The organism is Pseudescherichia sp. L3, from assembly GCF_024656065.1.
In the GTDB taxonomy this organism is placed as follows: Bacteria; Pseudomonadota; Gammaproteobacteria; order Enterobacterales; family Enterobacteriaceae; genus Pseudescherichia.
Window position 1 is genome coordinate 167,113 of the sequence record NZ_JANKYC010000003.1, and the last position, 57,671, is coordinate 224,783.

43 protein-coding genes (2 of these 43 only partly in view) are annotated in these 57,671 nt (G+C 58.4%); 17 read left to right on the top strand and 26 right to left on the bottom strand.

The window, feature by feature from the left end:
- Positions 1-276, top strand: partial view of a hypothetical protein gene (locus NR795_RS16130; RefSeq protein WP_257758730.1) — the 3' portion only. It extends 540 nt beyond the left edge of the window; the window shows 276 of its 816 coding nt (coding positions 541-816); its start codon lies beyond the left edge, outside the window; its stop codon occupies positions 274-276.
- Positions 277-329: 53 nt separating this feature from the next.
- On the opposite strand, the gene NR795_RS16135 is transcribed toward NR795_RS16130, so the two are convergent.
- Both NR795_RS16135 and NR795_RS16140 read right to left on the bottom strand, forming a co-directional pair.
- The gene (locus tag NR795_RS16135) at positions 330-1,793 is read right to left on the bottom strand and encodes an aspartate aminotransferase family protein (protein ID WP_144817974.1); all 1,464 of its coding nucleotides are present in this window, start codon (positions 1,791-1,793) and stop codon (positions 330-332) included.
- A 17-nt stretch (positions 1,794-1,810) separates the two neighbouring features.
- Positions 1,811-3,196 carry a diaminobutyrate--2-oxoglutarate transaminase gene (locus NR795_RS16140; protein ID WP_257758732.1) on the bottom strand — a complete coding sequence of 462 codons (1,386 nt, stop codon included), beginning with the start codon at positions 3,194-3,196 and terminating at the stop codon, positions 1,811-1,813.
- Positions 3,197-3,636: 440 nt separating this feature from the next.
- Here NR795_RS16140 and lysC point away from each other — a divergent pair, with 440 nt between their 5' ends.
- Positions 3,637-5,001: a lysine-sensitive aspartokinase 3 gene (lysC, locus tag NR795_RS16145; protein WP_257758733.1), complete on the top strand. Its 1,365-nt coding sequence runs from the start codon at positions 3,637-3,639 to the stop codon at positions 4,999-5,001.
- 11 nt (positions 5,002-5,012) lie between these two features.
- On the opposite strand, the gene NR795_RS16150 is transcribed toward lysC, so the two are convergent.
- Positions 5,013-6,209, bottom strand: coding sequence for an NAD(P)/FAD-dependent oxidoreductase (locus tag NR795_RS16150; protein ID WP_257758734.1), 1,197 nt, complete (start codon positions 6,207-6,209; stop codon positions 5,013-5,015).
- A 231-nt stretch (positions 6,210-6,440) separates the two neighbouring features.
- On the opposite strand from NR795_RS16150, the gene pitA reads away from it, so the two are divergent.
- On the top strand, positions 6,441-7,937 hold the full coding sequence (pitA, locus tag NR795_RS16155; protein ID WP_144817970.1) for an inorganic phosphate transporter PitA: 1,497 nt from the start codon (positions 6,441-6,443) through the stop codon (positions 7,935-7,937).
- Between the two features lie 57 nt (positions 7,938-7,994).
- Here pitA and uspB read toward each other — a convergent pair whose 3' ends face one another.
- Positions 7,995-8,330: a universal stress protein UspB gene (gene uspB, locus NR795_RS16160; protein ID WP_042394150.1), complete on the bottom strand. Its 336-nt coding sequence runs from the start codon at positions 8,328-8,330 to the stop codon at positions 7,995-7,997.
- 396 nt (positions 8,331-8,726) lie between these two features.
- Between uspB and uspA the strand changes: the two genes are divergently transcribed.
- On the top strand, positions 8,727-9,164 hold the full coding sequence (gene uspA, locus NR795_RS16165) for a universal stress protein UspA (RefSeq protein WP_103820396.1): 438 nt from the start codon (positions 8,727-8,729) through the stop codon (positions 9,162-9,164).
- A 50-nt stretch (positions 9,165-9,214) separates the two neighbouring features.
- On the opposite strand, the gene rsmJ is transcribed toward uspA, so the two are convergent.
- Both rsmJ and prlC read right to left on the bottom strand, forming a co-directional pair.
- Positions 9,215-9,967, bottom strand: coding sequence for a 16S rRNA (guanine(1516)-N(2))-methyltransferase RsmJ (gene rsmJ, locus NR795_RS16170; RefSeq protein WP_257758735.1), 753 nt, complete (start codon positions 9,965-9,967; stop codon positions 9,215-9,217).
- Between the two features lie 7 nt (positions 9,968-9,974).
- Positions 9,975-12,017 (bottom strand): oligopeptidase A, encoded by a 2,043-nt coding sequence (prlC, locus tag NR795_RS16175; protein ID WP_222889311.1) that lies wholly within the window; start codon positions 12,015-12,017, stop codon positions 9,975-9,977.
- Between the two features lie 199 nt (positions 12,018-12,216).
- Between prlC and NR795_RS16180 the strand changes: the two genes are divergently transcribed.
- The 4 genes from NR795_RS16180 (at position 12,217) to NR795_RS16195 (ending at position 17,018) form a co-directional block, all read left to right on the top strand.
- The gene (locus NR795_RS16180) at positions 12,217-13,059 is read left to right on the top strand and encodes a 23S rRNA (adenine(2030)-N(6))-methyltransferase RlmJ (RefSeq protein WP_144817967.1); all 843 of its coding nucleotides are present in this window, start codon (positions 12,217-12,219) and stop codon (positions 13,057-13,059) included.
- A gap of 69 nt (positions 13,060-13,128) precedes the next feature.
- Positions 13,129-14,481, top strand: coding sequence for a glutathione-disulfide reductase (gene gorA / locus NR795_RS16185; protein ID WP_257758736.1), 1,353 nt, complete (start codon positions 13,129-13,131; stop codon positions 14,479-14,481).
- 153 nt (positions 14,482-14,634) lie between these two features.
- Positions 14,635-15,132 carry a CopD family protein gene (locus NR795_RS16190; protein ID WP_257758737.1) on the top strand — a complete coding sequence of 166 codons (498 nt, stop codon included), beginning with the start codon at positions 14,635-14,637 and terminating at the stop codon, positions 15,130-15,132.
- Positions 15,133-15,368: 236 nt separating this feature from the next.
- On the top strand, positions 15,369-17,018 hold the full coding sequence (locus tag NR795_RS16195; protein WP_257758739.1) for an alpha,alpha-trehalase: 1,650 nt from the start codon (positions 15,369-15,371) through the stop codon (positions 17,016-17,018).
- Between the two features lie 44 nt (positions 17,019-17,062).
- Here NR795_RS16195 and NR795_RS16200 read toward each other — a convergent pair whose 3' ends face one another.
- On the bottom strand, positions 17,063-18,661 hold the full coding sequence (locus NR795_RS16200) for an STY4199 family HEPN domain-containing protein (RefSeq protein ID WP_257758740.1): 1,599 nt from the start codon (positions 18,659-18,661) through the stop codon (positions 17,063-17,065).
- 226 nt (positions 18,662-18,887) lie between these two features.
- Between NR795_RS16200 and NR795_RS16205 the strand changes: the two genes are divergently transcribed.
- A complete protein-coding gene (locus NR795_RS16205; protein WP_222889305.1) occupies positions 18,888-19,286 on the top strand; it encodes a YdeI family stress tolerance OB fold protein in 399 nt (132 codons plus the stop codon).
- 49 nt (positions 19,287-19,335) lie between these two features.
- On the opposite strand, the gene NR795_RS16210 is transcribed toward NR795_RS16205, so the two are convergent.
- Complete coding sequence (locus tag NR795_RS16210; protein ID WP_257758741.1) at positions 19,336-20,094, bottom strand: SDR family NAD(P)-dependent oxidoreductase; 759 nt, start codon at positions 20,092-20,094, stop codon at positions 19,336-19,338.
- 118 nt (positions 20,095-20,212) lie between these two features.
- Here NR795_RS16210 and NR795_RS16215 point away from each other — a divergent pair, with 118 nt between their 5' ends.
- The 3 genes from NR795_RS16215 (at position 20,213) to NR795_RS16225 (ending at position 23,815) form a co-directional block, all read left to right on the top strand.
- Positions 20,213-21,121, top strand: coding sequence for a LysR family transcriptional regulator (locus NR795_RS16215; protein ID WP_257758743.1), 909 nt, complete (start codon positions 20,213-20,215; stop codon positions 21,119-21,121).
- Between the two features lie 58 nt (positions 21,122-21,179).
- Complete coding sequence (gene yhjD, locus NR795_RS16220) at positions 21,180-22,220, top strand: inner membrane protein YhjD (protein ID WP_257758744.1); 1,041 nt, start codon at positions 21,180-21,182, stop codon at positions 22,218-22,220.
- A 272-nt stretch (positions 22,221-22,492) separates the two neighbouring features.
- Positions 22,493-23,815, top strand: a complete 1,323-nt coding sequence (locus NR795_RS16225; protein WP_144817958.1) for an MFS transporter — start codon at positions 22,493-22,495, stop codon at positions 23,813-23,815.
- Positions 23,816-23,874: 59 nt separating this feature from the next.
- On the opposite strand, the gene NR795_RS16230 is transcribed toward NR795_RS16225, so the two are convergent.
- The 3 genes from NR795_RS16230 to pdeH form a co-directional block, all read right to left on the bottom strand.
- Entirely contained in the window at positions 23,875-24,387 is a 513-nt protein-coding gene (locus tag NR795_RS16230; RefSeq protein ID WP_144817957.1) for a hypothetical protein, read from the bottom strand.
- A 200-nt stretch (positions 24,388-24,587) separates the two neighbouring features.
- Positions 24,588-26,648 (bottom strand): AsmA family protein, encoded by a 2,061-nt coding sequence (locus NR795_RS16235; RefSeq protein ID WP_257758745.1) that lies wholly within the window; start codon positions 26,646-26,648, stop codon positions 24,588-24,590.
- 74 nt (positions 26,649-26,722) lie between these two features.
- Entirely contained in the window at positions 26,723-27,493 is a 771-nt protein-coding gene (gene pdeH / locus NR795_RS16240; protein WP_144817955.1) for a cyclic-guanylate-specific phosphodiesterase, read from the bottom strand.
- Between the two features lie 235 nt (positions 27,494-27,728).
- Between pdeH and NR795_RS16245 the strand changes: the two genes are divergently transcribed.
- Complete coding sequence (locus tag NR795_RS16245; RefSeq protein WP_257758746.1) at positions 27,729-28,658, top strand: sugar kinase; 930 nt, start codon at positions 27,729-27,731, stop codon at positions 28,656-28,658.
- Between the two features lie 56 nt (positions 28,659-28,714).
- Here NR795_RS16245 and NR795_RS16250 read toward each other — a convergent pair whose 3' ends face one another.
- From NR795_RS16250 to bcsR, 9 genes are all read right to left on the bottom strand, one after another.
- A complete protein-coding gene (locus NR795_RS16250) occupies positions 28,715-30,205 on the bottom strand; it encodes a pitrilysin family protein (protein ID WP_144817953.1) in 1,491 nt (496 codons plus the stop codon).
- A 186-nt stretch (positions 30,206-30,391) separates the two neighbouring features.
- Positions 30,392-31,678, bottom strand: coding sequence for a dicarboxylate/amino acid:cation symporter (locus tag NR795_RS16255; RefSeq protein WP_257758747.1), 1,287 nt, complete (start codon positions 31,676-31,678; stop codon positions 30,392-30,394).
- A gap of 156 nt (positions 31,679-31,834) precedes the next feature.
- Positions 31,835-33,841 (bottom strand): biofilm formation regulator HmsP, encoded by a 2,007-nt coding sequence (gene hmsP / locus NR795_RS16260; RefSeq protein ID WP_257758748.1) that lies wholly within the window; start codon positions 33,839-33,841, stop codon positions 31,835-31,837.
- A gap of 113 nt (positions 33,842-33,954) precedes the next feature.
- Positions 33,955-37,512, bottom strand: coding sequence for a cellulose synthase complex outer membrane protein BcsC (bcsC, locus tag NR795_RS16265; RefSeq protein ID WP_257758749.1), 3,558 nt, complete (start codon positions 37,510-37,512; stop codon positions 33,955-33,957).
- Entirely contained in the window at positions 37,500-38,603 is a 1,104-nt protein-coding gene (gene bcsZ, locus NR795_RS16270; RefSeq protein WP_257758750.1) for a cellulose synthase complex periplasmic endoglucanase BcsZ, read from the bottom strand. Before bcsZ ends, bcsC begins: the two co-directional genes overlap by 13 nt.
- A 3-nt stretch (positions 38,604-38,606) precedes the next feature.
- Positions 38,607-40,973, bottom strand: coding sequence for a cellulose biosynthesis cyclic di-GMP-binding regulatory protein BcsB (bcsB, locus tag NR795_RS16275; RefSeq protein WP_257758752.1), 2,367 nt, complete (start codon positions 40,971-40,973; stop codon positions 38,607-38,609).
- Positions 40,974-40,983: 10 nt separating this feature from the next.
- On the bottom strand, positions 40,984-43,602 hold the full coding sequence (gene bcsA / locus NR795_RS16280) for a UDP-forming cellulose synthase catalytic subunit (RefSeq protein WP_257758753.1): 2,619 nt from the start codon (positions 43,600-43,602) through the stop codon (positions 40,984-40,986).
- Positions 43,599-44,366 (bottom strand): cellulose biosynthesis protein BcsQ, encoded by a 768-nt coding sequence (bcsQ, locus tag NR795_RS16285; protein ID WP_257758754.1) that lies wholly within the window; start codon positions 44,364-44,366, stop codon positions 43,599-43,601. The genes bcsA (NR795_RS16280) and bcsQ overlap by 4 nt, the downstream gene beginning before the upstream one ends.
- Positions 44,367-44,380: 14 nt before the next feature.
- A complete protein-coding gene (gene bcsR / locus NR795_RS16290; protein WP_144817945.1) occupies positions 44,381-44,572 on the bottom strand; it encodes a cellulose biosynthesis protein BcsR in 192 nt (63 codons plus the stop codon).
- 168 nt (positions 44,573-44,740) lie between these two features.
- Between bcsR and bcsE the strand changes: the two genes are divergently transcribed.
- The 3 genes from bcsE to bcsG are packed head-to-tail and all read left to right on the top strand — an operon-like array spanning position 44,741 to position 48,166.
- Positions 44,741-46,300 carry a cellulose biosynthesis c-di-GMP-binding protein BcsE gene (bcsE, locus tag NR795_RS16295; protein WP_222889290.1) on the top strand — a complete coding sequence of 520 codons (1,560 nt, stop codon included), beginning with the start codon at positions 44,741-44,743 and terminating at the stop codon, positions 46,298-46,300.
- Positions 46,300-46,494 carry a cellulose biosynthesis protein BcsF gene (bcsF, locus tag NR795_RS16300; protein ID WP_186370577.1) on the top strand — a complete coding sequence of 65 codons (195 nt, stop codon included), beginning with the start codon at positions 46,300-46,302 and terminating at the stop codon, positions 46,492-46,494. The genes bcsE and bcsF overlap by 1 nt, the downstream gene beginning before the upstream one ends.
- A complete protein-coding gene (gene bcsG, locus NR795_RS16305) occupies positions 46,487-48,166 on the top strand; it encodes a cellulose biosynthesis protein BcsG (protein ID WP_257758755.1) in 1,680 nt (559 codons plus the stop codon). The genes bcsF and bcsG overlap by 8 nt, the downstream gene beginning before the upstream one ends.
- Positions 48,167-48,284: 118 nt before the next feature.
- Here the strand turns inward: bcsG and NR795_RS16310 are convergent, their stop codons facing one another.
- Positions 48,285-48,659: a hypothetical protein gene (locus NR795_RS16310; protein WP_257758756.1), complete on the bottom strand. Its 375-nt coding sequence runs from the start codon at positions 48,657-48,659 to the stop codon at positions 48,285-48,287.
- Positions 48,660-49,098: 439 nt separating this feature from the next.
- Here NR795_RS16310 and NR795_RS16315 point away from each other — a divergent pair, with 439 nt between their 5' ends.
- Positions 49,099-49,521, top strand: a complete 423-nt coding sequence (locus NR795_RS16315) for a hypothetical protein (protein ID WP_257758757.1) — start codon at positions 49,099-49,101, stop codon at positions 49,519-49,521.
- Positions 49,522-49,818: 297 nt separating this feature from the next.
- On the opposite strand, the gene NR795_RS16325 is transcribed toward NR795_RS16315, so the two are convergent.
- The 5 genes in view from NR795_RS16325 to bcsA (NR795_RS16345) are tightly spaced (at most 14 nt apart) and all read right to left on the bottom strand, a layout consistent with a single transcriptional unit that may run on beyond the window.
- Positions 49,819-50,826 (bottom strand): glycosyl hydrolase family 8, encoded by a 1,008-nt coding sequence (locus NR795_RS16325; protein ID WP_257758758.1) that lies wholly within the window; start codon positions 50,824-50,826, stop codon positions 49,819-49,821.
- A 5-nt stretch (positions 50,827-50,831) separates the two neighbouring features.
- Complete coding sequence (gene bcsD / locus NR795_RS16330) at positions 50,832-51,317, bottom strand: cellulose biosynthesis protein BcsD (RefSeq protein WP_257758869.1); 486 nt, start codon at positions 51,315-51,317, stop codon at positions 50,832-50,834.
- The gene (locus tag NR795_RS16335) at positions 51,314-55,294 is read right to left on the bottom strand and encodes a cellulose biosynthesis protein BcsC (protein WP_257758759.1); all 3,981 of its coding nucleotides are present in this window, start codon (positions 55,292-55,294) and stop codon (positions 51,314-51,316) included. The genes bcsD and NR795_RS16335 overlap by 4 nt, the downstream gene beginning before the upstream one ends.
- Before the next feature lie 14 nt (positions 55,295-55,308).
- A complete protein-coding gene (gene bcsB, locus NR795_RS16340; RefSeq protein WP_257758760.1) occupies positions 55,309-57,600 on the bottom strand; it encodes a cellulose biosynthesis cyclic di-GMP-binding regulatory protein BcsB in 2,292 nt (763 codons plus the stop codon).
- A protein-coding gene (gene bcsA, locus NR795_RS16345; protein ID WP_257758762.1) for a UDP-forming cellulose synthase catalytic subunit crosses the window boundary here: on the bottom strand, positions 57,597-57,671 show its 3' portion. Its footprint extends 2,034 nt past the window's final position; the window shows 75 of its 2,109 coding nt (coding positions 2,035-2,109); its start codon lies beyond the right edge, outside the window; the stop codon is at positions 57,597-57,599. The genes bcsB (NR795_RS16340) and bcsA (NR795_RS16345) overlap by 4 nt, the downstream gene beginning before the upstream one ends.

A 57,671-nucleotide genomic window follows, 5' to 3' on the forward strand; every position in this document is an offset into this window, starting at 1 on the left:
GCGGAGGGGTGGCGAGCGCTCGCTAAAGACAGTATACCCTATAAATACTACCGGTTCGCCGCTGTCACCATCGTCTCCCCTAAAGACCTGCCGAAAAACCTTGATGCCGCACTGACCCCACAGCAAACGCTGGAGGAGATTAGGGGCAGTGAAGCGTCATGGCAGCCCTCAGCGCAGCTAAGCGAGGGTGGCTGGGAGGCGATGAATAATAAACTCAAGCTCTATGAGATGCGGGAGTACTACCGCTTCATTAAAAGGATTAAGGACAATTTATAATAAAAAAAAGCCGACGACATCGCTGCCGTCGGCTTTTTTCATGTCTGATGCAATCAGGCGTTATGCAGCTGCTGCCCGCAGGCGATCACGCTTGCCAGCAGAACTTTTACGTCCTCCAGGCAAACGACAGGGTTGAGCAGGGTCAGCTTCAGACAGGTGACGCCGTCAGCCTCCGTTACGCCCACGTTCGCCGCCCCGGAGGCCAGCAACGCATCGCCGATACGCTGGTTCAGCAGCGCAACGCCTGCGGTGTCGCCGTTTTGCGGACGGAAACGGAACAGCACGCTAGCCAGCTGCGGCTGCATGACCAGCTCCAGCTGCGGCTGCTCCACCACAAACTGCGCCACCTGCTGCGCCAGGGTCACACCGTTATCAATGATTTCGGCATACTGCTTTTTACCCAGCGCTTCCAGACCCATCCACAGCTTCAGGGCATCGAAACGGCGGGTGGTTTGCAGAGACTTGGATACCAGGTTTGGCACGCCCTGCTCTTCGTCGAAGTCAGAGTTCAGGTACGCCGCCTGGTAACGCATCAGCTGATAGTGACGCGCATCCTTCAGCAGGAACGCGCCACAGCTGATGGTCTGGAAGAACTGCTTGTGGAAGTCCAGCGTGACGGAGTCCGCGAGTTCCAGGCCGTTCAGGAAGTGACGATACTTCTCGGACAGCAGCAGTGCGCCACCCCAGGCTGCATCCACGTGCACCCAGATCTGCTCTTCAGCCGCCAGCGCGGCGATGTCAGCCAACGGATCGATCGCGCCTGCATCGGTAGTGCCGGCGGTGGCCACAATGGCCATCACCTGCTCACCGTTGGCTTTCGCCTGGGCCAGCTTCTCTTTGAGATCGTTGAGATCCATACGCGAGAATTGATCGGTTTTTACCAGCGTCACGGACTGGTAGCCCAGCCCCATCAGCGCCATGTTCTTCTGCACAGAGAAGTGTGCGTTTTCGGAACATAACACTTTAATTTTGCTGAGATTACCGGTCAGCCCGTGCTGCTGAACGGAGTGCCCCTGGCGAGCGAAAAAGGCATCGCGCGCCAGCATCAGGCCCATCAGGTTGCTCTGCGTACCGCCGCTGGTGAAGACCCCGGCGTCGCCCGCTGTGTAACCGACCTGCTCACGCAGCCACTCAATCAGCTTGATCTCAATGATGGTCGCCGACGGGCTCTGGTCCCAGGAGTCCATGCTCTGGTTGGTGGCGTTGATCAGCACTTCCGCCGCCTGGCTAATCACCAGGCTCGGACAGTGCAGATGCGCCACACACTGCGGATGGTGCACAGAGAGGCTGTCTTTGAGGAAATACTCCACGGCGCGCTCAATGGCGGCCTGGTTACCCAGGCCCTGAGCAGTAAACTCTAAATTGATGCGCTCACGAAGTTCCGCAACGGTTTTGCCCTGGTACATCTCAGGCTGCTTGAGCCACTGCACCACCGCTTGCGTACTCTGCTCAATCGCTTCCTGATAGGCGGCGATACTCTGCGCGGAACCAGAGAGAATCGGATTTAGATCAGACATGTGCTCATTTGCTCCGATTAAACAGGCTTCACGCCCGCGCTCAGCAGCGCGTTTTCAAATTTATCGAGGAAGATCCCCAGCTCTTCTTTGCTGATCAGCAGCGAAGGCAGCAGACGCAGTACGCAACCGCCACGGCCGCCGCGCTCAAGGATCAGGCCTGCTTCGAAACATTTTTTCTGCAGCAGCGCAGAGAGTTCGCCGTCCGCCGGGTAGCAGCCCATATGATCCTGCGCTTCCTGCGGTTTAACGATCTCAATACCGATCATCAGGCCCAGACCGCGTACGTGCCCGATCACCGGGAAGCGTTTCTGCATCTCAGCCAGCTGGCCCTTCAGCCATTCGCCCTGCTCAGCAACTTTATCGGCAATACGCTCCTCTTTCAGGATCTTAAGCGTGGTGAGGCCGGTGGCCATTGCCAGCTGGTTGCCACGGAACGTACCGGTATGGTGACCCGGTGCCCAGGCATCGAACTGCTTTTTAATGCCCAGCACGGCCAGCGGTAAACCGCCGCCTACCGCTTTGGACATCACGATAATGTCTGGCTCGATACCGGCGTGCTCAAAGGCGAAGAATTTACCGGTACGGGCAAAGCCCGCCTGAACTTCGTCAAGGATCAGCAGAATGCCGTGTTCCTGGGTGACTTTACGGATGCGTTGCAGCCACTCGGCCGGAGCCGGGTTCACGCCGCCTTCACCCTGCACCGCTTCGAGGATCACAGCAGCAGGTTTGCGCACGCCGCTCTCAACGTCGTTGATCAGGTTTTCGAAGTAGTAGGTCAGCGCTTTCACGCCAGCGTCGCCGCCGATACCCAGCGGGCAGCGGTACTGGTGCGGGTAAGGCATAAACTGCACTTCCGGCATCATGCCGTTAACCGCTTCTTTCGGCGACAGGTTACCGGTTACGGAGAGCGCGCCATGCGTCATGCCGTGGTAGCCGCCGGAGAAGCTGATCACGCCAGAACGGCCGGTCACTTTTTTTGCCAGCTTCAGCGCCGCTTCAACGGCATCCGCGCCGGAAGGGCCGGTGAACTGCAGGCAGTACTCTTTGCCCTGACCCGGCAGCAGCGAGAGCAGATAAGCAGAAAACTCATCTTTTAACGGCGTGGTCAGATCAAGCGTATGTAACGGTAAGCCACTGGTAAGGACACTTTGGATGCTTTGGATCACATCAGGGTGATTATGGCCCAGCGCCAGCGTTCCGGCGCCTGCAAGACAGTCAAGGTATTGTTTATTATCTGCATCGGTGATCCAGACGCCCTGCGCTTTGGTAATTGCTAATGGCAATTTACGCGGATAGCTTCTGACGTTGGATTCGAACTCAGCCTGTCTGGCGAGAAGGGTCTCATTGCTTTGCGGGAATGAATCAGCACTCAAAGAATCAATACGGACTTTATCCGTCATCATATCTCTCCTACAACCTGGAGTTGTTTCAACACCGGTTGAATAAGGGTTTAAGGGGGGGTAAAAATCGCGGCTAATATATGTGTTTTCAGCAGCGGACTCAATCTTTTATTTTTTGTGGGCTTTTATGTAAATTTCTATGAAAATCAATGACAAAAAATGTTTTCACACCGGTTTAACGTAAACGTTGAAGAAAATATCGATTCAGCGGGTTAAATCACTTACTATGCCCGCGTTTAAAATCCCAAACCTATAAGGAAGACCTTATTTAACTATTCATGCGATCCCACCCCGGTAACCTGTGAGAGGCAATAAGAGCAGGTTCCTGAGTTTTAAGTAGAAATGTTCGCGGGCGGACATTTCGTAAGGTGAAGACCTCTTCCCTTATGCCGAAATGAAAATTTTCATGCCATACCGATATGGCGCCCTGATATGAGATTGTTATGACTCACACTTATCCACACATCATCGTCGCTAAATTTGGCGGAACCAGCGTTGCTGACTTTGACGCGATGAGCCGCAGTGCCACCCTCGTTCTTGCTAATCAAAACGTTCGTCTGGTTGTGTTGTCTGCTTCCGCAGGCGTGACCAACCTGTTAGTCGAACTCGCTTCCGGTCTGGAAAGCCCCATTCGGCTGGACAAAATTGCGACCCTGCGCGCCCTGCAATACAACATTATTTCACGCCTGAAACAGCCAGACGCCATTGGTCAAGAGATTGACCGTTTGCTCGACAACATCAGCCGCCTGGCTGAAGACGCTGTCAATTCCCCTTCAGCCGCGCTGTGCGATGAGCTGGTCAGCCATGGAGAGATGATGTCCTCCCTGCTGTTTGTGGAAGTCTTGCGTGAACGTGAAGAAGTCGAGACGCAGTGGTTTGATGCGCGCAAAGTTATTCGCACCGATGATACGTTTGGCTGCGCCGTGCCGGCCATCGACGTCATTGCCGAGCAGGCGGAAAAACGCCTACGCCCGCGTATTGCTCAGGCGCTGATAGTGACCCAAGGCTTTATTGGCAGCGACGCGGCAGGGCATACCACCACGCTCGGTCGTGGCGGCAGTGACTACACCGCCTCCCTGCTGGCCGAAGCGCTTAATGCCTCACGTGTGGATATCTGGACCGATGTTGCCGGGATCTATACCACCGATCCCCGAATTGTGGCCCAGGCAAAACGTATTGATAACCTTTCGTTCTCCGAAGCCAGAGAGATGGCAACCCTGGGTGCGAAAGTGCTGCACCCGGCGACGCTGCTCCCCGCCATACGCAAAAATATTCCGGTATTCGTCGGGGCCAGCAATAATCCGTCAGCGGGCGGCACGCTGGTTCTTCGCGACGCGTTGGAACCCTCGCGCTATCGCGCTCTGGCTGTGCGCCGTCAGCAAACGCTGCTGACGCTATCCAGCCTGAACGCGCAGCCAACACACCGCTTTTTAGCTGAGACGTTTGCGATTTTATCGCGCCATGAAACGGCAATGGACCTGGTGACCACCTCGGAGACGAGCATCGCGCTGATCCTCAACTCTACCGGCTCGACCTCAGGCGAGGTCGATGCGCTGACTACTGCCCTGCTTACCGAGCTGTCGTCGCACTACCACGTTGAGATCGAGACCGGGCTGGCGCTCGTCTCGTTGATTGGCAACGCGCTGGCGAAGGAAGCCGCGGTGTGCAAAGAGGTCTTTGCCGCGCTGGAGACGCACGCCGTGCGCATGATTTGCCACGGGGCGTCCAACCAAAGCCTCGGTTTCCTGCTGCCAGCGGCATCTGCGGACAGCGCGGTGAAAGCGTTACACAGCAGGTTGTTGGAATAACGGCTAACGCGTTAGTTTTGTTCTACCAGCGCCTGTGCACAGGCCCAGGCGCTTGACCATGCCCACTGGAAGTTATACCCCCCCAGCCAGCCGGTAACGTCCATTACCTCACCGATAAAGTAGAGTCCCGGTACGTTGCGCGCCTCCATGGTACGCGACGACAGCGCGTGGGTATCGACACCGCCGAGCGTCACCTCTGCCGTGCGGTAGCCCTCGGTGCCGTTGGGCTGCACGCGCCAGCGGGTAAGGTTATCCACCAGAGTCTGCTGTTCACGGCTGTTAAGCTGCTTCAGGGTCACATCCGGGATCTGCCCAAGCTGCTGCAGACACTCAATAAGCCGTTTCGGCAGCTGCATCGCCAGGGTGTTCTTCAGACTCTGGTTCGGGTGAGCGGTGCGCTGGTCATTGAGGAACGCATCCAGATCGCACTCCGGCAGCATGTTGATAGTGACGAACTCGCCGGGCTGCCAGTAGCTGGAGATTTGCAGCACCGCCGGGCCGGAGAGGCCGCGATGGGTAAAGAGCAGGCTCTCACGGAACACGGTTCCGTCTTCTGCGGTGATGACCGAGGGCACCGACACGCCGGAGAGGAGCGACAGCTGCTCCAGCAGCGGCTTGTGCAGGGTGAACGGCACCAGACCCGCCCGCGTGGGCAGCACTTTCAGGCCAAACTGTTCGGCAATTTTATAGCCAAACGGCGATGCACCCAGGCCAGGCATCGACAGGCCGCCGCTGGCGATCACCAGCTTGTTGGTTATGACGCTTTCACCGTTGAGCTGTAGCGTATAGCCTGCGTCGTCGCGAGTGACGTCGAGCACTTCGCTGCGCAGACGGGTGGTGACATTGCCCTTTGTGCATTCTGCCACCAGCAGATCAACAATCTGCTGCGCGGAGTCATCGCAGAAAAGTTGGCCCAGCGTCTTCTCATGCCAGGCTATACCGTGCTTGCCGACCAGATCGATGAAATCCCACTGGGTATAGCGCGCCAGTGCAGATTTGCAAAAATGCGGGTTCTGGCTCAGATAGGCCGCCGGTTCGACATAAAGGTTAGTAAAGTTGCAGCGACCGCCGCCAGACATAAGAATTTTACGTCCGGGTTTCTTACCATTGTCCAGCAACAGTACCCGGCAGCCCGCCTGTCCGGCTATCGCCGCACAGAACATCCCCGCCGCGCCAGCCCCAATGATAACGGCATCAAACCTTTCCACACTGCATTCCTCTTCGCTAATCCGGCGCGGATTGTAAATTTTATGCGGTGGTCGCACCAGCGCAAATGGTGGCGAAAATGGTCATTTCGTTGAAATTTATGACATAATTATTTACGTACCGTTACATGCACAGGATAAATATCAAAAAAAAGCTATATTTCACTTTGCCCCGGCCGCGAATGTCCATGATAATGCGCGGCGTTCATGACCTCAAAAATGGCGTAACGTCCTATGTTACATTTGTTTGCTGGCCTGGATCTTCATACCGGGTTGTTATTACTTCTTGCTCTGGGTTTTGTGCTGTTCTACGAAGCGATTAATGGCTTCCACGATACAGCGAACGCAGTGGCAACCGTGATCTATACTCGCGCATTACGTTCGCAGATAGCGGTCGTCATGGCGGCACTCTTCAACTTCTTTGGCGTTCTGCTTGGCGGCCTGAGCGTAGCCTATGCCATCGTGCATATGTTACCGACGGATCTGCTATTAAACGTTGGCTCTGCCCACGGCCTTGCCATGGTCTTCTCCATGCTGCTGGCTGCCATCATCTGGAACCTGGGTACCTGGTACTTTGGGCTTCCGGCCTCCAGTTCACATACGCTCATCGGGGCAATCATCGGGATTGGTTTAACCAACGCGCTGATGACAGGGACCTCACTGGTGGATGCGCTGAACATCCCGAAAGTCCTGAATATCTTCGCTTCGCTGATCCTCTCGCCGATTGTCGGCCTGGTCTTTGCAGGCGGCCTGGTGTTTATCCTCCGTCGCTACTGGAGCAACACCAAGAAACGCGCCCGTATTCACCTCACTCCAGCCGAGCGTGAAAAGCAGGACGGCAAGAAAAAGCCGCCGTTCTGGACGCGTATCGCCCTGATCCTCTCTGCTATCGGCGTGGCCTTCTCTCACGGCGCGAACGACGGTCAGAAAGGCATTGGTTTGATTATGCTGGTCTTGATTGGCGTTGCCCCGGCAGGTTTCGTGGTGAACATGAATGCCTCCGGCTACGACATCACCCGTACCCGCGACGCGGTAAACAACGTTGAGACCTGGTTCCAACAGCATCCCGATCTGCTGCTAAAGGCCACCGGAGCCGATCCGGTGATCCCTACGCCCGAGCAGACCGTAGGCCCTAACGGCGAGTTCCACTGTCATGCAGGCCGTGCCGTCGTGGCGCTGGATCGCGCGAAAGCGATGCTGACCAATATCGAAAGCTATGACAAGCTACCGATTGAGCAGCGTAGCCAGCTGCGCCGGATCATGCTTTGCATCTCTGATATCACCGATAAGGTTGCCAAACAGCCGGAAGTCAGCGCTGACGACCAGCGTCTGCTGAAAAAGCTGAAAGGCGATATGCTGAGCACCATCGAGTATGCCCCGGTGTGGATCATCATGGCGGTAGCGCTGGCGCTGGGTCTGGGTACGATGATTGGCTGGCGTCGTGTTGCTACCACCATCGGCGAGAAGATCGGCAAGAAAGGCATGACCTATGCACAGGGGATGTCGGCCCAGCTCACCTCGGCCGTCTCTATCGGCCTGGCGAGCTATACCGGGATGCCGGTGTCGACCACCCACGTTCTCTCTTCGTCAGTGGCGGGAACGATGATCGTGGACGGCGGCGGTCTACAGCGTAAAACCGTGACCAACATCCTGATGGCCTGGGTGCTGACTCTGCCGGCAGCGATTTTCCTCTCCGGTGCGCTGTACTGGGTGGCGCTGCACCTGATTTAATCGGTAACAGGCATAAAAAAGCGGGCCACTCAGGCCCGCTTTTTTTATGTCTCTATTTCAGTGCCAAATCATCAGCGCAATCAGGCTGACCACCACCAGCCCACAGAGGGCGCTGGTTAAAACAAAGTGGCGACGGACCCGCTCACAGCGACGAATAAACTCATCGTCATGATGATCGCGATAGCGTTGAGCGTAGATATACCACACCAGACGCATCTGCTTACTGGGCTGGCCGTGCGAGGTAAAAAAGCCACCGCCATCCACATATTGATAGAGCAACGGATCGCAACCACGCAGGACAACCAACAGTGCGCGTAACGATGAGAAATAACGCGCCATGTTAACCACACAAACGATGCACAAAGCCCAAAACAGCGCGACAGTGCTGACCATACCCCCTCCCCGGCGACCGCCCACGAAGATAAACTCCAGGGCTGGCGCTCCCCGATTCCCGGCCAATGAGTTCTTTGAAGTGTGTACCAGAAGCCGACGTGGATCACAATTCTACATCCGAGCGGCTTATTTAATAGTGTAGGAGATCTGTTAATTATTTCGCCACATCATCGATCTATATCAATGCTATAGACGACATTTTTTGATGAGCTAAACCGTGACCCAGGACAATTGACGACGGGTTTAGGGCGTTATAAGGTAGAAATATCTTCTACAATTAGATCCTTAAGGCCGGGCATCCCCCGCGCAATGGCACGCAGGACGCGGGATAAGCCGCAGCGCGAAAGTGGCGGCTGAATCCAACGGTCATCGACAACTTATGGAAGGAGTAACATCATGGCTTACAAACATATCCTTATTGCGGTCGATCTCTCCCCAGAGAGCAAGGTACTGGTCGACAAAGCCGTCTCTATGGCGCGCCCGTACAATGCAAAAATCTCCCTGATTCATGTCGATGTAAACTACTCCGATCTCTACACCGGGCTTATCGACGTTAACCTGGGCGATATGCAGAAACGCATCTCTGAAGAGACCCACAACGCGCTGGCAGAACTCTCCACTAACGCAGGCTATCCGATTACCGAAACCCTGAGCGGCAGCGGCGATCTGGGCCAGGTGCTGGTCGACGCGATTAAGAAGTACGATATGGATCTGGTGGTCTGTGGCCACCATCAGGACTTCTGGAGCAAGCTGATGTCCTCTGCGCGCCAGCTGATCAACACCGTTCACGTTGATATGCTGATTGTTCCGCTGCGCGACGAAGATGACGAGTAAGCGTTCATCTGTAACGCCGGGCGGCGCTGCGCTTGCCCGGCCTACATATTTTACTCTGGTGTGCCGGGGTAAATATCAAACCGGTGGCCTTTGGTCACCACTGCGTTTTGCGTGGCAACGTCTGCCAGCGGTGGAGCGTAATCGGGGCGCTTCACGACCACGCGCCTGGTTGCCAGCGCGCGAGCAGGCACTAACAAACCATCAGCGTCCAGGTCCGGTCCTACCAGCGACTGAAAGACCCGCATCTCCTTTTTCACCAGCGCGCTCTTCTGCTTGTGCGGAAACATCGGATCGAGATAGACCACCTGCGGCCGCGGAGTGATGTCCGTCAGCGAGGTCAGGCTTGAAGCATGGATCAGCTGCAGGCGCTCCCGCAGCCACTCTCCAATCTCCGCATCGGCATAGCCGCGCGTCAGGCCATCTTCCAGCAGTGCCGCCACCACCGGGTTACGTTCCAGCATCCGTACCCGACAGCCAATGGACGCCAGTACGAAAGCATCGCGGCCTAATCCTGCGGTGGCATCGACGACGTCCGGCAGATAGCTGCCTTTAACGCCTACCGCCTTCGCGACCGCCTCGCCGCGACCGCCGCCAAATTTGCGCCGGTGCGCCATCGCCCCGGCAACAAAATCAACGAAAATGCCGCCAAGCTTTGGCTCATCGCGCTTGCGTAGCTCAAGATGCTCCGCCGTTAGCACCAGCGCCATCGGGTTGTCATCGTCATGTTGTAAGCCAAAACGGGACGCAAGACGCAATAAGGCACCGTCTCCGGTGCCTGTCTCATCTATTAAGCAGATTTTCACGCCGTGCTTAGCCCTTGATGCCGTAGTGCGCCAGCATCGCGTCCAGCTGCGGCTCACGGCCACGGAAACGCTTGAACAGCTCCATCGGCTCTTCTGAACCACCGCGGGTCAGAATGTGATCGAGGAAGTCCTGGCCCGTTTTGCGGTTGAAGATCCCCTCCTCCTCGAAACGGGAGTAGGCGTCCGCCGCCAGCACGTCGGCCCACAGGTAGCTGTAGTAGCCAGCCGCGTAGCCACCAGCAAAGATATGGCTGAAAGCGTGCGGGAAGCGTCCCCAGTTTGGACCCGGAATGACTGCCACCTGCGATTTGATCTCGGCCAGGGTTTCGAGAATTTTCGCCCCCTGCTCCGGGCTGAACTCGGCGTGCAGACGGAAATCAAACAGCCCGAACTCCAGCTGGCGCAGGATAAACAGCGCGGCCTGGTAGTTCTTCGCCGCCAGCATCTTATCCAGCAGGGCTTTCGGCAGCGGCTCGCCGGTTTCGTAGTGGCCGGAGATAAACGCCAGCGCGTCCGGCTCCCAGCACCAGTTTTCCATAAACTGGCTCGGCAGCTCCACGGCGTCCCATGGTACCCCGCTGATGCCCGCCACGCCTGGGACGGCGATCTGGGTCAGCATATGGTGCAGGCCGTGACCGAACTCGTGGAACAGGGTGATCACTTCATCGTGCGTGAACAGCGCCGGTTTGCCGCTCACCGGACGGTTGAAGTTACAGGTCAGGTAGGCAACCGGCTTTTGCAGCGAGCCGTCGGCTCTCAGCATCTGCCCGACGCAGTCGTCCATCCACGCCCCGCCGCGCTTGTTCTCACGGGCGTAGAGATCGAGATAGAAGCTACCGCGCAGTTCGTTGCTTTCGTCATACAGCTCGAAGAAACGTACGTCCTGATGCCAGACGTCGATATCCTTACGCTCTTTAGCCGTGATGCCGTAGATGCGCTTAACCACTTCGAACAGGCCGTTAACGGCTTTGTTCTCCGGGAAATAGGGGCGCAGCTGCTCATCGCTGATGCTGTAGAGGTGCTGCTTCTGTTTTTCGCTGTAGTAGGCGATATCCCACGGCTGCAGCTCATCTACGCCGAATTCCGCACGGGCGAAGGCTCGCAGCTGCTCCAGCTCTTTCTCACCCTGCGGACGGGCGCGTTTCGCCAGATCCATCAGGAAGTCCAGTACCTGCTGCGGATGCTCGGCCATCTTGGTGGCAAGAGATTTATGGGCATAGTTGTCGAAGCCCAGCAGCTGGGCCAGCTCGTGACGCAGAGCAAGGATCTCCGCCATCACCGGGCTGTTATCCCATTTGCCCGCATTCGGCCCCTGGTCGGAGGCGCGGGTGCTGTAGGCGCGGTAGAGCTCTTCGCGCAGGGCCTGGTTATCGCAGTAGGTCATCACCGGCAGATAGCTCGGGATGTCGAGCGTCAACAACCAGCCCTCTTGCTCTTTGGCCTGCGCCTGAGCCTGGGCCTGCGCCAGGGCGCTCTCCGGCATACCGGACAGCTCAGACTCATCGGTAATTAGCTTGCTCCAGCCCATGGTGGCGTCGAGCACGTTGTTGCTGTAGGTAGAGCCCAGCTCAGAGAGGCGAGCGGCAATTTCACCGTAGCGTTTCTGCTTCTCTTTCGGCAGGCCAATGCCGGACAGTTCAAAATCGCGCAGGGCGTTATCCACCGCTTTCATCTGCGCCAGATCCAGGACGGTATAGGCCTCGCCTTCGCGCAGGTTACGATAGGCCTGGTAAAGACCCTCGTGCTGTCCCACCCAGGTGCTGTACTCAGAGAGCAGCGGCAGCGTCTGCTCATAGGCTTCACGCAGCTCCGGGCTGTTCTGCACCGAGTTCAGGTGGCTGATGGGTGAGAAGATACGACCCAGGCGATCGTCCACCTCGGCCAGCGGCTGGCAGAGATTGTCCCAGGTATAGGGTGCGCCCTGGGCTACCACGCGCTCTACCGCCTCGCGGCAATCCTCCAGCGCTTTCGTCACGGCGGGAACCACATGCTCAGGTTTAATCTGGGAAAACGGCGGCAAGTCGAAGGGCGTCAGTAATGGATTGGTCATAAGCGCTGTCCTGTAGAAATAATCGCAAGCGCTCGGGCGGCGCTCGTTCCTGTAAGGTCTAGGATGGGGTTTAGTGTAGTTAATTTCAATGCCGTCCGTTGCGCTTTTGCGCCCTGGCAACGGCACCGCTGCGGTAATTTGCCGCAATCTGCGGTAAACTATCGACTATCTGTTTTTACTTCCCAGGATTGTTCCTTCCATGCTCAGTTATCGCCACAGCTTCCACGCCGGCAACCATGCCGACGTATTAAAACACACCGTTCAGAGCCTGATTATTGAATCGCTGAAAGAGAAGGAGAAACCTTTTCTCTATCTGGATACCCACGCAGGCGCGGGGCGTTATCAGCTGAGCAGCGAGCATGCCGAGCGCACCGGTGAGTACCTGGAAGGTATCGCCCGCATCTGGCAGCAGGACGATCTGCCTGCCGAGCTGGAGCCGTACATTAGCGTGGTAAAGCACTTCAACCGTAGCGGCCAGCTGCGCTACTACCCTGGCTCGCCGCTGATCGCCCGCCAGATGCTGCGCGAGCAGGACAGCCTGCAGCTGACCGAGCTGCACCCAAGCGATTTTCCGCTGCTGCGCTCAGAGTTCCAGAAAGATAGCCGCACCCGCGTCGAACGTGCCGACGGCTACCAGCAGTTGAAGTCCAAGCTGCCGCCGGTATCACGCCGGGGTCTGATCCTGATCGACCCGCCTTACGAAATTAAAAGCGACTACCAGGCGGTGGTACAGGGCATCAATGAAGGCTATAAGCGCTTTGCAACCGGCACCTATGCGCTGTGGTATCCGGTGGTGATGCGCGCGCAGATCAAGCGCATGTTAAAAGAGCTGGAAGCCACCGGCATCCGCCGTATTTTGCAGATTGAGCTGGCGGTACGCCCGGACAGCGACCAGCGGGGCATGACCGCCTCCGGCATGATTGTGATCAACCCACCGTGGAAGCTGGAGCAGCAGATGAACAGCGTGCTGCCGTGGCTGCACAGCAAGCTGGTTCCGGCTGGCATTGGCCACACGCTGGTGAACTGGGTTGTACCCGAGTAATCACAGCCATCGGTGGAACCTTAAGGGCATCGCGTTACACTCTAAGCAAAAATTCATTAAGGAAACGTTATGACTAAGCACTACGACTACATCGCCATTGGTGGCGGCAGCGGCGGTATTGCGTCTATTAACCGTGCGGCCATGTATGGCCAAAAATGCGCCCTGATTGAAGCGAAGGAGCTGGGCGGAACCTGCGTGAACGTAGGCTGCGTGCCGAAAAAAGTGATGTGGCATGCCTCGCAGATTGCCGAAGCGGTCAACCTCTACGGCGCGGACTACGGCTTTGACGCCACCATCAACAACTTTGACTGGCAGCGCCTGGTGGCCAGCCGCACAGCCTATATCGATCGCATCCACAGCTCCTATGAGAACGTGCTGGGTAAAAACAACGTGGATGTGATCCGCGGCTTTGCTCGCTTTGTCGATGCTAAAACCGTTGAGGTTAACGGCGAGACCCTCACCGCCGACCATATTCTGATCGCCACCGGTGGGCGTCCGAGCTACCCGGATATTCCCGGCGCAGAGCACGGTATCGACTCCGACGGCTTCTTTGAGCTTACCGCCCTGCCGAAGCGCGTTGCGGTTGTTGGCGCAGGCTATATCGCCGTTGAGCTGGCAGGCGTGCTGCACGGACTGGGCGCAGAGACGCACCTGTTTGTGCGTAAACATGCCCCGCTGCGCAGCTTCGATCCGCTGATCGTCGAGACGCTGGTTGAGACCATCATGGCTGACGGTCCGTCGCTGCATACCCATGCCACGCCGAAAGCAGTGGTGAAAAACGGCGATGGCAGCCTGACGCTGGAGCTGGAAGATGGCCGTAGCGAGACCGTTGACTGCCTGATCTGGGCGATTGGTCGCGAACCCGCCAATGACACCTTCAACCTGGAAGCAACCGGGGTGAAAACCAACGACAAAGGCCACATCATCGTCGATAAGTTCCAGAACACCAACGTTTCAGGGATCTATGCAGTAGGTGATAACACCGGTGCGGTTGAGCTGACGCCGGTTGCAGTGGCGGCAGGCCGTCGTCTTTCCGAGCGCCTGTTCAACAACAAGCCGGACGAGCATCTGGACTACAGCAATATTCCTACCGTGGTCTTTAGCCATCCGCCTATCGGCACCGTAGGTCTGACCGAGCCGCAGGCGCGCGAGCAGTACGGTGACGACCAGGTGAAGGTCTACACCTCCTCCTTTACCGCCATGTATACCGCCGTCACCCTGCATCGTCAGGCGTGCCGAATGAAGCTGGTCTGCGTTGGTCCGGAAGAGAAGATTGTCGGCATTCACGGCATCGGCCAGGGCATGGACGAGATCCTGCAGGGCTTCGCCGTTGCGCTGAAGATGGGCGCAACCAAGAAAGACTTTGATAACACCGTGGCAATCCACCCAACGGCGGCGGAAGAGTTTGTGACGATGCGTTAAGGGTCTTTAAAAACGCTGGGATCGTAGGCCTGATAAGCGTAGTGCTATCAGGCCTCGTTCGTATTGCCGGGTGGCGGCTAAAGCCTTACCCAGCCTACGTTGTTTCAGTGCGCACGCTGCTGAAACCCCTTTCTTGCTCCCCTGGCCCGGAGTATGATCTCAGTTAAAACCATTCTCAGTTACAACAATAAGATTACAGCTCAGGGGAAAGCGATGGACTATCGTTGGTTAGACGCCTTACATATCATGGCAGGCGTGATTTGGCTGGGCGGCATCTTTATGATGGCAGCAATCGTTGCGGCATGGTCGCAGAGCCGCAGCGCGGTGGCTAAAGGGGAGAGCAACCCCCTGTTAGAGTATGTGCGCCGCTGGAACCGGTTCGTCACTTCACCGGCCATGATTTTGCTGTGGGCCCTGGGTATTGCCCTAATGTTAAAGGGTGACTGGCTGCTGCCGCTGTGGCTGGGCATCAAGCTGGCGGTGCTGGTGTTCCTCTCGGCGGTGCACGGCATCCTGTCAGGGTCGCTGCGCAGACTGGCAACCGGTGAAACCGCTACCGTGTCCCTGCTGGCACGCAACGCTGCCTGGCTTACCCTGGTGGCCGTTATCGTCGTTGTGGCTTTAGCAGTGGTGAAACCGTTTAGCGGCTAAACGTTATCTTGAATGCTCTGAAAATGCAGTCTGTTTAGTCAGGCTGCAATGTCACAATTTTATATTTAAAAACAAACCGTTACCCTACATCCCTTTACAAATTGCCGCTTGTAATTGTGATCTTGCGCCCACTTTGCACTTCAATACTCATATCAAATGTCTAAACTTTAGACTTAAATAATTACCGGGAAAATACCCGCCATTTTTTACGACGCCATCCGGAGGTCGCCACAGCTATGTTCAACCAGAAAATTAAGTTTGCTGATTCTGTTGAGTTCGAGATCGATGAAAAGATCTGTTACGAGACCGATCCGCGCGAATTAAAACTGGATAAAATGATCGAGGCGGAACCGGAACCGGAGATGATCGAGGGGATGCCCGCTTCTGACGCGCTGACCCCTGCCGATCGCTATCTGGAACTGTTTGAGCAGGTACAGTCATCGGGTCTCTTTGCCGACAGCAAAACCTTTCCTGACTGTGCGCCAAGAATGGATCCGCTGGATATCCTGATCCGCTATCGTCGTATCAAACGCAGGCCTGACTTTGACCTGCGCCTGTTTATTACACGACACTTCTGGCTGCCGCAGCAGATGGATAGCCAGTATGTCTCTAATCCAGAAAACTCGCTGAAAGAGCACATCGACCAGCTGTGGCCGGTGCTGACCCGCGAGCCGCAGGATCACATTCCCTGGTCGTCGCTGCTGGCACTGCCGCAGGCCTATATCGTGCCCGGCGGCCGGTTTAGCGAAACCTACTATTGGGACTCCTACTTCACCATGCTGGGGCTGGCCGAAAGTGGCCGAAACGATCTGCTGAAGTGTATGGCGGATAACTTTGCGTGGATGATTGAGAATTATGGCCACATCCCGAACGGCAACCGTACCTACTACCTCAGCCGCTCCCAGCCACCGGTGTTTGCGCTGATGGTGGAGCTGTTTGAAGAGGACGGTGTGCGCGGGGCGAAACGCTACTATGAGCACCTGCTGATGGAGTACGCCTTCTGGATGGACGGTTCTGAATCGCTGAACCTCAATCAGGCCTACCGCCATGCGGTTCGCATGCCCGACGGCTCCCTGCTCAACCGCTACTGGGACGATCGTGATACGCCTCGGGATGAATCATGGATCGAAGACGTGGAAACGGCGAAGCACTCGGGACGTCCACCGAGTGAGGTCTACCGCGATCTGCGCGCAGGGGCGGAATCCGGCTGGGACTACTCCTCCCGCTGGCTGCGCGATACCCAGCGTCTGGCCAGTATCCGCACCACGCAGTTTATCCCTATCGATCTGAACGCCTTCCTGTTCAAGCTCGAGAGCACTATTGCTAACCTCTCCGGGCTGAAAGGCGACCGTGAGGGCGAGGCCATGTTCCGCCAGCGCGCCAGCGATCGTCGGGCGGCGGTGAACCGTTACCTGTGGGACGAAGAGAAAGGCTGCTATCGCGACTATGACTGGCGACGTGGCGAGCAGGCGCTGTTCTCGGCAGCGAGCATCGTGCCGCTCTACGTCGGTATGGTCACCCATGAGCAGGCCGATCGGATAGCCGTTGCGGTGCGCGAACGTCTGCTGACCCCAGGCGGTATGATGGCTACGGAGTATGAGACCGGTGAGCAGTGGGATAAACCCAACGGCTGGGCACCGCTGCAGTGGATGGCCATTCAGGGCTTTAAGCTCTACGGCAACGATGAGCTTGGGGATCAGATTGCCCATAGCTGGCTCAATACCGTTAACGGCTTCTATCAGCAGCACCACAAACTGATCGAGAAGTACCATATCGCCAGCGGCACGCCACGCGAGGGTGGCGGCGGTGAGTATCCGTTGCAGGACGGCTTTGGCTGGAGTAACGGCGTAATACGCCGTCTGATTGGACTGTACGGGGAGCCATAGCGCCCCCCTGTTTATCAGCAAATAATTTATCAGCAAATAGCGTATTAGCGGATCACGTTATAGATCGCAGTCTGGATCGCCAGCCACTGGCGGGTGCTCTCATCAGGCTGCGCTTTATTACGGATCTTTGCCTGCTCGGTTTCGTAGCGCTGGCGCTCTACCACGGCAGAACGGGTACAGAAGGCGCGCAGGTAATCTTTCCGTTGCCCGGTAAGCTTCTCTCCGTTTAGCATCGCGTGACTGAGCGTCGCGGTAAAGCGACGGCAGGGGCGCGGCTCAACCATCTGGCGCTGGTAGCGCAGTAGTAGGGTCAGCACCTCATCATTGCCTGCCGACAACGCCTGCTCGGTCCAGGAGAGCTTCCAGTCCATTCCCCCCTTCAAAAAGAGCTGCGCGATGCGGGTATCGTTGCGGTCTATCGCCGAGCGAAGATTGCTCTCATCCCACGTGATGCCCATCCGGGTCAGCTGCATCCGTGAGGTAGGCGTGTCTTGCTCATTTTGCGTGTTGGTCAGCACCTGCGCCTGAGCGGGCGGCTCACTTACCGCGCGAGCGGGAGGGGTGCTGTTTATCAACATAACGCCGCCGACGATGATCATCAGCACCATCACGCCAACCGCGCCCCAGAGAATACCCGAGACCAGACGGATACGCTGCTCCGGTGAGCGAACGGCACGGCGCTCGGGTCGCTCAATATCTTCACCCACCTCGAAAATATCTCCTCCCGCGCCCGCCTTTTTAACCGTCCGCGCTTTAAACGCGTTCAGCTCGTCCACGTCGGTGGTTAACAGGCTGGCCGGATTAACGGTGGTGCGACCTTCGTTGAAGGCGCGCTGAACCGGGGCGGCGATCTGCGGGTAGTAGGTGTCCAGCATAGTCAGCTGGATGGCAGAGAGTGGCTTCTGCGCGGTAAGGGTATTACGGATCTGCCGAATATCATTGAGCAGGGTTTGCAGGGTCTTGCGCGGGTCAGCAAATAGCGTTAGTACCGAACTGTCGTTAAACAGCGAAGCGTAGTGGCGGGAAAACTCTTTTTTATCCACCAGCATCAGCGCCAGCTCGCTAAACAGCATTCCGCTGAGCACGTCGTTGCGCTCCCCCAGCTTTAACCAGCGGCGCACGCGATCCTGACCAAACTGCGTTTTCAGGTGGTTACGTAGCTTGACGCCATCCGGCCAGGCGGCATAAACCAGCCCGCTAATCATCAGCTCCAGGGCGCGCAGCTGGGACAGCCCCTTGAGCTGGGCTTCGCCGTTGACCGTTTCGGTAGAGGTGGGATAGGTCAGCAGAGGCTGCTGCAGACGAAGGTGCTCCAGCGCGGCGACAAAGCGCAGCGCGGCAATCAGCTGATTTTCACTGACGTCCTGTCCGCTTTCATACTGAGGAACCAGCTGCTGAAGATGGCGTAGCTGCATGGTGAACTGCGTTAGCTCGGCATCGTTGAGCTTCAGGCGTTGCGCCACTGCGCCCCAGCCGCCAAGGCTCTGGCGGGCGTTCTCCAGCTGCTCCAGAAACCAGCGCGGATCCTTCCCTTCACTTACGCGAACGTCCAGCAATAACAAAATTTCGATAGACGCCTGGCGAATAATCCCGATGCAGGTTTCAAATTGTTCGCGATTCCTGAGCGATGTGCTGTGTGTCATTATTTTCCCTTAACCACAATTAACGAAAGTTAATGCCAGCCGTCTACGCAGCTTAATTTTTCTTAGATTCCAGTGAGTTAAATCATAAGCCACTTTGTATTAAATATCAGTGATGGAGGTAATAAAAGAGAAAGGGAAATAAAACAGAGCATTCCTTATCCAGAGCGGAATTTCCTATGCCAGGCTTAGTGCAGAGATATTTGAGGCACATGCGAAAGGAGTATCTATGAAGAAAATGTTACTTGCCGCCACGGTGGCCGCCTTATTCACCCTTCCGGCACTGGCCGAAGACACACCGGGACTGAATACGGATAAAGCACCGCCGCCGCCGCATAAGCTCGACGACGGCTATCGCGGCATTGAAGATGCTCGCACCATGAACGTTAAACAGGCGCTGGACATGCATGACGGGGGTTCTGTCTCCCTGCGTGGGCACCTCACCGCTAAAAAAGGGAATGATATGTATACCTTCCGCGATAAAACCGGTGAGGTCGATGTTTATATTCCTATGGCGGTCTTTGACGGTCGAGAGATCGATTCCGATCAGCTGGTTGGCATTAGCGGCTCGCTGGATAAGAAACAGAAGCCAGCCCAGATTAAAGTGCACCGCCTGCAAAAAGAGTAACTTACCCGATAGGTCGGGCAGCGCTAGCGCTGCCCGGCATGCTACACCCTTACAGGAACATCCCGCCTGACACCTCGACGCGCTGAGCGTTCATCCACCCCAGCTCATCGCTTAGCAGGGCCACTATTGCGTTGCCAATATCGTCTGGTAATCCCGTGCGGCCCAGCGCCGTTTGCGCGGCGACGAACTGGTTTAGCTGCTCATCATCACGTACCCGACCGCCACCAAAATCGGTTTCAATGGCCCCCGGTGCAATGATATTCACTGAGATCCCGCGTGCCCCCAACTCTTTCGCCTGGTAACGGGTTAACACTTCCATCGCCCCTTTCATCGCTGCATATGCGGCGTAGCCCGGCAGCGCAAAGCGGGCCAGCCCGCTGGATACGTTCAGGATCCGCCCGCCGTTTTTAATCAGCGGTAACAGGTGTTGGGTCAGGAAGAACGGCCCCTTGAAATGGATGTTCACAAGCTGGTCAAACTGCGCTTCGGTGGTCTCCGCAAAGGCGGCGTTTATACCGATCCCGGCATTGTTTATTAAATAATCAAAGGTGTCGCACTGCCAGGTCTGTTTTAGCTGATCCTGTACCTGGCGGGCGAAGTTTTCGAAGCTGCTGCTATCGCCAACGTCGAGCTGCAACGCCACGGCCTTCGCGCCTTTCAGCGCAATTTCACGTACTACGGCAAGGGCATCCTCCTCACGACTATTCCACGTCAGGATAATGTCCACGCCCTTCTCGGCCAGCTTCAATGCGGCATTTTTTCCCAAACCACGGCTGCCGCCGGTCACTAAAGCAATACGATGCGTCATAAGAAACCTCATTTCTGATGGTGGGTGATTGAGAAAGAGCTTATTAAGTGATAGATAATCAATAAAGCCTGCTGAATACGCTTCACTGTTTCATTGATGACAACAATAGGTGGCAAGGATGGATAAAGTTTACGCAATGCAGCTTTTCGTTCGTGTTGCGGAGCTGGCGAGCTTTTCCCGCGCCGCCGACTCCCTTGGCGTGCCGAAAGGCAGCGTCTCGCGTCAGATCCAGAGCCTGGAGAACCATCTCGGTACCCAACTGCTGCACCGGACCACGCGCCGGGTTCAGCTCACCCAGGACGGTATGGTCTACTACGAGCGCGCCAGGGATCTGCTCTCTAACCTCGATGAGCTGGACAGCCTGTTTATCCACGATCCGGCCAGCATCAGCGGCAAGTTACGGGTAGACATGCCGGTGGGGGTGGCGCGTAATCTGGTGATCCCGCGTCTGCCCGCCTTCGTGCAGCAGTATCCCGGCATTGAAATTGAGCTCAGCAGCAGCGACCGACTGGTAGATGTGGTGCGCGAAGGCTTTGACTGTGTGGTGCGCGTTGGCACGCTGAAAGACTCCGGGCTGATCGCTCGCCCGCTCGGCAGGCTGTCGATGGTCAACTGCGCCAGCCCCGCCTATCTGGAACGTTTTGGCTATCCGGAAACGCTGGAGGATCTCTCTTCCCATGCGGTGGTGCACTACGCCGTCCATCTCGGCACGCGGCCGCAGGGCTTTGAATTTTATCAGGACAATACCACGCGGTGGATCAAAACCGGCGGTATCCTGACGGTCAACAGCACCGAGACCTATCATGCGGCATGCCTGGCGGGACTGGGGATTATCCAGGTGCCGCGTACCGGCGTGCGTGATGACCTGCGCCAGGGCACGCTGGTAGAGATCCTGCCCCAGTACCGTGCCGAGCCCATGCCGGTGTCGCTGATCTATCCCCATCGCCGTAACCTCTCCCGGCGGGTACACCTGTTTATGGAGTGGCTGACGAGCGTTATGAAGGATTACGTCGATTCACCCGCTTAGGTGATGAGGGTCTATAATTTGCGGTACATCACGCTAAGCAGAGAAGGAAGCCGTATCGATGACCCCGGAAAATAGCGCCAAGCGACCGGTCCCGCACCTGGACTACGAACCTGTTAAAAAGGTCGATACCACCGATAAGCCCGAATCTGAGTCAGAGCCGTTGCTGAGCGGCAAAGCGGAGGGCGTGGTAGAGACGGTCACCGAAGCGGCAGGGAAGATCCAGCGTCGACCAATGGTAGCGCACCTGATCCGCGCCACCGAGCGCTTCAATGACCGGATGGGCAACCAGTTTGGGGCGGCCATTACCTATTTCTCATTCCTGTCGATGATCCCCATCCTGATGGTGTCGTTTGCCGCAGCGGGTTTTATCCTGGTCTCCCACCCCACGCTGTTGCAGGATATCTTTAACAAGATCCTGCTCAACGTCAGCGACCGCACCGTGGCCGATACGCTGCGCAACACGATAAAAACCGCCGTCGAGCAGCGTACCACCGTCGGTATCGTTGGTCTGGCGGTCGCGCTCTACTCCGGCATCAACTGGATGGGCAACCTGCGTGAGGCGATTCGCGCCCAGTCCCGGGACGAGTGGGAGCGCAAGCCCCAGGACAATGAGAAGATCTGGGTAAAATACTTCCGTGATTTTATCTCCCTGATTGGCCTGCTGGTCGCGCTGGTGATCACCCTCTCTATCACCTCTATCGCTGGTGCGGCGCAGCAGATGATCATCTCTGCGCTCTATCTGGACTACATCGACTGGCTTAAACCGGCCTGGCAGCTCATTGGCCTGGCGATCTCTATCTGCGCTAACTTCCTGCTCTTCTTCTGGATCTTCTGGCGGCTGCCGCGCCACCGTCCACGCAAGAAGGCGCTGATTCGCGGTACGCTGATTGCGGCGGTAGGCTTTGAGGTGATTAAGATCATCATGACCTGGACCCTGCCTTCGCTAGTGACCTCTCCGTCAGGCGCGGCGTTTGGCTCGGTGCTGGGCATCATGGCCTTCTTCTACTTCTTCGCCCGCCTGACGCTGTTCTGCGCGGCGTGGATTGCCACGGCAGAGTACAAAGACGACGTCAAAATGCCGGGTAAAGAGACCCTCTAACCACACTATTGGGCTGAATCAAAACGCAAAGTTTCAGCCCAATTCCCCATTTCAGCATTAAAAACCACTCCGTAACTTTTATTTAACCAATAACTGGTTTTATCTGCTGATATCTCATTTCTGTGAAGCATTTCATAGATGTGAAAACTCAGGCACGAAAATTATTCACTTTTTGCCGTTTTTATCACCGCCTGCCTGCCCTGTTACAGATTGAAATGTCGCTTTTGCTGTGCGTAATATGGCCCTTCGTTCGCCAAAAATAAGAAAATTCTATGCAAGCTACCGCCACAACGCTCGATCACGAACAGGAAAGCCCCCCGGTCAACTCGCGTAATAAAGTTGTCATCGCCTCGCTCATTGGTACGGCGATTGAGTTTTTCGACTTCTATATTTACGCCACCGCGGCGGTCATCGTCTTTCCGCACATCTTCTTCCCGCAGGGTGACCCGACGGCGGCCACGCTACAGTCGCTGGCGACCTTTGCTATCGCCTTCGTGGCACGTCCAATCGGCTCTGCGGTATTTGGTCACTTTGGCGATCGCGTCGGGCGTAAAGCCACGCTGGTGGCGTCCCTGCTGACGATGGGTATCTCTACCGTACTGATCGGCCTGCTGCCGAGCTATGCCACTATCGGTATTTTTGCTCCGCTGCTGCTGGCGCTGGCGCGCTTTGGTCAGGGTCTGGGTCTCGGCGGTGAGTGGGGCGGCGCAGCGCTGCTGGCAACCGAGAACGCCCCGCCCCGCAAGCGGGCGCTCTACGGCTCCTTCCCGCAGCTGGGCGCACCCATCGGCTTCTTCTTTGCTAACGGCACCTTCCTGCTGCTGTCGTGGCTGCTGACCGACGAGCAGTTTATGGAGTGGGGCTGGCGCGTGCCGTTCATCTTCTCCGCCGTGCTGGTGCTGATCGGTCTCTACGTCCGCGTCTCCCTGCACGAGTCGCCGGTGTTCGCCAAGGTCGCCGCAGCCAAGAAGCAGGTGAAGATCCCGCTGGGCACGCTGCTGACCAGGCACATGCGCGTCACCGTGCTGGGCACCTTTATCATGCTGGCGACCTACACGCTGTTCTACATTATGACCGTCTACTCCATGACCTACAGCACGGCACCTGCGCCAGTGGGCCTTGGATTACCGCGTAACGAAGTGCTGTGGATGCTGATGCTGGCGGTAATTGGCTTTGGCGTGATGGTACCGATTGCTGGCCTGCTGGCGGACGCCTATGGTCGTCGCAAGAGCATGATCGTCATCACCTCGCTGATCATTATCTTTGCGCTGTTTGTCTTCCCGCCGCTGCTGGGTTCAGGCAGCCAGGCACTGGTGATGGCTTATCTGCTGATTGGCCTGAGCCTGATGGGGCTGACCTTTGGCCCGATGGGCGCGCTGCTGCCGGAGCTGTTCCCGACGGAAGTACGCTATACCGGGGCATCGTTCTCCTATAACGTCTCCTCCATCCTGGGTGCGTCGGTGGCACCGTACATTGCCGCCTGGCTGACCGCCAACTACGGCCTGTTCTACGTCGGCGTCTACCTGGCGGCCATGGCAACCCTGACGCTGATTGCGCTGGTGCTGACCCACGAAACCAAAAACCAGTCTCTGTAATAATGAAAAAGCCCGGTAGCGTTAGCGCTTACCGGGCCTACCCCTCCTGACGAATTCCTTCAGAACCGCCAGTTCAGGCTTACCACAAATACTGAAGGGAAAATGATCCCTGATTCCACACCAAAGTAATGGGTAAAATTATACTGAACCGCATGATAGATATAGGGCGCGAAACCGACGCCGGTGATATTTTTAAATGAGTGATAAATGCCCTCATCACCGCATTTGCTAAATTCGTCAAAAAAGAATTCGCCGGTATATCCGTAAATACCCTTAAAAACAATGTTATCTTTTTCCGCCCAGTCTTTTCTGACACCAAGAGAAAGGCAACGATCCCCGTAGCTGTTTCTCATTGTCCCAACGAGCAAACTGTAATCGGGGTGGTCAGGAAGTTTCTTTTCGATTGAATAGAATTCATTATCAAACTTCTCGGTGTATTGACCATGATTCCCAAGCAGATGGTAGACAAATGAGCCCGTATTAAAAGCAATGGTCTCTTCGGCCTGTGCAAAAGTCGTTACCGCCAGGAGAGCTGCTGCAGAGAAGTTTAAATATTTAAAGCGTGAAGGCATTGTGAAGCAATATCTTGAAGTGATTTAACATGGCAGTAGCGTAGCAGCCATATAGTCAACCAATCCAACACGGTCACCACCGAACCAACGGAAATTCTGAAACTGAGACTGTTCTTACCACCGTTGCACGTCATCACATTAAAATAGCAAAAGCCCGGTAAGCGCTAACGCCACCGGGCTTTTTCATCCTGCTCTCCGGCTTACTTCTTCATCTGCGCCAAAATGTTCCGGCACTGATTCTCCTGGCCCTCTGACGGAGAGATCAGCGCCAGCAGCGCTGCGGCCGGGGTGACCAGCGTTGCCAGGGCTGCCGCTACCGCACCGCGGGCGATCAGCGGGCCGGCCTTCACGCCCGCCTGTGGGTCCTTGAAGCTGCCACGCACGTAGAGCGGCGAGCGCAGGGTCACGATACGGATCCCCTTACTCTCTGGGTTGATGGTGAGATCAAGCTGCTCTGAGGCGAAGCTGGCGGTGCCGGTGACGTTGATTATCGCGTTTTCGGTATCGAAGGCGAAGATCTGTGGACGCGCCACGCCGTTGACCAGGTTCAGGTTAGCAGCGGCACAGTTGACCCGCACCTCATCGTCACCGAAAATCTGCCCGACGATAAAGTTCCCGACATTAAGGCCGAGGATCTCCATCAGGTTGCGGCTGACCACGCCGTCATTCATCAGCAGTTTTAAATTGCCGTTGCTTGTGCCGAGCAGCGCGGCAATAGAGTTACCCGTCCCGCGGAACTCGGCATCGCCGTTCATCTCGCCGATGGTTTTCTGCATCAGCTCCACATCCGGCATCAGCTCTTTCAACTTCAGCCGACGAGCCTGAATGTCCGCCCGGCCCTGCATCGGCTTCTTATCCCCTTCAAGATGAATATTGGAAGAGATGGTTCCTCCCGCCAGGCCAAACTTCAGCGGCTGGAGGCGCAGGTCTGCGTTCTTCAGGATGATATGGGTTGAGAGATCGCTGATCGGCAGGGAGCTGCCGTGCTCAATACGCCGCCCTTTGAAGCGCACGTCGGCATCCATGGTATCCCACTTGTCGGTTTCGAAACGATCGTACGGCAACACTTTGCCTGCGGGCTGATTGCTCTTCTCGCCCTTCTTCTCCTCAGACTGCTTCGACTTCTCAGCCCCCTTCCCGGAGTCGACGCCAATCAGCGGACCTAAATCCGCCAGACGCAGCTGGCGCGATTCAAGATCGCCCTCCAGTTTTGGCCGAGGCTTACCGGTGGTGTAGGTCAGGGATCCATGAATATCGCTGTCGCCGATGCGGCCGTTAAAGCCACGGTAGTCATAGACAGAGCTCTTTTCAGCGTCGATTTTCGCCACCAGCCGACCGTCGGTTTCAAACGGCGGCGTATCTGGCAGCAGCACGCCGGTGAGATCGTACAGCTCGCCCAGCGAGTTACCGGCAAACTTCAGCTTCAGGTCGACCCCGCCCATCTTCATCGGGTCGCTCACCGTACCGGAGAAGGCCACGCGGGTATTGCCAGAGCGGAAGTCAGCCTGCACCGGGAAAGGCGTCCCTTCGCTACGCAGCGCCAGCATGCCGCCAATTTTACCCGTACCGGTCACCTGTTGACCGTTGTAGTGACCCTTCGCTTTCAGGCCAAACACATAGTCGCCTACTTTGGCGTTTTTCTCTTTATCGCTACCCGTCACTTCGCTAAACGGCAGCGGCTTGCCAAGCGGATCGATCAGGATCTCAACGTCAGCCTTGCTGACCTTGTCATCGACCGCCACGCGGCCCTGATCGAAAAGAATATTGTCGAGGCGGAAGGACCAGGCCGACGGCGGCGCATCTTTATCTTTCGGCTCGTCGCTGCCTGCCAGGTTAAAGGTCCAGTTGTTGGTTTTTTCCGACAGGCGGATCAGCCGCGCGTCCGGCTTCTCAAACTTCACCCACGGCAGGTACACGGTTTTGGTCAGCAGCGCCAGCGGTGCCAGGGTGGCTTCAACCCGTGGCAGGTGCACCATGGTGATCTCAGGGATATCGGGCGGGTTGCCAAGGATCACATCCTCGGCATGCACATGCGGCCACGGCACCCAGCTGCGCCAGCCGGTCTCCTGCTTCTGCCGCTCCCAGACCACACCTAAATCACCGCGTATTGCAAAGGGACGATTCAGCTCAGTGGAGACCTTCTCATTGATAGTGGGTTTAAGACGGTTCCAGTCAAACGTCGCGATAATGATGATGGCCACCACGATCAGCAACAAAAGCGTTCCCAGGACGGCAGTGATTACCTTACTTGTTCTTGTCATGCTTGCATCCTTCCATTCTTGCCTTGCCTGTCATAAAGATAGCTGAGCCTGAGAGAAAGGAGTGCAACCTGATGTTATAGAGCGAGAATAACGCTTTCGAGGTTTGCCAGCGGTGCGGGACGAGAGAGGAAATAACCCTGTGCGGCAAAGGCCGGTGACGCCTGTACGTCGTGCCACTCCTCCAGCGTCTCTACGCCTTCCACAATCACGCCCTGGCAATAACGATTCATCAGCTGCAGCAGCAGCGTAAACAGGTTGCGCCCTTCCGGCGTCTTACGCAGCATGATGAACAGCTCGCGGGCCACTTTGATGTAGTCGTAGTGTACTTCGCTCAGCGCAGAGAAGTTCGCCATCCCGGTCCCGAAGTCGTCCAACCACAGCGGGCCAATTTCACAGATCGAGGCGAAGGAGGAGTCCTCCGGCAGGCGAATATGCTCAACCAGCTCGAAGCGCAGCCACGGCAGCGTCTCAACCAGCGCCATCATTTGCGGGTTCTGGCGCATCGCCAGCAGCGTTGGGCCGTCGACGTTGACCGAGGCGAGCACGTTATTCTGCACAAAAAAGGCGTTTTGCTGGGCGAGGAGGTTGATCTGCTCCAGCATGACATCCAGACGCTGACGGACCGCGACCTCCGCAAAGTAGCGGTCAGGCGCAATACGCTGGGATGGATTATCCGGGTGCGTAACGATCGTTAAGACTTCGATTGCCATCAGGCTGCCATCCACGCGATAGATGGGCTGGTAAGTGTAGGCACGTTCACATTGCAGCCAGTAGCGCCGCTCTTCCAGGCTTTCGATGCTCGCCTCCGGAATGCTTAGCCGCTGGATAACCTGCTTCAACTTCATTGTCAGATGTCCTGTAATAGAGTGAGTGACCTGGCGGAACTCGTCTATGAGTTATCGGCGCGGCGGGTGAGAACTTTATGTTCAATCAAGCAGCAAAATAAAATTGTGTAGCGGGAATCTGCACTTAACACGCGCTAGCTCAAAAATTTATTGGAACGTTGTTTTAATATGATTGACCACGCAGCATGCGCAACGCACACTACTCCCAATATTTATCCGACTCAGGTTGATGACTATGTCCAGTAAAATTGCCGTCATTGGCGAATGCATGATTGAGCTGTCACAGAAAGGCACAGAGGTGAACCGTGGCTTTGGTGGCGATACCTTAAATACCTCCGTTTATGTTGCCCGCCAGGTCGATCCGGCCGCGCTGACGGTACACTACGTTACGGCGCTGGGGACGGATAATTTTAGCCAGCAGATGCTGGATGCCTGGCAGAGCGAAAGCGTCGATACCACCCTTACCCAGCGCATGGAGAACCGTCTGCCGGGTCTCTACTATATCGAAACCGACAGCACCGGCGAGCGCACCTTCTACTACTGGCGTAACGAAGCCGCAGCCAAATTCTGGCTGGAGAGCGAGCAGTCTGCCGCTATCTGCGAAGAGCTGGCGAACTTTGACTATCTCTATCTGAGTGGGATCAGCCTGGCCATCCTGAGCCCGGCCAGCCGCGACAAGCTGCTCTCCCTGCTGCGCGAGTGCCGCGCCAACGGCGGCAAGGTGATTTTTGATAACAACTACCGTCCGCGCCTGTGGGCCAGCAAAGAGGAGACCCAACAGGTCTACCAGCAGATGCTGACCTGCACCGATATCGCGTTCCTGACCCTTGATGACGAAGATGCGCTGTGGGGCGAGAAGCCCGTAGAAGAGGTGATTGCTCGCACCCAGGCCGCTGGCGTCAGTGAAGTGGTGGTGAAGCGCGGAGCGGACTCCTGCCTGGTGGCTATCGCCGGTGAAGCGGTGATTGACGTGCCGGCGGTGAAGCTGCCAAAAGAGAAGGTTATTGATACCACTGCGGCGGGTGACTCCTTTAGCGCGGGCTACCTGGCCGTACGCCTGACCGGCGGCGATGCCGAGGCGGCGGCACAGCGCGGTCACCTGACCGCCAGCACCGTGATCCAGTATCGTGGGGCGATTATTCCCCGCGAGGCAATGCCGAACTGATCGACTGGCATTTCCGGCCCCTGCCGCTGGCAGCGGGCCGGTTAAACCGCACGGCGCTACCGCTGAGCGGGAGGAATATCCGTCACGTCCTGATGCACCTCATCGCTGGCAGGCACAAGGGCAGACGTTTCGGCATTCATCACCTGGTCCCAGGTGGCCTGCAGCTCCTTCATATTAAACTCCGGCTCGCCTTTCGGCTGCAGCAGCACCAGCGACTGATCCTGGGTCAGCTGCTGGCGCAGGCTCTGGTTCAGCATCTCGGTCGTCAGGCCATTGAGGAAGTTCTGGCGCAGCCTCTGGTACTGTTCAGGGGCAATATCCACGACCTGGTTTTGCAGAGAGCGCATACGCTGGCTGATCAGCACGTCGGTATCGGTGCGGGCGTAGGTCGTGAAGAGCCTTTGCAGCTCCAGCTTCTTCTGGGCAATCAGGGCGTTAAACTCATCCTCTGACAGGCCGTTGTCGCGTACCTTCTTCAGCTCGCGGGCAATCATCGCGAGATTGGCGCTGAGCTTATCGGGCGCGGAGTCGACGTTAATGGCGCACTGCGCACGCTGGAACAGCACCCGGCAGTCGAAGCCGAGGCCAATATCTTTTGCGTTATTTTTGGTCAGGGTCTGCTGGAGATGCCAGAACAGCGCCTCTCGAGCCACGTCTGCCCGCCAGTAGCGCTCCAGCGCGGCGGATTCACGAATCGGCTGCCACGGCACGTCCCACATCAGCGAGAGCCGATCCTGGCGTACGGCGTCGGTCATGATGCTCACCGGCTCGCGCGGCAGCGGAGAGAGCGTCGGCACCGGAGCAGGCGTCTCTCGTTTCCCCTTTAGATCGCCAAAGGTTTTATTGATCTGTTCGCCAACGGTGCGGCTATCGATATTCCCTACCACAATCAGCGTCATCGCGTCCGGGGTATACCACTTCTGGTAGAACGCCTTCAGCTGGGCAGGATCGACCGGCTTCTTCAGCGGCGAGGCGGGATCGTGTCCCAGCAGGGTCGACCCTTTCAGGCGGTAGCGCCACCAGTTATCTTTGGTCTCTGGTGGCCAGGTTGCCACCATATCGTCGCTATTCAGGGCGTGATTTACCGTTTCCGGCGTCACGGTGAGCTTGCCGGTAATGTCCGAGAGGTAGACCAGCGCCTCTTTCAGCAGGTCGCTGCGGTTATTGGGCAGGCTGAGATTAAACAGCGTGAAGTCGTAAGAGACCAGCGCCGGAGGAAGCGGGCGCTTGGGATCGATGCCCTGCTGCCAGAGCGAGCGCACCTGCGCTGGCTCAAGGCTGCCGCTATTGGACAGGGCGATACGTGGAATAAAATGGCTAAAGCCGCTCTGCTGGGTGCTCTCCGTCAGCGAACCGGTATTCACCAGCAGGCGGATCTCAACCCGATCGCTGGGGCGCTGCGGCGTACTTAACACCTGCCACTGAAAACCGTTTGCCAGTGTCCCCTGTTGCCATGCCGGGTCGGGCTGGAGCGCATCTGCCTGCACGTAACTGGCTGCGATCATCAGCAAACCGCCAGCTATGAGTCGAATTTTTGTGCCCTGCATGTAAACCCCTGATCAACATTCCTGGTTAAAAGACCGCCTGCAACCCAGGCCGCCTAAAATGAAGTTTTAACACTCCGTGTTAGACAGCCAAAAAAGCAAAACGTCACACCGGGAAGTAAAAAATAGGGGGTAATTATGCGCAGGTGCCCGCGCCCCTACAAGGGACAACGGGCATAAGTCAGCAGATTATGAGGAAATTTCGCCTGTTTTGCCGTCTGGCGCACGGTTATTAAGGGTATCTTTCAGCTGTTTGTGGTCCAGCTCTTTCACCCATTTTGCTACCACGATGGTCGCCACGCCGTTGCCGATCAGGTTAGTCAGCGCTCGCGCCTCAGACATAAAGCGGTCGATACCGAGGATCAACGCCAGCCCGGCCACCGGCAGATGCCCTACCGCCGAGAGGGTCGCCGCCAGCACGATAAAGCCGCTGCCGGTAACGCCCGCCGCGCCTTTCGAGGAGAGCAGCAGCACCACCAAAAGCGTAATCTGATGGACAATATCCATATGGCTGTTGGTGGCCTGGGCGATAAACACCGCTGCCATTGTCAGGTAGATGGAGGTGCCGTCGAGGTTAAAGGAGTAGCCCGTGGGAATAACCAGCCCGACTACGGATTTACGGCAGCCGAGCTTCTCCATCTTATCGAGCATACGCGGCAGAGCCGACTCGGACGACGAGGTGCCGAGCACGATCAGCAGCTCTTCGCGAATGTAGCGGATAAATTTGAAGATGCTGAAGCCGGTGGCGCGAGCGATGCTTCCCAGCACCACCACGATAAACAGAATACAGGTGGCGTAGAAGCAGATGATCAGCTGTCCGAGCTGGATCAGGGTCCCCACGCCATATTTACCGATGGTAAAGGCCATGGCCCCAAACGCGCCGATGGGCGCGAGGCGCATGATCATATTGATGATGCCAAAGATGACCTGAGAGAAGCTCTCGATAACGTTAAAGATCAGCTGACCTTTGTGGCCAAGACGATGGAGGGCAAAGCCAAACAGCATGGCAAACAGCAGTACCTGGAGAATATTGCCGCTGGCAAACGCGCCGATAACGCTGGAGGGGATCACATCCATCAGGAAGGCGACAGTGCCCTGCTGCTCTGCCTGGGCAGCGTAGACCGCGACCGCTTTGGCATCCAGGGTCGCGACATCAACGTTCATGCCTGCGCCCGGCTGTACCACGTTGACGATAATCAGACCGATGATCAGCGCCAGGGTGCTGACCACCTCAAAGTAGAGCAGCGCCACCGCGCCGGTGCGGCCCACCGCTTTCATGCTTTCCATGCCTGCGATGCCGGTCACCACGGTACAGAAGATCACGGGGGCGATGATCATTTTAATCAGCTTCACAAAGGCGTCGCCAAGCGGCTTCATCTGTGCGCCGAGTTCAGGGTAGAAGTGACCGAGCAAAATACCGATAGCGATGGCGGTCAGCACCTGAAAGTAGAGGCTTTTAAAGAGTGAGGCTTTCATAGAGGTGTCCTTGAATTAAAAACCACAGGCATTGTAGGGTTAGGTCGCCTGCGGTCTTAAAATAACACTCCAACAACATCGCAGAAATAAACTTACTCTAAATTTGAAACACAAATGTTAAGAAATTTGAGCTGGCTCGCACAAGTGCAATGATTGCTACGCGCTGCCGTCCAACATACGGGAAAGATTATGCTGCTGCTCAAACGCCTCCGGCGCTACCGCACGGCCAAACAGATAACCCTGGGCCATTTCCACGCCCGCTTCCTGAAGCCAGACGTGCTGCGCCTCGGTCTCAACGCCCTCAGCAATAACATCCAGATCGAGACTGCGGGCCATATGAATTATTGACGAAACCATGCTGCTGTCCTCCGGCAGGCCCTTAACAAAAATCTTATCGATTTTCAGCACGTCTACCGGCAGGGACTTCATATGCTGGAGCTGACGCAGGCCCGCATAGCCCATGCCGAAGTCATCCAGCGCAATACGTACCCCGGCGTTGCGCAGCGGACGGAGGATTGCCACCGCCGCGTGTGGATCGTCGATACGACGGCTTTCGGTCACCTCAAGGATCAGGGTGCCGGGCGCAATCTGGTAGCGCTCCAGCAGCCCAAGCAGATCGCGAACCATATCCTGGTGCATCAGCTGCAGCGCCGAGAGATTCACCGACAGCGGCAGCATAATGCCCCGCGCCTGCCAGGCCGCGAGCTGGCGGCAGGACTCCTCCAGCACCCAGTGGCCGACAACGATCATCAGCCCACAGGACTCGATGGTGTCAATAAGCCCCTCTGGCAGCGCCCAGCTACCGTCCGGCTGCTGCTGGCGGAGCAGCGCCTCGGCGCTGACCACCTCCCCGGTAGCGAGATTGACCTGCGGCTGTAGCCAGATGGCAAACTGATGGTTATCCAGCGCGTTTAAGATATCGCTCTCTTGCGTCAGCCGCTTCTGCGCCGTCGCCATCTGCTCGGGGTCAAAGAACTGGATCTGGTTTTTGCCTTTACGGCGAGCAGAGAGCGCAGCCGAGATAGCCCGCCGGTAGAGCTGCTCTGCGGTCACGTCGCCGTAGAACATGGCGATACCGATGCTGGCGCTCGGGCGCAGCTGAATGCCCTGCACCGGCAGACGCTCATTAATAACAGTGAGCACTTGCTGACCCAGCGTAATGGCGTGCCACGGCTCGCTAGCGCCGTTGCCAATAATGACAAAGGTGTCCGTGCTCGCCTGCGCCAGCACCATACGCGGGGCCAGCACCGACTTCATCTTCTCTACCAGCGTCAGGAGCAGCATTTCGCGCTGGCTCTCTTTCAGCACGCCCGCCGTATCCTGGAGGGTTTCACAGGCGATCACCATCAGCGCGGTGGTTTTTTGCCGGGCCACGGTCTGCTCCAGCAGCGCCATCATAAAGGCTTTATTGGGCAGCTCCGAGATGGGGAAACGCGTCGCCTGGCTGTTCAGCTCTTCATGCTGGCGCAGCACCATCTGCTGGTTGCGGTTATAGCCGCGCACCAGCATGCCGATCTCATCGTCATGATGGTGACGGGGCAGCGCCAGCTGGTGCCCCAGCTGATCCTGGGGCGACAGGTCATTGAGCTCGCGGGCGATCTTGCGCAGCGGGCGGATAATCAGCCGGCTGATGCACCACGTGAGCGCCACCGTCATGATCAGCACTAAAAGTAAGTAAGTAGTGACTAACGTTGAGACGGTGCTCATCACGAACTTGTACATGCGGAACGAGTCCGCCTGCAGCACCAGATAGGCCAGCGGCTGTGGGTTGGAGGGGCGCTCCATAGAGTAGATAGGCAGTGAGATCTGCACCGGCAGCTCAAACAGCCGGGTGATGGTCACCGGAACCGGCCGCTCAGGAATAAAGCTCATGCGCAGGGCCTGGAACTGATTCGGCAAGACAACGTCCGCCCGGCTGACCACGCCCGCGGGTTGGATACGCTTAAGGATGGCCTCCGCGTCGGCGATATCGCCTTTCAGGATGGCAGCGGACAGCGGCTCACGCACCGAGCGCGCGATGCTCTCCATCTGCGTGCCAGTGTTGTAGCGATTCTGCTGCACAAAGTGGAACAGCAAAATCACGCAAAAAAGAAAAATAAACACCATGGCGACGATCGAGACCATCGCCATCTGTTTAATGGTTAACGAACGGCTAACGCGCAAATTGACTCTCCAAATACTCCGTGTCCGCAAAAGTAACCGACGGCTACCTGCCTGCTGTCAGAGTATACTCGATTCTGACAGCAGATTAAGACCGGGATAGAGAGCCTTGCGCGTTACCAGTCGGCGTAAGGCGTCAACACCTGCGGCGGCGAGTCCATATCGCCTTGCCAGCCCGCCTGGGAGTAGCGGACGTAGAGCATGCCGTGGCTCGGGGTATAATCCTCCGCCTGCTGAATATCGATAGCCGCGCCAACGGACCAGTTAGAGGTAATGCGACGCTCAATCAGGGCGCGCGCCGTATAGCCAAAGCCGTTGCTTTTAGAGCCAAACTCTTTCTCATCCGCCGCCCGAGCACGATAGGTGTCCGGGATCAGGTTAAGCTTGGGGTAGGTAGCCTGGGTACTGGTGGCCGAGTGCGACCACGAGACCGAACCACCCAGCTCCCACGACCAGTTCTCGGTGCGTTCACGCCAGGTGACCGGCACGGCAAACGAGAGATATTTCTGCGGGCTGTAGTAGCCCCCCTGGCCCAGCGAGTAGCCACTCAGATCTTTGTCGTAGTGCCAGAGCATATTGTTCAGGCCGACGGTGACACGGCGGTTATCTTCGTTGACCAGCTTGTAGTAGTAGCCCGACATCCAGCGCACGCGCCAGTTGTCATCCACATTTTTACCGGTGAGCGTGTCGGCGCTCAGGCTCGCCCAGACGCCATGCGCTTCGCCCTGGTCATAGCTCAGGCTCACCCCACCGCCGGTTGACCGAACGCCACCCCAGGTCTTGCCGGTGCCGCCGCGATCGTTGCTAGTGTCGCGCTCCTCGTCATCCGGAGCGTCCGGATCGTCCGGAGCATAGTAGTAGCTGGAAGCATCTTTCTGACCGCCGAAGGCCAGCAGGGAGCTGGAGATCGGACGACGATGCACATCCAGCGTATAGCCTACCGGGCCGAGATCGTTGCTGTAGCTCAGGCTGCCGACGATATCCACCACCCTGAAGCCCATCGGCGTGGTGCCGATATCCCCCGCCCAGGTGTCGTTGCGCCAGCCAACCGCAATGCTTGCCCCGCCGTCGGACTGGCTCTTATCACCGTTAACGCAGTTAAGCTGGCCGCAGGTCCCCCAGTTGGGATCGTATAGCCCGTTCTCATCGGTGGCGAAGGATCCCACGTCCATATTGACCACGTCGGTACGGAAGAACATCCGGCCATCGGCAAGCGGCGCATCGGCCTGCAGCATAGTGGTATTGGCTTTCAGATCGGAGTAGCCGCCGGTCCCGCTGGAGCCCCAGTAGTCATGCTCAAGCGTGACGTTGAGATCCTGCTGACGGTAGAGATCGGCGGCGTCGCTGCGCAGGCCGCGCTTCAGCCAGTCATCGCTGGCATCGTTACGCGTCTGGCGGGTAAAGGTGTCGTTATCCCGGGCGGGTACTGGCGCAATGCCTGCGGCAACCATCGCCTCGTTATAGCTCGCCAGGGCTAGCTGCGGCTGGCCGTTGGCCTGCTGGAAGCGGGCGTAGTCACGCAGCACCAGGGCGCTGTCCTGCGACGGCGGCAGAGCCTTCGCCTCAGGCACCAGGGTGTCGTAGGTGCGCTGGGCCAACACCTTGTCCCCCAGCTGCGACCGCACCAGCGCCATTCGCCGCTGCATGTTGATAGACGGCGGCTCGGTCTGCGGCATCTCGTTCATTGCTGCCAGCTGCTGGCGCGCCGCAAGTGGATTGCCCTCGGCAATCGCCACCTCTACCAGGCTCAGACGAGCATCGCCGTTAGCCGGTTCACGGGCCAGCACAGTTTCGTACCCGGCTCGGGCAGTAGCGTAATCACCGCGCTGCTGCGCCCAGTCTGCGAGAGTGAGATCGATACGCGTAGAGGCGGGCTGCTGCTTAAGCAGGGCTTCAGCCTCTGCCTCCTTGCCGCTGTCGCGCAGGCGGTTGGCGGTCTCCAGCAGCTGGTTGCCCTCAAGGCGGCTCGCCAGCTCCTGCATATTGCTGTCCCATTTGCTGCGCGGCAGGGTGTTAAGGTGCGCCAGCGCGGCACGATCCTGGTCATTGCCGGAGAGATAGAGGCTGTAGGCGTAGACCTGAGTAGGATCGTTAGGCTGGCGGCGAACCAGATCGCGCATCTGCGCGTCGGCCTCGGCGTGCTGTCCGGCGCTCCAGAGATCGCGGGAGAGGCGGTAGGCGATCCAGACGCTGTCCGGATCGCTCGCCAACCGACGGCGCTGAATTTCTGCCGCCTGCGCCCAGCGCCCCTGGTTCTCCAGGGTTTCAGCCTGCTGCGCCAGCCGGTCGTTGGCAAGACTGCGCTCAATGTCATCCACGCTGCGGCGCTGGCTGGCAGGGAGCGCGGCAATCCAGGCGGAGGCTTTTTCCGGCGACTGCTCGCGATAGAGATTAGCCAGGCCGCGAATCGCGTTGCTGTTGCCGCTGTCCATGCGCAGCGCCTGCTGATAGTAGCGTTCGGCGGCGGCGCTGTCCTTGCGGGCCACGGCGGCGTCCCCCAGGCCCAGCACCGCGTAGCTGTCGGTGTTATCCACCGCGCGCGCCTGCTGGTAAAGTCGTTCCGCCTGCGCGGGATTATTGGCCTTCAGCGCGGCGTCACCCTGCTGGATCAGCAGCCAGTAGCGGTTAGTTTGCAGAAGGCTGTCCCACTTGCTGCGGTTGCTGCTCTGCGGCGCAAGGGCAATGGCTTTCTCTAGCAGGGGAACGGCACGGGCGCGATCGCCCTTTTGCGAATAAGCCTGCCCGAGCGCCCCGGTGGTTTCACCGTCGTTCTGATCGGCATTCAGCGCCTGCTGCAGCGAGGCGATAGCCTGTCCGCCCTGCCCGGCGTCCACCGCGGCCAGTCCACGGGAGCGGGCACGAAACGCCGGATCGGCCAGCTGCTGCTGCTGTTTCGCCAGCGTCGCCCGGGCGGTCTCCACCGTGTCGCCGTCGCTAAACTGGTTCAGGAACTGTTGCAGCGCCTGCACGCTGGCATCGCTCACCGGCATGTTTTGAATCTGTTGATACCAGATGGCGGCCGCCGCTTCGCGGGTGGTGCCCGACTTCGCCATCTGTCGCAGGACGGTATAGCCTTCGTCGCTGCGTCCGCTGGCAAACAGCAGCTGCGCCAGCGAGTTTTGTAGCTGAGGGTTGCCAGGATAGCGGTCGTTGGCGCTCTTCAGCTGAGTAATGGCCTGGCTACGCCGCTCGGGAACCTTTGCCACCAGCGTCCAGTACTCGGCAGCGAGATCGCTCTCCGGCGGGTTACCCTGCAATAGCTTGTCGTAGGCCGCGATGGCCTCCGCCGTGTGGCCGGTCGTCGCCAGCAGCCGCGCCTCCTGCAACCCCTGCCGCCCTTGCGCGGTAGAGAGCGTCATCGCGCTTTGCGCTTCGCGGTAGGCCGCAGAGTTGGGCGCAAGCTGGGCGAGCCGATCGAGCTGCTGCTGAGCGCCTGCGGTGTCGCCCTGGCGCAGCAGATAGCGCTGGCGGGCGGCAATCACCTCGGGATTATTGGGATCGATAAGTTCCAGCCGGTAGAGCGACTGGCGCACCAGATCCTCACGACGGGTCGATTCGCCGAGCCGAACCTGCTCCAGCAGCTGTTGCTGTTGGGCTGTCGGGGCCGCATACGTCTTTGGCATCAGCGCGATGCCCAGTGATAAAGCAAGTAAGCGTAGGGTTAGCGTGCGCATTCCTGGCCCCAGTCAGGTTGGAGTTCACCTTGGGAGGTGAAACGAAAACGGTGCTCATCCCAGCCCTGTCCGAAGAGGGTAAGCACGTAGCTGTAATAGGCGTCGCTGCCGGGCGGGTTATCGGCAACGCGCTGGCGCAGTACCGCTTGTGCATCGCGGTTTTGCATAAACGGCAGCAGAGCGGCAGAGAAGCCCGTCGCGCCGTTGCCCTGAGCCGCACCGGTTGTCACGTTGACCTTCTCCGGCGGCACGCCGTTTTTCGCCGTTATTGCCGCCATTGGCTTAAGGCGCGCCAGCAGACGATTTTTTTGCAGATCGCTGTCGTGCATCATCCCTACCCACAGGTAGACGCGGATGGCGTCGTAGCTGGAGACCAGCTTGCTCTCCGGCTTCAGGTTCCAGCCGCGATTTTTCTCATAGCTTACCCAGTCCGGGGAGAAGCCTTTGGGGGCGGTCTCCAGCAGCAGCCGCAGATTAGTCTCCCGCAGCGTGGTCCAGGGCGCGCCAAAGCGGGTGAGATACTGCGCCACCTGCGGCGGCAGATAGCTGGGGTTAAAGCGCCAGCTCTCTTTCTCGGCGAAGCCAATTTTACCCGGCAGCAGCATAGAGCCCAGCCCCGGCACGCTCACCACCTCTTCGCTGACGATATGCTTGAGCAGCCCCTGGGCCAGCGCGGTATAGCGCGTCTCTTTCCACAGGCGTCCGGCTTCAAACAGCGACCAGACGATCCAGATATCGGCGTCGGAGGCAGAGTTAGTGTCCAGCACGGCCCACTCCTCTTCCCCCTTCTTGCCCCACAGCCAGGCGGGAAGATGGGCCGCGAGATCGCCCTCGGCGAGGTTATCCTCAGTCCAGGTTAAGATCGTGTCAAAGCCGGGACGGTCGTTGGCGGCAAGAGCAAAAAACAGCCCGTAGCTCTGCCCCTCGGAGGTAGTGATCTTCCGGGCGTCGCTGGGATCGATCACCCGGCCACCGTCGCTGAGGTAATCTTTTTTAAACTGCAACCAGGCCGGCCAGCTACAGGCGGCGTGCGTACTTGCCGCCGCCAGCAGCAGGGTGGCCGCTATCGCGCCACGCAGTAAGGTTTTCATGGCTTACTCATCATCATGCGGGTCGAGACGGCGACGGCTGATGATACGCAGCAGACGCCACAGTACCCAGGCCAGCAGCACGACGCTCACGGCGGCGAGCACCGCCAGCAGCACCGGGTGGTTAGAGAGCGCATACCAGATACGCTCGAACCACGGCAGGTGGCCGACATAGTAGACGTCCCCTACCCGCAGACCATTTACGCCGGACTCGCGGATCACCGTGACGGAACCATACATTGCCGCACGCTTACCGCTGTCGTTCATCGCCTCGTTCAGCAGCTCATAGCCGCGCGGGCTGTCTGCCAGCAGGGCAATGACGCTGCGCTGATCGTTGTACGGGGACTGGAAGCCGACAATGGCCGCCATCGGGCCACTGGAGGTCACCGCCGTCTGGGCATCAGCCTGGCGATCGGTGTTATCCGGGACGATAGACGGGAAGGTCGTCTGGCGCTGCGGGGTCTTCACCCAGCTCTGCGTCGCCTGCACCAGCAGGTCGATGCGCTTGTCATCTTTCAGGCTATCCGGAATGGTCCCGATGACCAGCACGTCGGCATCCTTGTTCTGGATCTGGCTGCCGTCATTGGTCAGGGTCAGGTTAACCGCCGGAAGGCCGGTTTGCGCCCCAAGCTGGCCGATGGAGTCCAGCAGCGTCGCCAGCTGGCCCTGGGTCGGGTTAGCGGGCAGCACCACGATGGTGTCCGCAAGGTCCGCCATTCGGCTGAACGGGAAGCCCGCGTTAGCAAAGGCGCGCAGGTCCGGCATCGCAATAAAGTGGTAGTACTTCGAGAAGTCGATGGTCGAGTCATCGCCAATCACCACCCGGTTCTGCACCGGCTGGAAGGTGACGCAGTTATCGACGGTGCCGCCCGGCATCGGGTTCATGTACTGGAAGTCAAAGCGCAGCTGGTTAAGCGCGCCCAGCTGCAGCGCCGGAATGGTAACGGCAGTTTTGCCATCCAGCAGCCCCTGCAGAACCGGCAGGCGCAGCAGCAGGCGGTTGGTATCCTGGTTGCTGGTGAGGCTGAAAGATTGCAGGAACTGGTTGTTCAGGCTGATATCCATCCGCGAGCTGTCTTTGGTCGGCGGCGCGGTGTAGCGATAGTTGAGATCCATATCGATGCCGGTGCTGCGCAGCAGATAGAGATCCGGCGGCAGGTTCAGCGCCACGCTGATCGGGTTCGGCTCCAGGCCAACCGACTGCAGCTGCTCCTCGTAGCTTTTCAGCTCGCCAAACGAGATCGCCCGGTCGGTACGCACCCAGTTTGGTGCGTCGTACGGCTTACGGGCCAGCAGCGGCTTAACATCGTTTACCTCTACGCGATCGCCCCGGAACAGCACGTTGCCCTGGGCAATGCCCTTCGCCGCCTGGAGCAGATCTTTATCGTCGCGGCCAAGGACCACCAGCAGCTTCACGTACGGGTTCTGAGGGTGATCCATCATCACTACCGTCGGGGCGTTCACCGCCGGCACGTCGCGCAGGAAATCTGGACGCTTATCGTTGGTGGCAAACACGATGGCGTTACGATCCGGCAGGCCGTTGTAGAGCACCGGGAAGCTCTGGCCGCGCCAGCCCATGCGGGAGCCAAAGAAGGAGGCAACAATACCCGCCGCCTGCTGCTGCGCCAGCGCCGGTGCGCCAGCAAAGACCATCGGCAGTACCAGCGGACGGTTATCACGGGCGTCATAGAACGGCACCGGGAAGTGTGACAGGTCGTTTTTCAGCGGCAGGGTCTGGTAGGTCATCTCCAGAGAGCTGCTGCGTCCGACGTCCATCCACAGCGTACTGCTGGCCGGGTTTTCGCAGACGTCGCGGTAGTGACCGACGAACTCCAGCCGCACCCGGTTGAAGTCAGTGATATAGAGCGGGTCGATAGCCAGCTGGGCCAGCGTCTTTTTGCCTAGCTGCTCTTTGGTGACCGGCAGGACGCCCATCAGCTCATCGTTCAGATAGACCTTCAGCTGCGACTGCACCGGCAGCAGCGACGGCGACGGGGTGTACTCCAGGTTCAGCATCGCCTTCGACACCACTTCGTCGCTGCGCATCCCAAACTCGATCTGGCCGTCGGGCTGAACGCCACGCAGCACCATGCTGCCCGGTGGCGGGGCGATCTGGGCGAAAGAGAGCTTAACCTCCCGCGACGGCGCGTTCTCCGCAACGATAGGCGCATTGGCACCGGTGACGCCAGGCATCACCTGGCCGACGGCCTGCGGTTCGGCAGCAGCAGCGGGCACAGCGGCCTGCGCGGCAGTCGTCTCAGGTGCGGCAGGCACGGTCACCATCGAATTGGCCGGTGCTGCATGGGTGACCAACGACGGGAAAGCACTCATCCCAACCGCCACTGCACAAATCCAGGAAAGTTTTCTTTTCATCGCATTATCATCATAGTTGGGCCATAACCGGATCCGGCTGCTGCACCACCATGCCCCGCGCAGGTCGGCGGGGAATGAACGATACAACCCAGGAGATCAGGGAAGTAAGCGTCCGGAAAATCATTTTCACGGACGATGGAGCAAATTCAGCCAGGTGGCGGTAGCCACGGAAGCCAAGCTTAAGAATATCCAACAGGCTCTCCAGCGGTTTATCTTCCGGGAAGCTGTCCTGCCAGAGCGCCCAGGTGTCCGCACGCGCGAAGGTACACTGGACAAAATCGATATGCTGGCGGGTGGTCAGCGGCATCAGCTGCAGGCCTACTTCCTTGCCGTTGACGCGCGCCACCTGGGCCGGGAAAACGTACTCTTGCTGGCCGCGCTTAAGCAGCAGATTGACCTTCTGCCCCTCCAGCACCTGCGACTGGCCGTTGATCTTGATCCCTACGCCGCCGTCAGAGAAGTCGTGCACCGTACAGGAGAAGAGATGACCATCGTCGCGGGCAATGGCCGCTGGCATAGAGATCTCAACCCGATGCGCCCGGCGCACCTGCTTGCTCTCTACCGACACCGCCACCGCACCGCCCAGCACAATCAGGTTGTAGAAGACCCAGACGATACTGACAACCACGGTCAGCATCTCGGTCTCCGGGCCGTAGAAGTAGCGCCAGACGCCCACCAGCACGCCGACAATGTTCAGCAGCACCAGGAAGATATAGGGCCGGGAGATCACCCAGTCGACATACTCCTCCTCGACGAGGCCGCCTTTTGAGGTCACGTTAAACTTGCCCTTGTGCGGGTTAAAGAGCGCCACCATGGTGGGTCTGGCGATATACCAGGCCAGCACCGTTTCGTAGATTTCACTCCAGAACGAGTGGCGGTATTTACCCTGAATTTTGGAGTTAGTCAGGCTGGCGTGAACCATGTGCGGCAGCACGAACAGGGCGATCATCAGCGCCGGCGCATAGATGATATAGGCGTGCAGCAGCAGGAACGCCAGCGGCGCGGTGAGGAAGATCAGCCGCGGCACACCAGAGAGGAAGTGGAACATGGCGTTGACGTAGCAGAGCCGCTGCGCCAGCTTTAGCCCTTTACCAAACAGCGGGTTATCGAGCCGGAAGATCTGTACCATGCCGCGCGCCCAGCGAATACGCTGCCCAATGTGGGAAGAGAGGCTCTCGGTTGCCAGCCCCGCCGCCTGCGGAATGCGCATATAGGCCGAGGTGTGCCCGCGACGGTGCAGGCGCAGAGAGGTGTGCGCATCTTCGGTCACGGTCTCTACCGCAATGCCGCCAATCTCATCCAGCGGACCACGGCGGATCACCGCACAGGAGCCGCAGAAGAAGGTGGCATCCCACATGTCGTTGCCGTCCTGCACCAGGCCGTAGAACAGGGTGCCTTCGTTCGGCGTCTGGCGGAAGCGGCCCAGGTTACGCTCGAACGGATCCGGCGAGAAGAAGTGGTGCGGGGTCTGCATCATCGCCAGCTTCTTGTCTTTGATAAACCAGCCCATGGTCAGCTGCAGGAACGAGCGCGTCGGCACGTGGTCGCAGTCAAAGATCGAGACAAAATCGCCTTTCGCATACTGCAACGCATTGTTGATGTTGCCTGCTTTCGCGTGTTCGTGAGTGGTACGGGCGACGTACTCTACCCCCACCGTCTCGGCAAACTGACGAAACGACTCGCGGCCACCGTCGTCGAGGATCCAGATCTTCAGCTTCTCTTTCGGCCAGTCGATACCCAGCGCGGCGTAGATCGTGTTCTTCACCACGTTGAGATCTTCGTTATAGGTCGGCACGAAGATGTCCACCGACGGCCACAGGGACATATCCTTCGGCAGCGACACCGGCTGACGGTTAAGCGGCCACACCACCTGGAAGTAGCCGAGCACCAGCACAATCCACGCATAGGTTTCGGCGAATAGCAGCACCAGGCCGCACACGAGGCTGACCGGATCGTTCCAGTTGAGCGTCGAGGTGTAGCGCCACCAGATGTAGCGGCAGGAGACGGTCAGCGACAGGACAATCAGCATTAATGCCGAGAAGCGCCCTGGAATACGGCGCACCAGCAGGGCCACGCCCCACAGCAGCAGCAGGAAGATAAACTGCGACCACGGGTTAAACGGCTGGGTGATGCAGAGCAGAGCAAGGACCAGCGAGAAGAAAACAATCACACCGATGATAAAACGACGCACGCCTGGCTTGAGGTGGGCCAGCTCTTTCTCCCCTTCCATATGGCTTGTTCGGCTGCTCACCCTGGCTGGCAGGGTGTCCAGCCAGGTGAGGTAGCGGCGGCGGAAATGGGTAAAGCGTGCGCGCTTGCTCTTGCGTAGCCGCGCGGCCGGAGCGTTATGCGCACCGATCAGCAGCCAGAGGGTTTGCAGCAGATAGCGGGCCGGATCGAGCGGACGCGGGCGCTCGGCGCGAATATGGGGGTAAAACTCCGCGTGGCGAGCGCGAAGCTGCTGCCAGCGCGGGTGCTCCAGCGGAATAAACAGCCAGGCAAGAATTGTCCACAGGCAGCCGAGGGCTGCGCTAAACGCCGGTGCGCCGTGGCTCCGGTAAAGCTGGTAACGCTCGCTCAGGCGGGCGTTCACTGGCGGGATCAGCAGCAAGGCGGCAAGACGACTCATAGCGCAGGCTCACTAGGGCGATCGCGGGTGAGGCGATCCGGCCCGGCGCAGTGCAGCAGACACCAGTTAGCCAGGGTCAGGATCTCCTCTGCCGCCAGCGAGTCGCTGCGATATTCGCCCAGAGGCTGCTTCGCTGCCAGGCACTCCACCATCGCCTCATCGCGGTGGATCACCATCGGCAGCAGCCGGGGCTGGCTCTGTAGCCACACCTGGAAGAGATCGTCCTGTAGCTGGCTACCGATGCGCAGGTCGTTAATGAGCAGATGCGTGCCCGACGGCAGTGCCTGCTGATGCAGACGCACGTGGCAGTTAGTATCAGGTTTCACCACGGTGAGGGTATGGTCGCACTGGGCCAGCAGCTCCCGCGACAGGGGCGTAAAGTCCGCCGGCAGGTCGAGCAGGATCCACTGGTAGTGCCCCTCGGCCTTCAGCGCCTGAAGCGCCGCGGTAAGCGGGGCCAGGCGATCGTGCAGGGCGTAGACGTTCTCCCGCTCGCCGGCGGTCAGCTGGCCAAACGGCAGCAGATCGAGATTCGAGGTATAGCGCTGGCCCGCATCGCGCCACGCTTTATCATCCAGCTGCGCCCGCGCCCAGCCATCAGCATGGGTAAACTCCACGTTGAACGAGAGGCGCAGCATGTTGTCTGGAGAGGCGTCGATCATCAGCACCGACTCCCCCAGCAGCTGTAGCGCCCAGCCTAACGCGGCGGTTACCGATGTGGTCCCCACGCCTCCGCGAATGCCTTGCAGACCCAGAATAGCCATCCACGTCTTCCTTATTAATTATTTTGACGGGCAAACTCAGCGAGCAGCGGCCAGCGTTTTATCGCTGTAGCTAACTGTTCACGTTGGGATATATCGGTGTAATCAATATCTGGCAGTGAAAACACCCGACTTAAGACCAGAAAGTCATTTTGGAAGGTATAACCCAGCGTTGAATCAGTCTGGCTCGTAAACTCTTTATTAGACATTTTTACTGCATCTCATTGATGAAAAACAGACGAACGGTAGCAACGCAGGGTGCCGCTGAAAATTCATTTACATGCTAAATGTGATGCTCTTTAATTTCAATGTTAGGTTTATTTCTCGGCTTTCGCTAGTAAACTAAGGTGCAGACGAATTTGATTAAGAGAGACACCGTGAAGCCCATATTTACCCTTGGCATCCAGTCATTATGGGATGAGTTGAGCCACATGCCAGCCGGCGGAGTCTGGTGGGTCAACGCCGATCGCGAAGAGGATGCCATAAGTCTGGTCAATCATACCCTTGCTGCTCAGCATAAAAAAAGCCGGATGGCGCTGATTACTATGGGTAGCGATCCCAATAAAATTATTAATTTAGAGGCGGGTCACGCTCCTGATAAAATCCATCTTTTTACTATGCCTAATCATAAGGATGGACTATCCTTTTTTACCCGCGATCTCCTGAGCGCTATTGACCCCCAACACTATTTCCTGGTTTTACTCTGCGCCAATAATGCCTGGCAAAATATATCCGCCGAGCATTTGCGTGGCTGGTTAGAAAAAATACACGCCTGGACAAAATATCACGACTGCACACTGCTGATAGTTAACCCCGGCAACAATAATGATAAGCAATACTCATTTTTGATGGGCGAGTATCGCTCACTTTTTGGCCTGGCGAGCCTGCGTACCCAGGCCGATATACATCTCTATGACGTCGCCTTCTGGTTTAACGAAAAAGGCGTCAGCGCCCGCCAGCAGCTTATTGTTGAGCAAAATAACGGCAGCTGGAAAATAGCGCAGCAGGAGCAGGCGTCGGTGCAGCCGCGCAGCGATGAAAAACGTATCCTGAGTAACGTAATGGTATTAGAGGGCGCTCCGCCGCTTTCCGAACACTGGACGCTGTTTGATAATAACGAAGCCCTGTTTAGCGAGGCGCGTACCACGCAGGCGGCCACCATTATCTTCTCGCTGATGCAGAACAACCAGATTGAGGGGCTGGCCCGCCATATCCACACCCTGCGCCGCCAGCGCGGCAGCACGCTGAAAATCATCGTGCGCGAGAAGAATGCTAGCCTGCGCGCCACCGACGAGCGTCTGCTGCTGGGCTGCGGGGCGAATATGGTGATCCCGTGGAACGCGCCCCTCTCCCGCTGCCTGACGCTGATCGAGAGCGTGCAGGGGCAACAGTTTAACCGTCCGGTGCCGGAAGATATCGCCGCCCTGCTGACCATGACCCAGCCTCTGAAGCTGCGTGGCTACCAGACGTGGGATACCTTCTGCGACGCCGTAAGCAATATGCTCAGCAATACGCTGCTGCCGACCGATGGCAAAGGCGTGCTGGTTGCGCTGCGTCCGGTGCCTGGCATCCGCGTGGAGCAGGCGTTGACCCTGTGCCGCCCTAACCGCGTGGGCGATATCATGACCATCGGTGATAACCGGCTGATGCTGTTCCTCTCCTTCTGCCGGATCAACGATCTGGATACGGCCCTGAACCATATCTTCCCGCTGCCCATCCCGGATATCTTCTCGAACCGGGTAGTGTGGTTTGAAGATAACCAGATCGCCGCCGAGCTGGTGCAGATGCGCGCCCTGGTGCCGGAGAAGTGGGGTAAACCGCTGCCGGTAATCGACGGGCCCAACCCCATTCTTAACGCTGAGCATAACGGCCAGAGCTGGCGGCGCATTCCACAGCCACACCGGCTGCCCGGCGGGGCTTCGGAGCAGACATCATGATGCAGTTAAGCGATATTATTCAGCTGGTGGTGCTGTGCGCCCTGATCTTTTTCCCTCTCGGCTATATGACACGCCACTCTATTCGGCGCATCAGAGCCGTGTTTCGCATGCTGTTTATTAAACCGCGCTATGTAAAACCGGTAGGCATATGGCGCAGTGCTTCGACCGTCAAGGCAAAACGAAAAGATGACTAATCAAACCCTCAATGCCTCTACGCCCTCACCGCTGTGGCAATACTGGCGCGGCCTTGCCGGCTGGAACTTCTATTTCCTGGTGAAATTTGGTTTGCTGTGGGCAGGCTACCTTAACTTTCACGCGCTGTTAAACCTGGTGTTTATGGCGTTCCTGCTGCTTCCGATTCCGCGGCGTAGCGTGCACCGCCTGCGCCACTGGATCGCCATTCCTGTCGGCATTGCGCTCTTCTGGCACGACACCTGGCTCCCCGGCCCGCAGAGCATGCTCAGCCAGGGATCGCAGGTGGCCGGATTCAGCGCCGACTATCTCATTGACCTGGTGACGCGCTTTATTAACTGGCAGATGATCGGCGGAATTTTTGTTCTGCTGGTCGCCTGGCTCTTCCTGGCGCAGTGGATCCGCGTCACCGTTTTTGTGGTGGCGATTATGGTCTGGCTGAACGTGCTGACCCTGACCGGGCCGACGTTCTCTCTGTGGCCGGCCGGTCAGCCAACCAATACCGTGACCACCACCGGCGGTAACGCGGCGGCCACTATCGCCGCTGCGGGAGATAAACCGGTCGTTGGCGATATCCCCGCGCAGACCGCGCCGCCGACCACGGCCAATCTCGACGCGTGGCTGAACAGCTTCTACACCGCCGAAGCCAAGCGCCAGATCCGCTTCCCGACGCAGCTGCCTGCTGATGCCCAGCCGTTTGAGCTGCTGGTGATCAACATCTGTTCCCTGTCATGGGCGGACGTTGAGGCGGCGGGCCTGATGTCGCATCCGCTGTGGTCGCATTTCGATATTCAGTTCAAAAACTTCAACTCTGCGACCTCCTACAGCGGCCCGGCGGCAATTCGTCTCCTGCGCGCCAGCTGCGGCCAGCCGTCGCACAAAAACCTCTATCAGCAGGCGGGCAACCAGTGCTACCTGTTTGATAACCTGGCGCAGCTTGGCTTCTCGCAGCAGTTCATGCTCGACCACAACGGCGTATTCGGCGGCTTCCTGAAAGAGGTGCGTGATAACGGCGGCATGCAGGCCCCGCTGATGGATCAGACCGGTCTGCCGACCGCCCTGCTCTCCTTTGACGGTTCGCCGGTGTACGACGACACCGCGGTGCTTAACCGCTGGATGCAGTCCCAGGATGGAAAAGAGAACCAGCGTACGGCAACCTTCTTTAACCTGCTGCCGCTGCACGACGGGAACCACTTCCCAGGTGTGAGCAAAACGGCGGATTACAAAGTGCGCGCCCAGAAGCTGTTTGACGAGCTGGATGCATTCTTTACTACGCTGGAAAAATCGGGCCGTAAAGTGATGGTGGTGATGGTGCCGGAGCACGGCGGCGCGCTGCAGGGCGACAAGATGCAGGTCTCCGGCCTGCGCGATATTCCTAGCCCGTCTATTACCAACGTCCCGGCCGGGATCAAGTTCTTCGGCATGAAGGCACCGCACGAGGGCGCGCCGGTGGTGATCGATCAGCCGAGCAGCTTCCTGGCGGTATCGGATCTGGTTGCCCGTGCGGTGGACGGCAAGCTGTTTACCGAGGATAGCGTTAACTGGGAGAGCCTGACCAGCAACCTGCCGCAGACGGCTCCGGTGTCAGAGAACGCCAACGCCATTGTGATCCAGTACCAGAACAAACCGTACGTTCGTCTTAACGGCGGGGACTGGGTACCGTATCCGCAGTAATACCGTTACGCCCGGCGGCGCACCGCTTGCCGGGCCTACGGATGGTGCCGATATCGATGGAGGGCACCCGCTTTGTAGGCCGGGTAAGCGCGAGCGCCACCCGGCGGTGCACTAACGCTCATTTTAAACCTTGCTTCAGGCTAAGCACATTCCAGGTGTTATCTATAATAAACTCATAACGGTATTTAACGCCGTTAAGTTTATAAACCGTGTAATACTGATTACCCGGCTTTAAGTTTATATTTATGCATGTATGAGGATAAGATAAATGCACAGGATAATAACCGCTATCTGTGAGGACGGTGTCTTTTCCTGATTCGTTAAGGCCTATATGGTAATCACTCAACACATCACTTTTATCAAAGCTATAGCATACTCTTTGACTATCTACTGATACGGTTCGCCATTTGCCAATATCTATTCCATGATTGCCATTACAACTACATGTCGCAACGCAACCCATTAATATCATTGAAAATTTAATAGCAGACACCCTGTAATCCTCTCATACAAAGGGTTACTATAGCACCGTAAAAATAGCAAACAATTATTTAGATAATGGATGCATTCCTATGAAATATTCATTTAAATAATGAATATTATTTTGTAGGCCGGGTAAGGCGAAGCCGCCACCCGGCGGTGCATACCTACACCCCATGATTTCTGGCATACTTTTTGATTTTTAATGCCTTATCCAGAAGCTAAGAGGATGAAAAGCGCAGTGTTGTGACAGAGCTTATGAGTTTAGATGTTCTTATCTATTTATGATCCTCTGCTTATAGAAACCTTCGTAGCATGGCGAAGGCGTAAAAGTATGCTTCCTAACTTCATGCAGACAATAAGGCCATGGAGTGACTTTAAATCAGGAATTGTAAGTATTGCCAGTGCTGATGGCTCATACATGGATAGCGCGAAAGGGGGAACATTACCGTATGCGTAAATCATTTAAAGTGGTTGGTAGTGTCATTATTGTTGCTGCCGCAGCGCTGACCTATGTCTGGCCTTATATCGTAATGGAGTTCGCCGGGAACGCACACTATACCGAACAGGATAAACGGAAGTATGAATTCTATACGCCCGATCTTCTAAAAAAAATGCCACGGATTTCGCCCCGTTATGACTTCGATTTTGCCAATGTCACTGGTCCGGCATCACATGTATATGCTGTCAGGTACTACGGTACTGACGATTCGAGGCAGATCGAAACTTATCTGAACGCCATGGGTTACCAAAAGCAGGTAAGTTGTCATATTGAGGCAGTGTGCTGGCGTAGCGCGGATCCGCAAGAGATTGTGACCGTAAGTACATTGGACAGCCCTAAGGCCCTGTTAGTCTCTGTCGTCTACAACTACTAATAGCATCTCTCCCTATATTCCGCCTTATACTTATCTTTTTATTAACCGGCGGCGCATGGGGCAAACTGCTGTATGGGCGAGATGTAGATCTGGCAGGCCACGCCCACAATCCGCGCATGCAGGACACGCAATCATCAATGCCGTTCAATGTGGCAGGTGTTGCAAAGATTTTACCCTTTTATGAAGATCACCCGTCCGCTCCCGGAGGTAAATATGGGTTGGCAAAAGTGTAGCGCTACTCGGCGCAGCAATGTAGGCCGGGTAAGCGTGAGCGCCACCCGGCTTTTTTATTGCCTGCTAGCGCTGTTCCGCCAGCCAGGAGAGCATCTTCAAACTTGCTGAATAATAGTCATCCTGAGCGGTAATCTGCGGCTCGCCGTTTTTTGTGCCGAGGGTGAGATCCCGCACCGCCAACTGCCCTTCGTTCATATTATAAGGCGCGGCTTCATTAGTGGTGACGTTCACCCAGGCCGGGGTCTGGCTGCGGCTAAATTTCTGCCACCAGCTGCGCCACGGCGTTAGCAGGGCGCTGTTCGGATCCTGCCAGGCGATGTAGAGCGGAATACGTATCGCATCATAGCTCATGCGCGGCGGCCACTCTTTGGCGGGCTGCATCTTGCCATCGGCAGCCAGCGCGACCCAGTCGGTAGGCAGATTCGCTTCGCCCCAGCCCATCTTACCTGTCAAGGTCTTCGCGTCACGGATCAGATCGCGCCACACCGTCAGGTGGCTGCGGTCGGCGAACGCCTGCCACGCCGGGAAGATAAAGTAGGAGGGGTTGAGGTTCACGTAGCTATTGAGGTTGAACCCCTTAGCGCCCGGCAGCATAACGCGGTAGCCCGCAAAGTTGATCACCGTGTGGCTCACCAGCGCTTTGGTGATAGCATCAGAGGCCGCACCGTAGCGCCCGTCATGCCAGCGCGCATCGGCCTTCAGGAGCGCCCAGGCGATCAGCGCGTCGCCGTCGGTAGCGTCATTTTTATCGGGGATGGGGTCCGGCTCGACCGGGTTATAGCGCCAGTAGAACAGCCCGCTATCCTTGTTCTTTAAGGTCTTCTCCGTCCAGGCCCACATCTTGTCGAAGCTGGCGCGATCGTCATTGGCTACTGCCATCAGCATGGCAAAGCCCTGCCCTTCGGTATGGGAGACGTTTTTGTTGCCGGTATCCACGATACGCCCGTCCGGCATCAGAAAGCGGGATTTGTAGGTATCCCAGGCGGTGCCTGCCTGAGCAACTGAGGCCGACAGCAGGCCTACCAGAACAACCGTCGCGGCAACAACGCGCTTGACCTTAGTTAAACTCATCGTGGCTAAACTCTCTGTGAATTGTGATAACGGAACTGAACGTCGGTATGGGAAAACAGACGCTCGCGCTGTACGGTGACGTGTGCCCCGCCGCCCTGCGCCTGCAGCCAGCGGGCGTAAAGGCCCTCAAGTATCGCACAAAAGGCGTGGCACCAGCCCTGCCGATCGTCATCGCGTCCCAGCGGGAGCCCCTGCTGACGCAGCAGCAGACCGCTTTCGCTGGCTTCAAGATCGATAAAGCCCCAGTTGAACTGACGCAGCAGGGCGTTGATATTCGCCTCCAGCTCGCCCACCGTTTCTGAATCAGGCAGCGGAAAACGCTCGGCCAGCGCCTCGCCCATCTGGCGCAGGAAAGGCTGGCTGTCCGTCTGGCCGACGTTACGCACCATGTTGTCGATCATAATCGTCAGCAGATCGAACCAGCCCGCTGGCGTCTGCTGCTGCTGAAAGTAGCTCATCAGCGGTGAATGTTGACCATTCTGGGTCATCAGTTGCCTCCTAACATATAGCGGAAGTAGAGCCCGGCGGTGCTTTCGTTATAGTTGCCGAACGTGTCATAGCCGACCTTGCCGCCTATCGTCATCTCTTTATTCACGTTGTAATCCACGCCTGCCCGCACGGTGTAGCCGACGCCGCTTTCTGAGCTGCCGCCGTAGCGATAGTCACGCGCGTAGCCGAGGTCATAGAGATCCTTCAGGAGATCCTGCGCCTCGCCGCTGGTAGGGAAGTAGTCGCTGCTGTCCTGGCTGTAGGATTGATAGCCGACCGAGCCGCCGACGTTCAGCTTCCAGTTGTCAATTTTCTGCGAGAAATCAACCGGAAGAGAGACGCTGACGTAGTTCTGCGGGCTAAAGTACCCCCCCTGGCCGTAGGTGTAGTAGCTGAGGTTTTTGGAGAAATCCATCCAGCTGACGTTCAGGCCAGTCTGTAGCGCCCGGAAGTCATCGTGATACGGACGGAGATAGACCCCGGCGCTGGCGTTCATGCTGGTGTTGCTGGCCACGTTCTCCCCGAGATAGCTGTAGCCGCCACCGTTGACATAGAAGCCCGCATCGCCGTCGTCGTAGCCCAGCTGCACGCTACCGCCGTTTTTCGTGACCCGGCCCCAGGTCTTGCCTGAATAGGCGTCCTTCATGCCGACGTAGGAGAGCAGGCTGTCGGTCACCGCCCGGCGTTCACCTTTGAACATCAGCGTCAGGTAGTCGGTCAGCTTCGGCGACCACTGGACGCCGCCCACCAGCGTGCTCAGATCCTGCCCAAGCGGCGTCGTGCCAATATCAACCCGGTACTGTTCGCCGCTGAGCGCCATCGCCAGCTCAACACCGCTGGCCTTTTGCGATTCGGTCGAAGCGCTGATGCGGTTGTCGAGGCTCGACTTAAAGTTCGACACGCTAAGCGCCTTCAGGCGGCCCGAATCATACAGGCTGGCCAGGTTCGCCAGCCCGGCATCGGTCATCGGAGAGAGATTTTCGCCGTTGTAGTCCAGCAGATCGCTGAAGTTTGCCGCCGTGGGATCCGCTGAGTTCTCGGTATTATCAATCGACGAGGTAATGTTGCTGATGGCATTGTTGAGCGGATTGGTGCCGTAGCGACGCCATGCATCTCCCGAGGCGCTGCCCGCGCTGAGGGTGATCGGCGTGGCGGTAAACTCGAAGCGCGATTCGCCAAACGGCGAGCTGGACCACGTCAGCGGCGCTTTGGCTTCGGTCAGCTTGCTGGTACCGGATTCGCCGTCGCGACCGCGGATCTCTACCCCACCCTGCACCCACATACCGGTTTTTTGCTGCAGATCCTGCATCATCTCATCGACCTGACGCAGGGTGCGGCTCTGCACGGTTTCCATCGGCAGGTCGGTGCGTGTCGTGCCTGGCAGCGTGCTGCCCGGCTCGCGTGCCGTCTGCGCCACCTGCCACGGCAGGTTATTATCCTCGCCGTACGTTGAGCGCGATGCCATCTTGCTGTTGCCCACGAACGGGTTGTCCGCCAGCAGCACGCCGCCGATGGTAGGCGTTGCGGCAGCGTTGGTGGACGCCATTCCCAGCAGCTTGCCTCGGGCGCTGCGCAGGTAAGTCATCGCCTGCTGATGATTGCCTTTCGCCTCCTCCAGCCGGGCCAGCAGCAGCATGCGATCCGCTGAGCTGTCGTTGCGCAGACCGCCGGCAAGCGTCTGCGCTTTCTCGACGTTGTTCTCTGCCAGCGCCATGTCAATCGCCCCCACGCGAGCGGCCTGATCGTCGGTATCCCGGGTTATCAGGTAGTCGTAAACCACCCCGGCCTCTTTGTTCATCTTGCCGGTCTGATAGAGGCGGGCCATAGCGAACATCAGATCGGTATTCTGCGGATCGCTCTGCATCGCCCGCATCAGCTTGTCATAGGCGGCGGCATAGTTACCCTGCTCGCGCAGCTGGTCGGCCTCGTTGATCACGTAGCCGTTGCGGATCCCCGCCAGCTGCGTGGGCGTGCTGCGTGCCTGTAGTTCGGGATTGGCAAGAAAGGCCTGCGCCTCGTTGTCTAACCCGGCTTTGTTCAGGACCGTAACCTGATCGGCGTAGTCTCCGGCGTTGCCCTGCACGCCCTGGCGCAGGTTTTCCCGCACCAGCGCCACCGCGCCGCTGAGATCCCCACTCTGGGCCAGCAGCTTCGCCAGCTTGCCCGCATCCACCGGGCTTTCCGGTGGCCGATGCGTTAGGGTTTTCAGCGTGTTGGCGGCGGCAACGTTATTGCCCTGGGCCAGGTAGCGCTCGGCGGTGGCTAGCTGCAGGTTGTAGTTCACCCGCTGGGCCAGATCGCGCATCTGCCCGTTCTGGCTGGCGGGCGCAATGCGCGACAGCAGGGTTTGCGACTGCTGCCATGCCCCGTTCTCGCTGGCGAAAAGCGCTGCCGCGTAGAGCGAGCTGGCCCCCGCGCCGTTGCGCGCTGCCGGCGCCATCACCGAGCTGGCTTCGTCGCCGCTGCCGCTCTTTTGCAGCAGGCGGGCCAGATCGAGACGCAGCCACGGATCGTCCGGCAAGCGGCTCACGCCCTGCTGGAGGATAGCGATAGCCTGCTGGGTGTTGCCCGCTGCGGCGGCCTGCTGAGCCTGGCGGCGAATGGGATCTCCCGGCAGACCAGTGACGATGCGCGGCTGGAGCTTCGCCTGCAGGCTGGCGGGCAGCGTGCGCAGCATCGCCTGGGCCTCGTCAGACTTGTTCTGCTCCCGCAGGACGTAGAAGAGGTTCTCCCTGGCGGCGGCGTTTTGCGGCTGGTCGTTTAACACCGCACGCAGAGCCTGCTCTGCCTGGGGATAGTCTTTGTTATGCCGCAGGACGTCGGCACGAAACAGCTTCGCTGCCGTGCCACGTTCGCCGCTCTGCTGAGCCAGCGGGGCAGAGAGGGCCAGCGCCTGGCTGACGTTGCCCTCTTTAAGCGCCTGCTGCGCCTCGGCGAGCTGGCCGTAGAAGGCCGCATCCTCTGCCTGGGTTTTGCGCTCCGCCGAGGCGTCGCCGCCCTGGCTGGCGGCGCGGTTCAGGTATTGCGAGGCGGCTTTGTAGTCGCCGTTGCGCTGGGCGATGTAGCCCAGCCCGGCCAGGGCGTCGGCATCTTCAGGATTGGTTTGCAGCACCTGCTCAAACTGGCGCTTCGCCGAGCCGGTATCGCCGCTGTTGAGGGCGGTAAAGCCCTCGCCCTTCGCCGCACCACCGACGTTTTTTCGGTAGTAGGCCTGCACGTCGCCATCCTGGGGGTGGCGCTGGAGGAAGTTATCGTACAGCCGTTCGTCGCCCGCCTGCGGCCCCAGCCACAGCAGCGCCTGGCGCAGGCCGTCATCTGCCTCGCGGCTGCCGCTGGCCATCGGCTCCAGCAGGGCAATGCCATCCCGGCGAGTCTCTTCCCGCCACGTTAGCATTTTACCCAGCGCGACCCGCGCCGCGTTGTCCTGCGGGTTCTCGGCAACGAAACGCTGGAGCTCCCCTACCGCCTGCGGGTAGAGCGACTTGTCGCTGCCCATGGTCAGGTAGTATTCCGGGGCCAGGCTTGGCGGCGGCGTATCGCCATTAAACATGCTGCGCCAGGTTGCCAGCGCTGCCGGCACATTGCCGCTGCGCGCCTGCTGGCGGGCTAACGTCAGCTGTCCCTGAGGCACCTGCGCCAGCTGTTTGGCGTTATCCAGCGCCTGGAGTCCCGCGTCAGCGGGTGCCACGGCGGCAAGCCGGGCACGCCACTGCGCAGCGGTTTGCAGATCGCCGTTTTGCTGCGCCCAGAGCGCCATCAGATAGAGCGCCTGCGTATTGTTGGCATCCACCATCAGCACTTTCTTCAGCGACTCGCTCGCCAGATCGTCATGGGACTTCTCATGCCAGTAGTTAGCCTGGTCAAACAGCGCCTTTAACGCCGCATCGTTTGGCGCAGCCTGCGCGTGGCTTACCGCGCCGAGCGTCAGCGCGCCTGACAGGCAGAGGGTAGATAACCGGCGGGCGGTTTTAATGGTCATTGTTGTCACCCTGTTCACTCTCCATCCTGCGGATCCAGCCGCTTACGCGCCCGTTTTTTCAGTAGGGCATACAGCGCCAGCCCGACGATAATGCTGAAGCACAGCCCCAGCACCGCCAGCAGCCCGGAGTGCTGGTTGGCATACCAGATCACCATCAGGTGCATCGGCATCTCGCCGCGCGGGTACTGCGCACCGACCCGGAAGCTGCGCACGCCGTTTTCGTTGGTAATGATCGCCGCGTCGCCGCGAATGCCAGCGTTGATCTTCGGCGAGGTGAGATCGCTGTGCAGCCGCGAGAGCTGGTCGTCGCTGCTGCCGATAGCGGTCACCACCGTGCGCCCGCTGCTCCACGGCGAGCGGAAGCTGACGAAGCCGCGCCAGGCCTCGTTCGACGAGAAGTAGCGATCGGCCTCAAGGCCATCCGCATTCCAGTCCCCGGCCATCCAGCGCTGGATCTTCTGCCACTGGGTCGGCTCGCGGACGCTAAGCAGGCTGTCGTGGGCCACAAAAGGCGAGCTTTTTAACAGCTCGCGGTTGAAATCGTGCTGATCCAGCCCGGTCACCGCCAGCACGTCGCGATCCTGCAGCAGCGCCAGGTTCGATCCCGCAGTGGGTATGCCCAGCACCACGCGGTTGTGGCTCAGCGCCGTTCCGGTGGCGTTACCGGCGCGGGCCGCCATGTCCAGCAGCGTCCCGACCTGGGTTTCGCTCGGCTTCTCCGGCAGCAGCAGCACGGTTTCTGAGTAGTCTGCCAGCCGGGTGAAGGGGAACGAGGCCCCCACGAAGTAGGAGAGGTTCGGCAGCAGCGCGAAGTGGCGGGTGTGGCTCAGATCGATCCACGAGTCATCATCCACCCGGCTCTTGATGTTGTTGTTCAGCAGCACGCTGCACGGCGCACTCTCCTTCGGCACGATGTTGAAGTAGAGCGACAGCTGGTTGTCGCCGTAGATCATGTACGGCTCCAGCGGCATGTCGAACTGCTCCTGCCGCGCGTCGCCGCCCATTTTGTGCCACAGCGTCTCCAGCGCGCCCTGCTTGTTGACCGGCAGGTTGTGCAGGAAGGTGTCGTTCATGGTCATGCTCAGCCAGGAGCGATCTTCATCAATCCAGCTCTCCGACGGGAAGCGGTAGCCGATGCGCAGCGGAATGGTCTCCCCATCCCAGAGGAAAAGATCCGGCGCGGCGCGGAAGGCAACCCGCAGCGCATCGTGCCAGATCCCGTTCACGGTCATGCTCTGATCCTTGCGGATCAGCTCCGAGAGCTTCACCGGACGATCCGTAGGGATCCAGCGCGGCGCGTCGTAGGGCTTGCTGACCGGGATCGACTCGCCTTCCACCGTGACGCGTGGGGTTTGCAGGGCGAAGTTATCCCGCGTCAGACGCCAGGCCGCCGCCCGCAGGGCGCGATCGTCGCTGCCCACCACCAGCAGCAGCTTGTAGGTAGGGTTCGCCGGATTATCAATAATGCTTAGCGTCGGCCCGGTACTGAGGGGCAGAGTCAGGCCGCCGATGCGCTCGCCAGGGTGACCAACCAGAATGCCGTTCTTCTCCGGCAGGCGATCGGTAAGGGCGGCGAACGAGACGCCGCGATAGTCTGCCTGGATGCCCATCCACGAGGAGATCAACGCCGCCGCACTGATGGTGTCCGCCGTCAGCTTCGCCGGGAAGGCAAAGGCGATGGTGGCAGGCGTCATCTGCATGCTGTCAAAGAAGGGGCGCGGGAAATGGCTAAGATCGGCGCCAATATCCAGCTGTTGGCCCTCAAGGCTAAACTTCGAGTCCGGCAGGATGGTCACGCGATACTTATCCGTGAGATCGCGCTGGCACATCATCGCGTCGCCGTCGTTGATCTTGAAGCTGATGGTATTGCTGGAGACCAGCAGCGCCGCCGGCACGTCAAGCTGGAAGCGGGAGACGTCGCTGTCGGCGGCCCCCAGCGGTACGGTGCCCAGCGGCTGGCCGTTGAGCATCAGCTGCATCGTGGCGTTACGGGTCGCCATCGCCGGGGAGACCTTGAGGTTTAGCGCCAGCTGGGCATTAGTGATCACCTGGCTCACCGGCAGGGTGAAAGCCACCCCGCCCTGCAGCTGGCCGCCGCTGAGGACAATACCCTGCGGCTGGCCCATCTGCGCCAGCGAGATGTCGCTTACCACCGACGGGATGAACGCCGCCGGGGCGGGCGTCGGGCTTGCCACCGGTGGAGGCAGATCCAGCGGCAGCAGATCGGCAGGCGTGGTCTCCTCCCCATAGAGCGGGGTAATAAACAGCGCGCTGGCCAGCAGCGCCAGAGTGGTTAAACGCCTCATACGCTGCTCTCCTCCTGCGCTGCTTTCAGCACCGCACGCTGGCGGCGGTTTTCGCGGCGAGACTTCCACGT

What these genes read in the sequence shown, in the direction of transcription:
- bcsB (WP_257758752.1), bottom strand. Translation starts at nt 40,973, where the DNA reads ATGAAAAGAAAACTTTCCTGGATTTGTGCAGTGGCGGTTGGGATGAGT.
- gorA (WP_257758736.1), top strand. Translation starts at nt 13,129, where the DNA reads ATGACTAAGCACTACGACTACATCGCCATTGGTGGCGGCAGCGGCGGT.
- NR795_RS16140 (WP_257758732.1), bottom strand. Translation starts at nt 3,196, where the DNA reads ATGATGACGGATAAAGTCCGTATTGATTCTTTGAGTGCTGATTCATTC.
- NR795_RS16245 (WP_257758746.1), top strand. Translation starts at nt 27,729, where the DNA reads ATGTCCAGTAAAATTGCCGTCATTGGCGAATGCATGATTGAGCTGTCA.
- pitA (WP_144817970.1), top strand. Translation starts at nt 6,441, where the DNA reads ATGTTACATTTGTTTGCTGGCCTGGATCTTCATACCGGGTTGTTATTA.
- NR795_RS16235 (WP_257758745.1), bottom strand. Translation starts at nt 26,648, where the DNA reads ATGACAAGAACAAGTAAGGTAATCACTGCCGTCCTGGGAACGCTTTTG.
- NR795_RS16215 (WP_257758743.1), top strand. Translation starts at nt 20,213, where the DNA reads ATGGATAAAGTTTACGCAATGCAGCTTTTCGTTCGTGTTGCGGAGCTG.
- NR795_RS16135 (WP_144817974.1), bottom strand. Translation starts at nt 1,793, where the DNA reads ATGTCTGATCTAAATCCGATTCTCTCTGGTTCCGCGCAGAGTATCGCC.
- prlC (WP_222889311.1), bottom strand. Translation starts at nt 12,017, where the DNA reads ATGACCAATCCATTACTGACGCCCTTCGACTTGCCGCCGTTTTCCCAG.
- NR795_RS16255 (WP_257758747.1), bottom strand. Translation starts at nt 31,678, where the DNA reads ATGAAAGCCTCACTCTTTAAAAGCCTCTACTTTCAGGTGCTGACCGCC.
- bcsC (WP_257758749.1), bottom strand. Translation starts at nt 37,512, where the DNA reads ATGCGCACGCTAACCCTACGCTTACTTGCTTTATCACTGGGCATCGCG.
- bcsQ (WP_257758754.1), bottom strand. Translation starts at nt 44,366, where the DNA reads ATGGCTATTCTGGGTCTGCAAGGCATTCGCGGAGGCGTGGGGACCACA.
- NR795_RS16315 (WP_257758757.1), top strand. Translation starts at nt 49,099, where the DNA reads ATGCGTAAATCATTTAAAGTGGTTGGTAGTGTCATTATTGTTGCTGCC.
- NR795_RS16335 (WP_257758759.1), bottom strand. Translation starts at nt 55,294, where the DNA reads ATGACCATTAAAACCGCCCGCCGGTTATCTACCCTCTGCCTGTCAGGC.
- bcsR (WP_144817945.1), bottom strand. Translation starts at nt 44,572, where the DNA reads ATGTCTAATAAAGAGTTTACGAGCCAGACTGATTCAACGCTGGGTTAT.
- NR795_RS16195 (WP_257758739.1), top strand. Translation starts at nt 15,369, where the DNA reads ATGTTCAACCAGAAAATTAAGTTTGCTGATTCTGTTGAGTTCGAGATC.
- NR795_RS16225 (WP_144817958.1), top strand. Translation starts at nt 22,493, where the DNA reads ATGCAAGCTACCGCCACAACGCTCGATCACGAACAGGAAAGCCCCCCG.
- bcsZ (WP_257758750.1), bottom strand. Translation starts at nt 38,603, where the DNA reads ATGAAAACCTTACTGCGTGGCGCGATAGCGGCCACCCTGCTGCTGGCG.
- NR795_RS16230 (WP_144817957.1), bottom strand. Translation starts at nt 24,387, where the DNA reads ATGCCTTCACGCTTTAAATATTTAAACTTCTCTGCAGCAGCTCTCCTG.
- NR795_RS16190 (WP_257758737.1), top strand. Translation starts at nt 14,635, where the DNA reads ATGATCTCAGTTAAAACCATTCTCAGTTACAACAATAAGATTACAGCT.
- NR795_RS16200 (WP_257758740.1), bottom strand. Translation starts at nt 18,661, where the DNA reads ATGACACACAGCACATCGCTCAGGAATCGCGAACAATTTGAAACCTGC.
- uspA (WP_103820396.1), top strand. Translation starts at nt 8,727, where the DNA reads ATGGCTTACAAACATATCCTTATTGCGGTCGATCTCTCCCCAGAGAGC.
- bcsB (WP_257758760.1), bottom strand. Translation starts at nt 57,600, where the DNA reads ATGAGGCGTTTAACCACTCTGGCGCTGCTGGCCAGCGCGCTGTTTATT.
- NR795_RS16180 (WP_144817967.1), top strand. Translation starts at nt 12,217, where the DNA reads ATGCTCAGTTATCGCCACAGCTTCCACGCCGGCAACCATGCCGACGTA.
- NR795_RS16210 (WP_257758741.1), bottom strand. Translation starts at nt 20,094, where the DNA reads ATGACGCATCGTATTGCTTTAGTGACCGGCGGCAGCCGTGGTTTGGGA.
- pdeH (WP_144817955.1), bottom strand. Translation starts at nt 27,493, where the DNA reads ATGAAGTTGAAGCAGGTTATCCAGCGGCTAAGCATTCCGGAGGCGAGC.
- yhjD (WP_257758744.1), top strand. Translation starts at nt 21,180, where the DNA reads ATGACCCCGGAAAATAGCGCCAAGCGACCGGTCCCGCACCTGGACTAC.
- NR795_RS16250 (WP_144817953.1), bottom strand. Translation starts at nt 30,205, where the DNA reads ATGCAGGGCACAAAAATTCGACTCATAGCTGGCGGTTTGCTGATGATC.
- bcsG (WP_257758755.1), top strand. Translation starts at nt 46,487, where the DNA reads ATGACTAATCAAACCCTCAATGCCTCTACGCCCTCACCGCTGTGGCAA.
- uspB (WP_042394150.1), bottom strand. Translation starts at nt 8,330, where the DNA reads ATGGTCAGCACTGTCGCGCTGTTTTGGGCTTTGTGCATCGTTTGTGTG.
- NR795_RS16325 (WP_257758758.1), bottom strand. Translation starts at nt 50,826, where the DNA reads ATGAGTTTAACTAAGGTCAAGCGCGTTGTTGCCGCGACGGTTGTTCTG.
- NR795_RS16205 (WP_222889305.1), top strand. Translation starts at nt 18,888, where the DNA reads ATGAAGAAAATGTTACTTGCCGCCACGGTGGCCGCCTTATTCACCCTT.
- bcsF (WP_186370577.1), top strand. Translation starts at nt 46,300, where the DNA reads ATGCAGTTAAGCGATATTATTCAGCTGGTGGTGCTGTGCGCCCTGATC.
- lysC (WP_257758733.1), top strand. Translation starts at nt 3,637, where the DNA reads ATGACTCACACTTATCCACACATCATCGTCGCTAAATTTGGCGGAACC.
- bcsA (WP_257758753.1), bottom strand. Translation starts at nt 43,602, where the DNA reads ATGAGTCGTCTTGCCGCCTTGCTGCTGATCCCGCCAGTGAACGCCCGC.